The following is a 57671-nucleotide window of genomic DNA, read 5'->3' on the forward strand; positions in this document are numbered from 1 at the left end:
TGCCAACGTGTCCGAAATCCAGACCTTGTACACCAACGACCTGGATCAGGGCGCCTACATCTCGCAAACCCTGCGTATCGACGACACCGCTGACCAGATGGCAGCGAAAGTGGCGATCTACCGCATGATGCGTCCAGGCGAACCGCCAACCGAAGATTCGGTGGAAGCGCTGTTCAATGGCCTGTTCTACAACTCGGACCGCTACGACCTGTCGGCCGTGGGCCGCATGAAGTTCAACCGCCGTATCGGCCGTGATGAACTGACCGGCGCCATGACGCTGTCGAACGAAGACGTGCTGGCCGTGATCAAGATCCTGGTGGAACTGCGCAATGGCCGCGGCGAAGTCGACGATATCGATCACTTGGGTAACCGTCGCGTACGTTGCGTGGGCGAACTGGCTGAGAACCAATTCCGTGCCGGTCTGGTACGGGTTGAGCGCGCCGTCAAGGAACGTCTGGGCCAGGCCGAAGCCGACAACCTGATGCCGCATGACCTGATCAACTCGAAGCCGATTTCGGCTGCCATCCGCGAGTTCTTCGGTTCGTCCCAGCTGTCGCAGTTTATGGACCAAACCAATCCTCTGTCGGAAATTACCCACAAGCGCCGCGTATCGGCTCTGGGACCCGGCGGTCTGACACGCGAACGCGCTGGCTTTGAAGTGCGCGACGTGCATCCGACCCACTACGGCCGCGTCTGCCCGATCGAGACACCGGAAGGTCCGAACATTGGTCTGATCAACTCGCTGGCTCTGTACGCCCGCCTGAATGAATACGGCTTCCTGGAAACCCCCTACCGCAAGGTAGAAGGCTCCAAGATCACCGATCAGATCGATTACCTGTCCGCCATCGAAGAAGGCCGCTACATCATCGCCCAGGCGAATGCGACCATCAGCGATGAAGGCACTTTGTCCGATGAACTGGTCTCGGCCCGTGAAGCCGGCGAAACCATCCTGGTATCCCCAGAGCGCATCCAGTACATGGACGTTGCGCCGGGCCAGATCGTTTCCGTCGCTGCCTCGCTGATTCCCTTCCTCGAACACGATGATGCGAACCGTGCATTGATGGGCGCCAACATGCAACGCCAGGCTGTGCCTTGCTTGCGTCCTGAAAAAGCGCTGGTCGGTACCGGTATCGAACGCACTGTTGCGGTCGACTCGGGCACCACCGTACAAGCATTGCGTGGCGGTATCGTTGATTACATCGATGCAGGCCGTGTGGTGATTCGCGTGAACGATGAAGAAGCACTGGCTGGTGAAGTCGGCGTCGACATCTACAACCTGATCAAGTACACCCGTTCGAACCAGAACACCAACATCAACCAGCGTCCTATCGTGCAAGTGGGCGACCGTGTTGCGAAGCGCGACGTGATCGCCGATGGCGCATCGACCGACCTGGGTGAATTGGCTCTGGGCCAGAACATGACCGTGGCGTTTATGCCATGGAATGGTCTGAACTTCGAAGATTCGATCCTGATCTCGGAAAACGTCGTGAAAGACGACCGCTACACCTCGATTCACATCGAAGAGTTGTCGGTGGTTGCACGCGATACCAAACTGGGCGCGGAAGAAATCACCCGCGACATCTCGAACCTGGCTGAAAATCAGCTGGCACGTCTGGATGAGTCCGGTATCGTCTACATCGGCGCTGAAGTACAAGCCGGCGACACCCTGGTTGGTAAAGTAACGCCTAAAGGCGAAACCCAGCTGACCCCGGAAGAGAAGCTGCTGCGCGCGATTTTCGGCGAAAAAGCCTCGGACGTGAAAGACACCTCGCTGCGCGTGCCTTCGGGCATGATCGGTACCGTGATCGACGTACAAGTCTTCACCCGTGAAGGCATCGTGCGCGACAAACGTGCCCAGCAAATTATCGATGACGAACTGAAACGCTTCCGTCTGGATTTGAACGATCAGATGCGTATCGTTGAAGGCGATGCCTTCCAGCGTCTGGAAAAAATGCTGATCGGCAAAGTTGTCAACGGCGGCCCTAAAAAGCTGGCCAAAGGCGCCAAGATCACCAAGGACTACCTGGCCGATCTGGACAAATACCACTGGTTCGACATCCGCCCTGCGGACGACGATGCAGCGGTAGCGCTGGAAGCGATTAAGGAATCGATCAACGAGAAGCGTCACCAGTTCGATCTGGCCTTCGAAGAGAAGCGCAAGAAACTGACGCAAGGCGATGAGCTGCAACCAGGCGTGCAAAAAATGGTCAAGGTTTACCTGGCCGTGAAACGCCGCCTGCAGTCGGGCGACAAGATGGCAGGTCGCCACGGTAACAAGGGTGTGGTTTCCCGTATTGTTCCTGTGGAAGACATGCCATACATGGCCGACGGCACGCCAGCTGACGTGGTGCTGAACCCCTTGGGCGTTCCTTCGCGGATGAACGTTGGTCAGATTCTCGAGACGCACTTGGGCTGGGCTGCCAAGGGTCTGGGTATCCGCATCGGCGAAATGCTGAAGGCGCAAACCAAGGTCGAGCAAGTGCGCAAGTATTTGACCACGATCTACAACGACAACGGCCGTGCCGAAGAGCTGGATCAGTTCGACGACGAAGAGATCATGAAGCTGGCGGAAAACCTGAAAAAAGGTGTTCCATTCGCTACCCCAGTGTTTGACGGCGCGAACGAAGCCGAGATCCGCCGCATGCTGGACCTGGCGTATCCGGACGACATCGCCAAGAACCTGGGCATGACCGCTTCGAAAAACCAGGTGACCATGTATGACGGTCGCACCGGTGAAGCGTTCGAGCGCAAGGTCACTGTCGGCGTGATGCACATGCTGAAACTGCATCACTTGGTTGATGACAAGATGCATGCACGTTCGACCGGTCCTTACTCGCTGGTAACGCAACAGCCGCTGGGTGGTAAAGCCCAGTTCGGTGGTCAGCGCTTCGGTGAGATGGAAGTGTGGGCACTGGAAGCGTACGGCGCGTCGTATGTCTTGCAAGAGATGTTGACCGTCAAGTCCGATGACGTGAATGGCCGTACCAAAGTGTACGAGAACCTGGTCAAAGGCGACCACGTGATCGACGCCGGCATGCCTGAGTCGTTCAACGTGCTGGTCAAGGAAATCCGTTCGCTGGGTATCGATATCGACCTCGAACGCAACTAAAAGACAGGCTTATTGACCCAATAAGCGTCATTTGGTTTGGGAAACACAAAGCCCGGCTGGGAAACCATGCCGGGCAATGTAGTCTCAGGAATATAGAAATTTAATCACCTCTGGAGTGATACATGAAAGCACTGCTCGATCTATTCAAGCAAGTACAGACTAACGAGACCTTCGATGCAATCAAGATCGGTCTCGCTTCGCCTGAGAAAATCCGTTCGTGGTCCTACGGCGAAGTCAAGAAGCCGGAAACCATCAACTATCGTACCTTCAAGCCTGAGCGCGATGGTCTGTTCTGCGCCAAGATCTTTGGCCCGATCAAAGACTACGAATGCCTGTGCGGTAAATACAAGCGTTTGAAACACCGCGGCGTGATCTGCGAAAAGTGCGGCGTTGAAGTCACGCTGGCCAAAGTGCGCCGTGAGCGCATGGGCCACATCGAACTGGCCTCGCCAACCGCGCACATCTGGTTCCTGAAATCCCTGCCATCGCGCCTGGGTATGGTGCTGGACATGACCCTGCGGGACATCGAACGCGTGTTGTACTTTGAAGCATATGTCGTGACCGATCCAGGCATGACCCCGCTGAAAAAGTGCCAGATCATGTCGGAAGACGACTACGCCGCCAAGTACGAAGAGTACGGCGACGACTTCACCGCCTTCATGGGCGCCGAAGGTATCCGTGAACTGCTGCGCTCGATCGACATCCACCGCGATGCCGAAACCCTGCGCGTGGAACTGAAGGAATCGAAATCCGAAGCCAAGATCAAGAAATACGCCAAGCGCCTGAAAGTGCTCGAGGCATTCCAGCGTTCGGGCATCAAGCCTGACTGGATGATCATGGAAGTGCTGCCAGTGCTGCCGCCGGAACTGCGTCCGCTGGTACCGCTGGATGGTGGCCGTTTCGCGACCTCGGATCTGAACGATCTGTATCGCCGCGTCATCAACCGTAACAACCGTCTGAAACGCCTGATGGAGCTGCGCGCTCCAGAGATCATCACGCGCAACGAAAAGCGCATGCTGCAAGAAGCAGTCGATTCGCTGCTGGACAACGGCCGTCGCGGTAAAGCGATGACCGGCGCCAACAAGCGTCCGCTGAAGTCGCTCGCTGAGATGATCAAGGGTAAAGGCGGCCGTTTCCGTCAAAACTTGCTGGGCAAACGCGTCGATTACTCCGGTCGTTCGGTCATCGTGGTGGGCCCGCAATTGAAACTGCATCAGTGCGGCTTGCCGAAACTGATGGCGCTGGAACTGTTCAAACCATTCATTTTCAATAAACTGGAACTGATGGGCCTGGCAACCACGATCAAGGCCGCCAAGAAGCTGGTCGAGATTCAAGAGCCGGTCGTATGGGACATCCTGGAAGACGTGATCCGTGAACATCCGATCATGTTGAACCGCGCACCTACCTTGCATCGTCTGGGTATCCAGGCTTTCGAGCCAGTGCTGATTGAAGGCAAGGCCATCCAGTTGCACCCACTCGTCTGCGCGGCATTCAATGCCGACTTTGACGGTGACCAAATGGCGGTCCACGTTCCTCTGTCGATCGAAGCACAGATGGAAGCACGTACCCTGATGCTGGCATCGAACAATATTTTGTTCCCATCGAACGGCGAACCGTCGATCGTGCCATCGCAGGATATCGTGCTGGGTCTGTACTACGCGACCCGCGAAGCGATCAATGCGAAGAACGAAGGGATGCTGTTCCCTGACGTCTCCGAAGTGATACGCGCCTACGATAACAAGGAAGTCGAACTGACGACCCGCGTGACCGTGCGTATTACCGAATACCCGAAAAACGCTGAAACCGGCGAATTCGAAAAAACCATCACCCGCTACGAAACGACGATCGGCCGTGCGATCCTGTCGGAAATTCTGCCTAAAGGCTTGCCGTTCTCCGTATTGAACCGCGCGCTGAAAAAGAAAGAAATTTCCAAGCTGATCAACACCTCGTTCCGCAAGTGCGGCCTGCGCGCAACTGTTGTGTTCGCAGACAAACTGATGCAATCGGGCTTCCGCCTGGCGACGCGCGCAGGTATTTCGATCTGCGTCGACGACATGCTGGTACCGCCTCAAAAAGTGACCCTGATCGCGACGGCCGAATCGGAAGTCAAGCAGATCGAACAGCAATACGCTTCGGGTCTGGTGACCGCCGGCGAACGTTACAACAAGGTCGTCGACATCTGGGGCAAAACCTCGGACGAAGTCGGCAAGGCCATGATGGACCAGCTGAAAGTCGAAGACGTGATCCGCCGCGACGGCACCAAGTCGACGCAAGAATCGTTCAACGCCATTTACATGATGGCCGACTCCGGCGCGCGCGGTTCCGCAGCCCAGATTCGTCAGTTGGCCGGTATGCGTGGTCTGATGGCGAAACCGGATGGCTCGATTATCGAAACGCCGATTACCGCGAACTTCCGCGAAGGTCTGAACGTTTTGCAGTACTTCATTTCGACTCACGGCGCTCGTAAAGGTCTGGCCGATACGGCGCTGAAAACGGCTAACTCCGGTTACCTGACACGTCGTCTGGTTGACGTGACGCAAGATCTGGTGGTGATCGAGGACGATTGCGGCACCATGAACGGCGCCGTCATGAAAGCGCTGGTTGAAGGCGGTGAAGTCATCGAACCATTGCGTGACCGTATCCTCGGCCGCGTGACGGTGCATGATGTCGTCAACCCTGAAACCCAGGAAACGCTGTACGAAGCCGGCACCTTGATGGACGAAGACATGGTCGAAGAGATCGAACGTCTGTCGATCGACGAAGTCAAGGTACGCACGCCACTGACTTGCGACACGCGCTTCGGCCTGTGCGCCAAGTGCTATGGTCGCGACCTGGGCCGCGGCATGCTGGTCAACGCCGGCGAAGCCGTCGGTGTGGTGGCAGCGCAGTCGATTGGTGAGCCTGGTACCCAGCTGACCATGCGTACCTTCCACATTGGTGGTGCGGCATCGCGTGCAGCAGTGGCATCGTCGGTAGAAGCGAAGTCGAACGGTACCATCCGCTTCACGGCAACCATGCGTTACGTGACGAATGGCAAGGGCGCGCAAATCGTCATTTCCCGTTCCGGCGAAGTGCTGATTACCGACGACCATGGCCGTGAGCGTGAGCGTCATAAAGTACCGTACGGTGCAACCCTGATCGTCAAGGACGGTCTGGTCATCAAGGCCGGTACGGCCCTGGCAACGTGGGATCCTTTGACCCGTCCGATCATTACCGAATACGCCGGTCTGGTGCGTTTCGAGAACGTCGAAGAAGGCGTCACCGTGGCCCGTCAGGTCGACGAAGTGACCGGTCTGTCCACCCTGGTGGCGATCGATGCGAAACGTCGCGGTTCGCTGACCAAAACGCTGCGTCCGCAAGTCAAGCTGATCAACGACGCGAATGAAGAAGTCAAGATCGCCGGCACCGAACATTCGGTGGCGATCGGCTTCCAGGTCGGCGCGCTGATCATGGTGAAAGACGGCCAGGCGGTATCGGTCGGTGAAGTGCTGGCACGTATTCCTACCGAATCGCAAAAAACGCGCGATATTACCGGTGGTCTGCCACGCGTTGCCGAGCTGTTCGAAGCGCGCTCGCCGAAAGATGCCGGTATGCTGGCAGAAGTTACGGGTACGGTTGCGTTCGGTAAAGAAACCAAGGGCAAGCAGCGTCTGGAAATCACGGACATGGACGGCAACAAGCATGAGTTCTTGATCACCAAGGACAAACAAGTGCTGGTGCATGACGGCCAAGTCGTGAACAAGGGCGAGATGATCGTGGACGGCCCAGCCGATCCGCAAGACATCCTGCGTCTGCTGGGTATCGAAGCGCTGGCACGTTACATCGTTGACGAAGTGCAAGACGTGTACCGTCTGCAAGGCGTGAAGATCAATGACAAGCACATCGAAGTGATCGTGCGTCAGATGCTGCGCCGTGTTCAGATCGTCAATGCCGGCGACACCAACTACATCGTTGGCGAGCAGGTAGAGCGTTCGGAACTGCTGGACGAGAACGATCGTATGGCGCAAGAGAACAAGATTCCTGCGACCTACGAAAACGTCTTGCTGGGTATTACCAAGGCATCGTTGTCGACCGATTCGTTCATCTCGGCCGCATCGTTCCAGGAAACCACCCGCGTGCTGACCGAAGCGGCGATCATGGGCAAGCGCGATGGTCTGCGCGGCTTGAAAGAGAACGTCATCGTCGGCCGTCTGATCCCTGGCGGTACGGGCCTGGCCTTCCACCGCGCACGCAAGGAAAAAGAAGCGTGGGAAGTGGAAGAACGTCAAGCACTGCTGCTGGCCGAGAAAGCCTCGCTGGCTGGCGAAGCTGCCGAAGCGCTGCAAGATATTGAAATCCAGCAACACCAGGGCGACGAAGCGTAATCTGGCTTCTTGCTAACAAAAACGGCACCAGGGAGAAATTCCTGGTGCCGTTTTTTTATGTCTGATACAAACAAATCTCAAGCCGGGACGACGCCAAAATGTCCTGCACGCAAACGTTCCATCGCCTGGTTCAGCGATGCTATGCTCTCGAACACGAAGGGGCCACGCGTTACCACGGCTTCGTCGATATGCGCTGCGGCCAGCAGCACGCAATGGACTTCTTCCGTGGTACTCAAGCTGAGCTGGCCTGCCTCCCCGGCGCTGGCGCAGATGGCTTGGCCAGCCTGCAAGGCAATGCCCGCATCGATATCGAGCGTGCCGCTCACCACGTATATCCACGCATTCCAGCCGGCCGGCAGCGCTACATCGTAGGGCTCGGCGATGTCTTGCAGCTTGATGTCGAGCATTAAGACAGGTGTGGGCGTGATGGCGGGCGAGACCAGCGGGCCGACCTGGCCTGCCACCACGCGCACGCGGGCACCGGCCTTGCCGATGATGGGCATCTGCTTGCCCGGCACGCAAAACGAGTCGGGCGCCAGGTTTTTCAGGCTGGCTGGCAGGTTGACGAAAATCTGCAAGGCGTGGATATGCGATTCTTCGCCGACAGGCAGTTGCGTATGCAGGATGCCACTGCCGGCCAGTGTCCAGTGCAGGTCGCCCGCGCCGAACTGGCTGCGGTGTCCCAGGGAATCACGGCTGAGCATTTCCCCACGGCTATCTTCAAACATCAAGGTGACCGCTGAAAAACCCGCATGCGGGTGCACATCGAAGGTCGGCTGCCACATATGAAAATGGTCGACCATCACGAAGGGCGACATGGCCGCGCCATGGAAGGCGTCATGGCGAAATTGCGCGATGGTGCAGCCGGTGCCGACCGGCATGGGCCGCGCCGTGACGATATTGGAAAAACGTAAGCGCATGCTGTCGACCTCCTGATGAATGATGCGATCAGTGTAGTCAGGCTGCCATGGTGGGGGAAGACGGCCAAGCCCGGACAGATTGTTCGGAAATGTGGGAAGATCGAGTCATGCTCAATCTGACTGACGTCTTTTACTTCGTGCAAGTGGTCAACCATGGCGGCTTTACGGCGGCTGGGCGGGTATTGCATGTGGCCAAGTCCACGCTCAGCGCCAGGGTCCAGCAGCTGGAAAACGACTTGAATGTGCGCCTGTTGAACCGCAGTACCCGCAAGTTCGGCCTGACCGATGTGGGTAGCGAGTTTTATGGGCAGGCGCAAGTGTTGCTGCACGAAGCGGACCTCACTGAAAATATCGCGCGCCGCCGTTTGAGCGAGCCTGCCGGCCTCATCCGCATCAGCACTTCCGTGACGGTGGCGCAATTCGCCTTGCGCGATATTCTGCCCGGTTTCATGCGCCGTTTTCCTGGCATTACCGTGGTGCAGCATGCCAGCGACATCATGGCCGACTTGATCGACGCGGGTTATGACCTGGCAATACGTGGTTACTCGAGTCCACTGCCCGATTCCTCGCTGGTGCAGCGCAGGCTGAGCGCCGTTTCCTGGAGGCTGTATGCGGCCCCGGCTTATTTGGAACGCCGGGGTCTGCCGTTGCTGCCGCAAGAATTGTCCAGCCATGAGGTGCTGATCTTCGGGCGTGAAACGCAGCAGCACTGGCAGCTGCATCAAGGGGATGAGGCCGCGCTGGCCGTACCCGTGCAAGCGCGGTTTGCCAGCAACGATATGGTGGCGCTCAAGCATGCAGCATGTGCCGGGCTGGGTCTGGTGGCCTTGCCTGAATATGTGTGCCGCGAGGAAGAACAGAGCGGGCGACTGCGGCGCGTGTTGCCGGAATGGCGCGCCGCCGATTCCCATTTGTATGCCGTGTTTCCATTCCGCCAGGGCTTGCTGCCCTCGGTACGGGCCCTGCTCGATTGCCTGGCCGAGGAAATGCCGGCGGCGATCGCTTCTTGAGCTACGCCGGGTTCGCCTGCCGCATGCCGCGCTTGATCGCTTGCGGCGGCATGCCGTAAGCGCGGATAAAGGCGCGGCGCATGCGTTCCGGGTCATCGAAACCGTTTTCACGCGCCACCACGTCGATCGCATGATTGCCTTGTTCCAGCATGGTGCGCGCCGCTTCAACCCGTAAAGTTTCCACGGCTTTCGCCGGTGAATGGCCGGTTTCGAGGCGAAAACTACGGCTGAACTGGCGCCGGCTCAAGTGGGCCGCATCGGCCAGTTCATCCACGCTCAATGGTTTGCGCAGGTTCGCCTTCGCGTAGCTGAGCGCGCTCTGGATGCGGTCCGATTTGGGTTCCAGTTCCAGCAGCGCGGAAAACTGCGATTGCCCGCCGCTGCGCCGGTGGTACACCACCATCTGGCGCGCTACCGTGCGGGCAATCTCGGCGCCCGCATCCGCTTCCAGCAGCGCCAGGGCCAGGTCGATACAGGCAGTCATGCCGGCCGAACTCCAGAATTTGCCATCATTGATGAAAATGCGGTCTTCTTCCACCTTGGTCTTGGGAAACTCGCGCTGCAGCTGCCGCGCCTGGCACCAGTGCGTGGTGACCCGGCGGCCGTCGAATAAGCCGGCCTCGGCCAGCAGCATCGCACCGGTGCAAATGCTGGCCATGCGCCGCGAAGCTGCGCCCGCCTGGCGCAAGAAATCGAGGAAGGGGGCCGTCGCCACGATGCTTGAGGTGGCGCCACCGACCAGGACGGTATCGTAGTCATGCCGTGAAAACGGCAAGGTATCGACCTTGGCCAGCGAGGAACTGGCCACCAGTCCGCCGTGTTCGGACAGCATCTGGATGTCGTAGCGTGGCCCGCCCGGCAAATTATTGGCCAATTCAAAAACGGTGATGGCGGCCAGGTCGACGATCTGGAAGCCGGGAAACACGACGAAGGCGATGGTTTTTTGCATGATGGCCCAAAGTGAGGTTTCTATGTCATTCGGGTTAAAGGTTAAACCTCTACACTGGTCCTGTCAACGCATGCAATGCCTGGCGCGAGGCGCCAAGAAGCATGCCCAACCTAAAGAGGATTTATCATGACGACCTTGAACAAGACAGGTACTGCAGTGATCACGGGCGCATCGACCGGCATCGGCGCGATTTACGCCGAGCGCCTGGCGCGCCGCGGCTACGATTTACTGCTGGTGGCCCGCAGCGCCGACAAGCTCGATGCGCTGGCCACGAAGCTGGCCCGCGAAACGGGCCGTGCGGTGGCCACCGTGACCGCCGACCTGAGCAAGGCAGATGAGGTGCGCGCACTGGAACAGCGCTTGCGCAATGATGCCAGCATCACCTTGCTGGTCAACAATGCGGGCGTGGGCGCGACGGCGAGCCTGATCGATTCCTCGGCCGATGACCTCGACCATATGCTGCAATTGAATGTGCTGTCGCTGACGCGGCTGACGCACGCGGTGGCGCCGGGCATGGTGGCGCGCGGCAACGGCGCCATCATCAATATCTCGTCGATCGCCGCCGTGGCGCCGGAGTTGTTGAATGGCACGTATGGCGGCAGCAAGGCTTATGTATTGGCGCTGACGCAATCGCTGCACCACGAATTGAAAGACAAGGGCATCCGCGTGCAAGCCGTTTTGCCAGGCGCCATCGCCACGCCATTCTGGGACCGCGCCGGCGTGCCGATCTCCCATTTGCCGGCCGCCATCGTCATGACGCCGGACAACCTGGTCGATGCAGCATTGGCGGGATTTGACCAGGGCGAAGTGATTACCGTGCCGTCCTTGCCTGATATTGCTGATTGGAACCGCCTGGAAACAGCGCGCCTGGCGCTGGGGCCGAATCTTTCTCATACTAAACCAGCCGCCCGCTATCAGGTGGCGTAATCACTCTGCATTAAGCTTATTCAGTTGCCGGTCTTGCACCGGTAACTGAATTGGTTGATAGGGATTGCCGGCTTATTTATGCCATGCTTTATATCGATTTCGATATGAACTTTTGATACGGGTATCGATTTAATCCTGTTGGTGATTGGGGCAATGAATTCAGCCTATTCATCTGACTTCCCTGCTGATCTGTTCTGGCCATGCCGCGCTGCAAAAACGCCCTGTTGCGTCCACGCCCGCCTGCGCCGCCTGTTATGCCAATTATCAGTTTATTCATGCTAAGATTTGGCGCATGATAGCCCATGCCCTGTTCACCCCGGCCCAGCAGAAGCTGTTGGGATTGCTCTTTGTGCGCGTGAACGAAGGCTTCCACTTGAATGAGATCATGCGCCTGACCGGCCTGGGCAGCGCCTCGGCCCAGCGCGAACTGCGGCGCCTGCACGACTCCGGCCTGATCACGTCCGAGCGTATCGGCAATGTGCGGCGCTTCTGGCCGAACAAGGAAAGCCTGGTCTACCCGGAATTGAGCGGCCTGGTGCAAAAGACCTTTGGCCTGGTGGGCGTACTGAGCACCACTTTGGCGCCATTGCGTACGCAGCTGCAGCTGGCCTTTGTGTATGGCGCAACGGCCAAGGGGCAAGATTTGCCGGGCGACCCGGTTGAGCTGTTGCTGGTGGGGGAAGAAGCCAATTATGGCGATCTCTTGACGCGTTTGGCGCCCGCCGAACGAACCTTGCGCCGCAAAATCAATCCCAATTTATATACCTTGGCCGATTATCGGCGCCGTTTGCGTGAAGGCCAGCCATTTCTGCTGCAGGTATTACAGCAGCCTAAACTATTTGTGATTGGCGATGCGCTGCAATTGTCGGAATTGGAAATACAGAACGCTTATCTTTAAGTGCAGATGGAAATAAAAGTTTCTGCTATAAAGTAAATAGTAATTGCAGGAATTAAGAATAAGCGATGCGAATAAGCATAGAGGCGGACTGATCGTATGATGAATAAACTACAGGCGTTTGGATTGATCGTTTCCCAGGCGGTGCGCGGGGAATTGACTTTCCCTACCAGCGTCAATGCCGCCTTGCAATTGCAACTGGCCTTGTCCGAGCCGGACTGCCATATCGACCTGGCCATCAAGCTGGTGCTGGCCGAACCTTTGCTGGCTGCCCGTACGGTAGCGCTGGCGAACTCGGCCGTGTACAGCCGTGGCGCGGCGGCGCCCGTGACCAGCGTGCGCGCGGCCGTCATGCGCATGGGCTACCGCAACTTGTATGCCCTGGTGGCGGCCATGGTGGTACGCCAGTTTGGCAGCAAGATCATCGATCCCCAGCTGCGGCTGAAGGCCGAGCAGCTGTGGGAACATACGGCGCACGTGGCGGCGCTGGCCCATGTGCTGGCGCGGCGCGTGACCAATATCGACCCTGATACGGCCTTGTTCGCCGGCATCGTACATGAAGTGGGCGGCTTTTATCTGCTGTCGCGCGCCGACGAGTTTCCTGGCTTGCTCGATGACGATGCCGAACACTGGATGGAGTCGGCCGAAGAAATCATTTCGCGCGAAGTCATGAAAAAGCTGTTGATCCCGCAAGCGGTGTCCGAAGCGGTCGAAGGCTTGCGCGATGGCCTGCTGGCCATACCGCCCGATTCCCTGCTCGACACCTTGCTGCTGGCCAAGCAACTGGCGCCGGTTGCATCGCCGCTGCAACAGACTTTCGTGGAAATGCTCACGCCGTCGGACTCCGTCATCGATTTCATTATCGATAACGAGACCTTGCAAAGCATCCTGGCCGAATCGGCCGAGGAAGTGCGCTCGATGAGCGCGGCGCTGCTGGTGTAGTGATGAAAAAATCGGCAGCCCCCACTGGCGCTGCCGATTTGTCACATTGACATTATTGCTGCTGCGCTATCCAGCGATCGACCTTGGCTTCCAGTAATTTCAAAGGCAGGGTGCCGTCGCTGAGCACCACTTCATGGAATTTCGGCAAGCTGAACTTGTCGCCCAGTGCCTGCTGCGCGCGCTGGCGCAATTCCAGAATCTTCAGTGCGCCTATCTTGTAGCCCAGCGCCTGGCCCGGCCAGGCCATATAACGTTCCGTTTCACTCTTCGCCACGGCGTCGTAGCCCAGGGTCTCGCGCATGTACTGGATGGTTTGTTCGCGCGTCCAGCCCTTGGTATGCAAGCCCGTGTCGACCACCAGGCGCACGGCGCGCAGCATCTCGTCATTCAAGTGGCCGAAGTATTGCGCCGGATCGTCATACAAGCCCATTTCCTTGCCCAGGGTTTCCGCATACAGGGCCCAGCCTTCCGTGAAGGCATTGTTGCCGCCGAAGCGGCGGAAGTTGGGCAAGTCCATTTCTTGTACCAGCGCCAAATGGAAATGGTGGCCTGGCTTGCCTTCGTGCAGGAAGAGGGTGGTCATGCCGGTGCTGCCATATTCTTTCGGGTCGGTCACGACGGACCAGAATACGCCGGGGCGCGAACCATCGGCGGCAGGGGCCGTGTAGTGGTCGGCGGCCGTGTCGCGGCTCAGTTCAGGCTCGAGACGCAAGTCCAGCGGTGCTTTCGGCACCAGCGTGAACAGGGCTGGCAACTTGCTGTCGAGCACCACGTTCAGCTTGCGGTAGACATCGAGCACTTCCTGGTCCGTCTTGAACGGATGGTATTTGGCTTGCGCCGCCACCCAGGTAGGCAGGCCGGCGGCCGGGCCGGTGTAACCCATCTTCGGTCCCACGATGGCGAACTGTTCCTGGATGCGGGCCACTTCCTTCAAGCCGATGGCGTGGATCTGCTCCGGCGTCATGTCGGTGGTGGTGCCGCTGGCCACGCGCGCCTGGTACCAGGCGGCACCATCGGGCAGGGCGCTCCAGCCACTGCTGCTGCGGCCGGCCGGCAAATAATCTTTTTCCATGAAGGTGGCCAGGCGCTGCAGAGCAGGCATCAGCTTGGCCTGGATGATCACCGTGTAGGTTTGCGTCAATCGCTCTTTGTCGGCAGCCGAAAAACTGGCGGGCAGGTTCTTGATCGGCGTGTAGTACACGCTGGCCTGTGGCGTATCGCTGACCAGCTTCTTAAATTGCGGCAATGCCGATTCCGTCAGTGCGCGGGGCAATACGATGCCTTTTTGCATGCCGACGCGCATATTGGCGATGGCCTGGTCTATCCAGGCGGGCAATTGCCCCAAACGGCTCAGGTAGGCGTTGTATTCCTTGACGCTGGTCAGCGGTTGCGAGCCTTCGCCGCCCGCATAGTTGGCCAGGGTCACGGGCATGCTATCCATCTGGTTCAGCGGCAGCAGGTGTTCCGGGAAACGCTCGAAGCTCAGGGCCGAGGCCAGTTCATAGTCGAGGATGTCGTAATTGATCTGATCGTGCTGCGACAACTGCTGGCGCGCGATGGCCCGCAAGCGCTTCTGGAATTGGTGGTAGAGCACAAACTGTTTCGCGCGCGCTGCGGGCACGATGGAAGAGCCGAGCTGGTCGTCAAAACGGTTGTCGCCACTCTCCGTGGCATTGACGGGATCGAAACGGGCGAGGGCATCGTAGTACTGGTCGGCCAGCACTTGCAACTGTTGCTTGGCTTGCGGCGCGCTGACGGCGGGGGCCGGCGCGGCGGCCTTGATGGCGGGCTGGGCAGCTTGCGCCAAGGGCGCATAGGCAAACAACAGGGAGGCGGCCAGGGTGCCGAGTGTGCCGGCGGTAAAACGATGCTTCATTCGTTATGTCCTTTGCAAGGAGGTAAGGGAGGCGCTCTGGGTGGCTGGCCGAGGTGGGTTACCGGCCTGTAGCCAACCCACAAGCATACGCCATGACCCAGCTCGTTTGCATAAAAACGTAGAGCGAGCGTGGCTATTTGGCTGCAGCCGGCAAGGCTGCTTTCATCGCTTGCCAGTGCGCGCTGCGCAAGGGTACACAGGCGGGGCAGGGGTGGGCGGCGATCAGCTGAGTGATGCCTTGCGCGCGGACTGCCGTTTGCGGGTGCGACGACAGCCAGCCGGGCGCGGCTGTTTCTTCTTTGTTGTCCAGTTTCTGGAAAAAGCTCAGCATGCCATCGGGGCGTATCTGCGCGCGTTGCAAGGCGTATAAACCGAGCCGGTCGGCCTCTTCTTCCATGTCGCGGCTGAAATACAGGGTGCCAGCCTGGTGGGCCACCATGGCGGCCACGGCGCTGATGTCGCCGATGCTCACGCCGACCAGCGCGCCCCAGCCCAGGCTGCTGATCATTTGCCGCAAGGAATGGCGCTGCTCCACATGCTGCACTTCATGCGCCAGCACACCGGCCAGTTCGCCGGGGTCGGCCGCCTGGCGCAGCAAGCCCGTATGCACGACGATAATGCCGCCCGGCATGGCAAATGCATTGACGCTGTCATCCTGTTTCACCAGCCAGCGGTAGTGATAGCGTGTACCGGTGGTCAAACGCTGGCCTATCTCTTCTACAAGTTGCTGTGCGGCGCCTTGTTCCAGCAGGCCGCCCTGGCTGCGCACTTGCGCCAGCGCCATGTCGCCCAGCTGTTTTTCCGCCGACAAGGGGATGTGGCCCGCCAGCCAGGCGATGGTATTGTTGCCCTGCCACCACAGCAGCGCTGCCGCAACGACAGTGGCGCCCGTCAAGCCGGCCAGCCAGCGGCCCACTTGCCGCCGGTTGCGCTGGCGCTCGCGCCACAGCTTTTGCAATGCTGGCTGCAGCGCGGCGGGCGCGCTGGCCAACAACGTGGCGACGTCGTCCGGCGTGGCGGCTTGCAGCGCCATTTGGCGACCGTTGCCATCTAGCCAATTGAGGAATAGTTGAGGCTGATCCATGCCGCCGACGCTGATGTTGAGCTGCGCCACATCGACGCTGGCGATTGCGCTATCGGCTATCGACAATTGCTGGCCGAAAAAATGCGCCGTTAGCGGGCCCTGCGGAGCGGCGTTGGACGTATGCAGATAGGCCAGGAAGGAATTGCTCATGGTGATAGGGCGCGTGTAGGCCGCGCTGCTCAGTCTGGTTGTCTATTATCCCACGCACACGCCGGGTTTGCCGCGCCCCTTATATGTTTTTCGCATAAGCACAGTGTGAATTAATTGTAGATATTTCTTTCGAGCAGGAATATTCTAGTCAGTCATGCGCGCTGAGATCAGCTCAGCTTGCCTCATGCTTACTCTGGAGTTTCACTATGCGTATCGCCGCCAAGTCCACTATTACCGCCTTGCTCGCCAGTGTCATGTTTGCCGGCGCCGCCATTGCCGCCGCTCCAGCCCCGGCTGAACCGGGCGCCGCGCAGCACTTGCCATACAACACGGCTGCCGACGCCAAGGCCGATGTGGCCCACGCGCTGGCGCAAGCCAAGGCGGCCCACGTGCCCGTGCTGCTGATCTTTGGCGCCAACTGGTGCGAAGATTGCCGCGCGCTCGACAAGGCATTGAAACAAGGCAAGAACGCGGAACTGATGCAAAAGGAATTCCGTGTCGTCAAAGTTGACGTGGGTAATTTCGACCATAACCTGGACCTGGCCACGGCCTATGGCAACCCGATCAAGAAGGGCATTCCAGCCGCCGTACTGGTGTCGAGCGAGAACAACCAGGTGTTGTACGCCACCAAGGGCGGCGAACTGGCCAATGCGCGCCGCATGAGCGAAAGCGGCATTTTTGACTTCTTTACGCATGCGGCAAGCGTCAAGTCGCCAGCGCTGTAATCCTGTCAGGCAGGCAAGCCATGGGCAATCAATTCCAGCGGTAATTCCGTGGTGAATTTGATTTGCTCCATGGAAAAGGCGGACGACACGCCCGTCAGCTGCACGGCTTTGATCAGCTTTTTGTAGAAGGTGTCGTAGCCCTTGATATCGGTGGTGACGACTTTCAGCAGATAGTCGATATCGCCGCTCATGCGGTGAAATTCCTGCACTTCGGGCAAGACGATGACGGCGGCGGCAAAACGGCGCAGCCACTTTTCATCATGCTGGCCCGTGCGCACGCTGACAAACACCGTCACCGGCAAGCCCACTTTTTGCCGGTTGACGATGGCCACCCGGTTCTCGATATATCCCTCTTCTTCCAGCCGCTTGACCCGCTTCCAGCATGGCGTGCTGGACAAGCCTATCTTTTCGCTGAGGGCGGCGATCGACAAGGTGCCGTCGCTCTGCAGCGCGGCGAGGATGGCGCAGTCGAATTTGTCCAGCGAGACATCTGGTGAGTTCATTTCGATATATCCCGGTTTTATGGCATGAATATGCTACATATTACATCTTTTGCAGTGTTGTTTGGCATATCTTTACGGCGGCCAGGCGCTAAACTGATCACCATGCTTACCTCCGCGCCTGCTGCGCCCTAATCCGCTTTATAGACTGCCATCATGAAAGAAATCTACCTCGACAGCAACGCCACCACCAGCGTGCTGCCCGCCGCCGTCGCCGCCGCAAAACAGGCGATGGAGCAAGGCTACGGCAACCCCAGCAGCACACACGCCACGGGACTGCAGGCGAAAGCGCTGCTCGATGGCGTGCGCCGCCGCGCCACCAGCCTGCTGGGCACGGGCGAAGGCAGGCTGATGTTCAACAGTGGCGCCACCGAGGGCATACAGACGGCCGTGCTGTCGGCGCTGTGCGCGCTGCGCGAACGCCGCGAGGCAGGCAAGCACATCGGCAGCCTGCTGCTGTATGGCGCGACCGAACACAAGGCCGTGCCGGAAGCCCTCGCGCACTGGAACCGCTTGCTGGGCCTGAACCTGGAATTGCGCAAGCTGCCCGTCGATGCGCAGGGCCGCCACGACCTGCAGGTATTGGGCGAACTCATCGGCGATACGGCCATGCTGTGCACCATGGCGGCAAACAATGAAACGGGCGTCATCAGCGACCTGACGGCGATCGCGCAATTGCTGCAACAGCACGGTGCGGACGCCTACTGGATGGTCGATTGCGTGCAGGCATTGGGCAAGCTCAAGCTGAACCTGGCGGCCACGCGCATCGATTACGCGCCGTTTTCCGGCCACAAACTGTACGCGCCCAAGGGCATAGGCATGCTGTATGTGCGCAATGGTGCACCGTTTACGCCCTTGCTGATGGGCGGCGGCCAGGAAGCTGGCTTGCGTTCGGGCACTGAAAACATGACCGGCATCGCTGCTCTTGGCGCCGTGCTGGAAGCGCTGGACGACGGTAAAACCTTCCGCAGCCACGCTGAACTGTCCATCTTCCGCGAGCGCCTGGTGGCCAGCCTGCAACGGGCTTTCCCCGGCATCGTCTTCAATATGCCGCTGGCCTTGTCGTTGCCCACCACGCTCAACTTCAGCGTGCCCGGCCTGTCGTCAAAAGAATTGCTGGACCTGTTCGATGCAGCGCGCGTGCGCGTCAGTTCTGGCAGCGCCTGTTCGGCTGCCAAAGCCCTGCCCAGCTATGTGCTCGAAGCCATGCACGTGCCGCAATGGCGCGCCAGTTCGGCCATCCGCATGTCTTTCGGCCCCCTGATCGACGCGCACACGATCACCGAAGCCTGTGCACGTATCGAGCGCTGCGGCGAGGCGCTGCGCAGCAATTGTTTGTTGCCATCTGCTTCCTTGCCCGTACCTCATGACGGCGTGCTGCAATTGACGGCTGACGGCGCCAGCACCTGGCTGATCAGCGACGCTGCCAGCGCTACATGCGTGATCATCGACCCGCTGGCCGCGCTGGTGCCGCGCCTGGCTGCCTTGCTGCGCTGCCAGCGCTACAGCGTCTCCGCCATCGTGTTTACCGCCGCGCCGGCCGACCAGGGCGCCGCCCGCCAGGCTCTGTTGCAAGCGTTGGAACTGGCACAAGCTGCGGAGGTCGATGGACAAGCTGAACTGGCCTTGGGCCAGCAACGCTTGCGCCGTGTCGATTGCGACGGGCAGAGCGTGTATGTGCTGGGGCAAGAGTTTGCCTTTACCGGCAGCCTGGCGCCCCAGGCGATGGCTCCCTTGCTGGACGCGGGCCTGCTCACGCTGGACACCGTGCTGTGTTCCGCACGCGGCGATCAGCTGTGCAGCAGCCTGCGCGCCGAGCAGGGCCAGCCGGCATCCACCCCCTTGCAGCTCGACGCCAAGGGGCTCTCCGCTTTCTTGCAGCAACACCGCGATGCGATACTGGTGGATGTGCGCGAAGGCCATGAACAGGCCGCTTGTGTGGACGATGTCTTCGAGGGCCTGGCCATGCATAGCGTACCGCTGAGCCGTCTGGCGGAACAGGTCGGCGCCTGGTTGCAGCAGCCACAGCGGCCGTTGGTATTTTTCTGCCGCAGCGGCAATCGCAGCGCACGTGCCAGTGCTTGCTTGCGTAGCCTGGGTCATGGTGCTGCCTGGCAATTAAATGGTGGTCTGGCCATGGTCGCAGCGATGCACGAGACGCTGGTAATCGCCGCCTGAGGTAATTTGCTTTTACGCTAGTCTGACGCCCTGTCGCATGGCGGCGATGCCGTGCTACAGGGTATTAATTTCTTCAAAGAATCTTTCCCTATTCTTCCCACCTGATTTCCTCCGCGACAGCCCGATAATGCGCGGGCTTTGTACGCTAGCGCACGGTGTTGCGTGGCAGGCGCCCCTACGATGAAGTTCAGAAAATCTCCCTGATCCCGAGATTCACCGCAACGCCATGGCGTTACGCTGTCCATTTCTGCCTGTGCCCGCCATTACCCTGGTGTGCGGCACGGCGGCTCTGGTGCGCCCTTGCCTGCGGTTCATTGTGTTTTGCGTATGTTTTATGCGTTATGCGTATCCTATGCGCGCACCGAGTGAGGCCCAAGTTGAAAGAGTACACTGCCGCCGTCAAGGAAAAACTGTCCCGTTTCAAAGGCATTTTTCAAGACCCATCCCCTTCCTCCTTCATGTTCGACGCTGCACGCGATGATGACTTGCCGCTGCGCTCGGAATTGTTCAGCGCCATGCAAATGGCGGCCCATGGCAAGAACGTGGCCACCGGTCACGCAGTGGGCAGACGCCAAGGCCGCGACCGCTTGCTGGCCCGTCTGGCCGATAATGCCGCCCTGATCACGGCCACCGTCAACGAACTGACTGCTACCGTGAAAAGCGGGCGCCAGGTCACGCCCGCCTCGGAATGGCTGCTCGATAATTTTTACCTGATCGAAGAACAGATACGCACCACGCGGCGCCACTTGCCGAAAAACTACAGCAAGGAATTGCCGCGTTTGACGTCGGGCCTCGATGTGGGTTGTCCCCGCGTCTACAAGATCGCGCTGGAAATCATTTCGCATGGCGATGGCCACGTCGACCTGGAAAACCTGTGCCACTTCGTCGAAGCGTATCAAGATGTCGCCACCCTGACCCTGGGCGAATTGTGGGCCGTGCCCATCATGCTGCGCCTGGCGCTGATTGAAAACCTGCGCCGCGTGGCCGCGCGCGTGGCCGACGACCGCATGCAGCGCGACCTGGCCAATACCTGGGCCGACCAGATGACGGAGATCGCCGAGCGCAATCCCAGCGGCTTGATACTGCTGGTGGCCGACATGGCGCGCTCGAATCCGCCCATCACCAGCGCCTTCGTGGCCGAACTGGCGCGCCGCCTGCAAGGGCAGAGCGCTTCCCTGACGCTGGCCCTGTCGTGGCTGACGCACCGCCTGGCCGAATCGGGGCTGACGATAGAACAGCAGATCCAGGCCGAAATCGGCCAGCAGGCGGCTGACCAGGTGTCGATCTCGAACAGTATCGTCAGCCTGCGTTTCCTGGGCACCATGGATTGGCAGGAATTCGTCGAAACCATGAGCGTGGTCGAACAGACCTTGCGCCTGGACCCGGCCGGCACGTATGGCGCCATGGATTTCGCCACGCGTGACAGCTACCGCCATGCCATCGAACGCATCGCCAAGCGCAGTGAGCGCAGCGAAGTGGAAGTGGCGGAAATGGCCGTGCAGCTGGCGCACACGCATGGTGCGGGCAATGATGCACGCCGCGCCCATATCGGCTTTTACCTGGTCGACAAGGGCGTGCTGATACTGGAAAAGCAGGCGGGCGCCAAGCTGCCGTTTATCGAAGCGCTGCAACATACGGCGCGTGCGGCGCCGTTGACCGTGTATCTGGGGGCGATCGTCTTTTTGACCCTGGCGGCCAGCGCACTCTTGCTCGACCATGCAGCGCGCAGCGGCGTGCATGGCTGGCTGCTGGCGCTGGTGGGCTTGCTGTCCGTGCTGGGCAGCAGCCAGCTGGCAGTGGCGGTGGTGAACTGGGTGGCTACCTTGCTCACTTCCCCCCACCCTTTGCCGCGCATGGATTACACGGACGGCCTGCCGTCGGATGCGCGCGGCATCGTGGTCGTGCCTACCCTCTTGTATAGCGCTGAAAATGTGGTCCAGCTATGCGAAGCGCTGGAAGTACGCTACCTGGCCAATCGCGACCCGAACCTGCGTTTTTGCCTGCTGACGGATTTTGTCGACGCGCCCACGCAGACATTAGCTGGCGATGACGCCTTGCTGCAGCAGGCGCAGGAAATCATCCGCGGCCTGAATGACAAATATCGGGTGGAAGGCCAGCCCTACAAGCAAAATGGCGATCCGGCCGAGCGCGCAGACCTGGGGCAGGTGGGCCCATTCCTGTTGCTGCATCGGCCCCGCCTGTGGAACTCGCAGCAAAATGCCTGGATGGGGCAGGAGCGCAAACGGGGCAAACTGTCTGACCTGAATGCCTTCTTGCGCGGCGAGGGGCGCGACAAATTTTCCCTGGTCGAGGGTGAATTGCGCGGCTTGCGCACCATCAAATACGTGATCACGCTCGACACCGATACGCAGCTGCCACGCGATGCGGCGCGCCAGCTGATCGCCACCATGATGCATCCGCTGAACCGCCCCGTACTCGACGCCGCCGGCACGCGCGTGGTGGCGGGCTATGGCATCTTGCAGCCGCGCGTGGCCGTGGCGCTGCCCAGCGCAAACGCCTCGCGCTACGAGCTGCTGTGTGGTGGCGAGCCGGGCATCGATCCCTACACGCGCACGGTGTCCGACCTGTACCAGGATGTGTTTTATGAAGGCTCGTTTATCGGCAAGGGCATCTATGACCTCGATATGTTCGAGACTGTGCTGGGCCAGCGCCTGCCTGACAATAAAATCCTCAGCCACGATTTGCTGGAAGGCTGTTATCTGCGCGCGGGCCTGCTCAGCGATTCGCAACTGTACGAAGAATATCCGGCCCGCTATGACGCCGACGTGAGCCGCCGCCAGCGCTGGATACGCGGCGACTGGCAATTGATAGGCTGGCTGCTGGGCCGCGTGCCTGGCCGCGCCGGCAAGCGCGAACGCAATCCCCTGTCGATGCTGTCGCGCTGGAAGCTGTTCGATAATCTGCGCCGCAGCCTGGTGGCGCCGGCCACGACCTTGTCGCTGCTGCTGGTATGGGCCTTGATGCCGCAAGTGGCTTTCTGGAGCGTGGCCGTGCTGGCCATCATCTTCCTGCCACCGGTGGTGTCGGCCCTCTACGATTTGCTGCGCAAGCCGCGCGACACTTTATGGCGCCAGCATCTGGCCGCATTTGAACGGCGCTGCGGGGTCCAGTTTTCACATGCCATGCTGACCCTGGTCTTCCTGCCTTACGAAGCCTATGTCAGCCTGGACGCCATCGCGCGCACGCTGTGGCGGCTGGCCATTTCGCACAAGCATTTGCTCGACTGGCGTGCTTCCAATCTGCATACCTCCACTGGCCGGCAAAGCGATAGCTGGCTCGCCATGTGGTGCTCGCCCGTGCTGGCGCTGTTGGTCAGCGCTGCCTTGCTGTACTGGCGCCCGCAAGCCTTGCCGGCTGCCGCCGTCATCTTGCTGCTGTGGCTAGCGGCGCCCGCCATCGCCTGGTGGATCAGCCGCCCCATCGAGCGTGCGGTGGCGCGTTTGTCGGCCGAGCAGGGCATATTTCTGCATGGTCTGGCGCGCAAGACCTGGGCCTATTTCGAGACCTTTGTCGGCCCCGACGATCACTGGCTGCCGCCCGATAATATGCAGGAGCATCCGACCCAGGTGGTGGCGCACCGTACCTCGCCGACGAATATCGGCCTGGCCCTGCTGGCCAACCTGAGCGCTTACGATTTTGGCTATATCACCATGGGCCAGCTGATCGAGCGCAGCCGCGCCACCTTGCGCAGCATGGGCGAGCTGGAACGCTACCAGGGCCATTTCTATAACTGGTACGACACGCAGACGCTCAAGGCGCTGCAACCCATGTACATTTCGACGGTGGACAGCGGCAATCTGTCCGGCCATTTGATGACCTTGCATCCCGGGCTGGTCGAACTGTATGACGCGCCCATATTGGGTACGCAACTGGCCGACGGTATCGTCACGACCGCGCAAGTGCTGCAGCAATGCCTGATCGCCGAGGGCCACAGCCGCGCGGTGCCCATCATACGCGATGCGCTGGCGCTGCTGCAGAAACCCACGGTACCAATCACCTTGTCCGAGTGGCATACCTATCTGCAGAAGGCCAGCGAGGCGGCTGAAACGCTGCTGTCGCAAGCGCTGCCAGATGGCGATACCGATGGCGAGTCGGCGATGTGGTCGGGCGCGCTGGCGCGCCAGTGCCGCACCGGCCTGGCCGAACTGCTGCTACTGGCGCCGTGGGCCGCGCAACCGGGCCTGGATGCCACCTTTGACCGCGTGCCCACCCTGCGCGAACTGGCGAACCTGGAAGCGCCGGACGGCACGCCGCAGGAGCTGGCAGCCTTGCTGGCACAGGGGCGCGAACAGGCGAACCGCCAGCTGCGCGACATCGCCCAGGCGGCGGGCCAGGCGCGCGACTTTGCGCAGATTGAATACGCATTCCTGTATAACCCGTCGACCAAGCTGCTGTCCATCGGCTACAACGTCAGCGAGCGGCGTCTCGACCCCAGTTACTATGACTTGCTGGCCTCTGAAGTGCGCCTGGCCAGCTTCATCGCCATCGCCCAGGGCCAGCTGCCGCAAGAGCACTGGTTTGCGCTGGGCAGGCAACTATGCATGGTGGCTGGCCAGCCCGTGCTGCTGTCGTGGAGCGGCTCGATGTTCGAGTATCTGATGCCGCTGCTGGTGATGCCGAATTACCCGAACACCTTGCTCGACCAGACCTATCATTCCGTGATCGAAGCGCAGATCGATTATGGCCGCCAGCGCGATGTGCCGTGGGGCGTTTCTGAATCTGGCTACAACACAGTCGACGCCAGCCTCAATTACCAGTACCGCGCCTTTGGCGTGCCTGGCCTGGGCTTGAAGCGGGGCCTGGCCGATGATCTGGTGATCGCACCCTATGCCTGCATGATGGGCTTGATGGTGCAGCCTGAAGCGTCGTGCCAGAATTTGCAGCGCATGCAGGCGGCTGGCTATATGGGCCGTTATGGTTTCTTCGAAGCCGTCGATTTCACCACCGCGCGCCTGCCGCGCGGGCAAAACAGCGCCGTCATCCGCTCCTTCATGGTGCACCATCAGGGCATGGGTTTCCTGGCCCTCAGCTATCTGCTGCACGACCGCCCCATGCAGCGCCGTTTCGAGTCCGATCCGCTGCTGCAATCGGCCTTGCTGGTGCTGCAGGAACGCACGCCGCAGGCAGGCGCCTTTTATTCGAACACGGCCGAACTGGCGGTGCTGCGCAGCGGCGCGGCCGAGCAGGCCATGCCGATGCGTATCCTCACGCAAGCCAACAGCGCCGTGCCCGAAACGCAGCTGCTGTCGAATGGCCGCTATCACGTGATGGTCAGCAATGCGGGCGGCAGCTACAGCCGCTGGAAAGACTTGTCCGTGACGCGCTGGCGTGAAGACGGCACACGCGATCATTGGGGTAATTTCTGCTATCTGCGCGACCTCGATGACGATGCCGTCTGGTCGACGACTTACCAGCCGACGCTGGTCGATCCGAAAAAATACGAAGTGATTTTTTCGGAAGGGCGCGCCGAGTTCCGCCGTTCCGACCATGGCCTGGACCTGTACACGGAAATCGTCGTCTCGCCCGAAGACGACATTGAAATCCGCCGCACGCGCATCAGCAATAATTCGAACCGCCAGCGCCGCATTGAAATCACCAGTTATGCCGAAGTGGTGATGGCGCCAGCGGCCGCCGATGCGGCCCATCCTGCCTTCAGCAAGCTGTTCGTGCAGACGGAGATATTGACGCAGGAAAACGCCATTTTGTGTACGCGCCGTCCCCGCTCGAAAGAGGAGCAGATGCCGTGGCTGCTGCATGTGATGACGGTGCACGATGCCGACCGCTATACCGTATCGTTCGAGACGGACCGCGCGCGCTTCATCGGCCGTGGCAACACGGCGCAACTGCCGCTGGCGCTGCAGGAAAGTGGCCCGTTGAGCGGAGGCCAGGGTTCCGTGCTGGACCCCATCGTGGCGATCCGCTATGTCATTACGCTCGAACCCGATCAGGCCGTCACCGTCGATAGCGTGACCGGCATGGCCGAGCAGCGCGATGCGGCCCTGCACCTGATCGACAAATACCAGGACCGCCATCTGGCCGACCGCGTGTTCGAACTGGCGTGGACGCATAGCCAGGTGGTGCTGCGCCAGCTCAATGCCAGCGAAGGCGATGCGCAGCTGTATGCGCGCCTGGCCAACGCAGTGATTTATCCGAATGCCACCCTGCGTGCCGAAGCGAGCGTCTTGATCAAGAACCAGCGCGGCCAGTCCGGCCTGTGGGCGTATGCGATCTCGGGCGACCTGCCCATCGTGCTGTTGCAGATACGCGATCCGGCCAATATCGAACTGGCGCGCCAGATGGTGCAGGCGCACGCTTATTGGCGTTTGAAAGGCCTGGTGGTGGACCTGGTGATCTGGTACGAAGACCAGTCGGGTTACCGCCAGCTGCTGCACGACCAGATCATGGGCCTGATCGCGTCCGGCATCGATGCGCAGGCGGTCGACCGTCCGGGCGGTATTTTTGTGCGCCTGGCCGAACAGATCGCCAATGAAGACCGCATCTTGCTGCAATCGGTGGCGCGCGCCATCATCAGCGATACGCGCGGCACCCTGGCCGAACAGGTCAAGCGGCCCGCCAGCCCGGTGCTGCGCATGCCGCCTTTGATGCAGGACACCAGCCGCGAACAGCCGTCGCTGCCGCACCGTGCGCCGGAGCGCGAGCTGATACTGGAAAACGGTCTCGGCGGTTTTACGCCCGATGGCCGCGAATATGTGATCACCACCAGCGACACGCAGCAGACCCCGGCGCCGTGGTCCAATGTGCTGGCCAATGCGCAATTCGGCAGCGTGATTTCCGAGAGCGGCCAGGCCTATACCTGGAGCGAAAATGCGCATGAATTCCGCCTCACGCCATGGCATAACGACCCGGTCTCGGATCTGTCGGGCGAAGCGTTTTATGTGCGCGATGAGCAGAGCGGACATTTCTGGTCGCCCGCCGCCCTGCCGGCGCGCGGCAGCGGCGATTACGTGACGCGCCACGGCTTTGGCTACAGCGTATTCGAGCATAGCGAAGGGGGCGTCACCACTGAGCTGACCACCTATGTGGCGCTGGATGCCGCCGTCAAGTATTCGGTGATCAAGGTGCGCAACGACAGCGGCGTACCGCGCCGCCTGTCCGTTACCGGTTATGTGGAATGGGTGCTGGCCGACTTGCGCCCCAAGTCCAGCATGCATGTGGTGACCGAGGTCGACACCGTCAGTGGCGCCCTGTTTGCGCGCAATAACTACAACACCGAGTTTTCCGGCCGCGTCGGCTTTTTCAATACCGACGCCAGCATCCGTTCCATCACCTGCGACCGCAATGAATTCATCGGCCGCAATGGCAGCATGGCGCAACCGGCCGCCTTGCGCCGCGTGCGTTTGTCTGGCAAGGCGGGCACGGGCCTGGATCCGTGCGCGGCGATCCAGGTGCCATTTGAACTGCAGCCGGGGCAGGAGCGCGAGATCGTCTTTGTGCTGGGCGTGGGCGGGCGCCGCAATGCCGACGCCAGCACCATGGTGCAGCGCTATATCGGCAAGGATACGGCCCGCGCTACCCTGGAAAAAGTGCGCGCTTATTGGGATACCACCTTGGGCGCCGTGCGCATCGAAACGCCGGAGCCATCGCTGGACGTGATCGCCAATGGCTGGCTGATGTACCAGACTATCGCCTGCCGTTTGTGGGCGCGCAGCGGCTATTACCAGTCGGGTGGGGCCTATGGCTTCCGCGACCAGCTGCAAGATGCGATGGCGATGGTGCACACGGCCCCGCAACTGCTGCGCGGCCATCTGCTGCTGTGCGCGGCCCACCAGTTCGTGGAAGGCGATGTGCAGCACTGGTGGCATCCGCCTGCGGACCGGGGCGTGCGCACGCATTGCTCGGATGATTACCTGTGGCTGCCGCTGGCCGCCTGCCGCTATGTGATTGCCACCGGCGACCTGAATGTATTGTCTGAAGTAGCGCCCTTTATCGAGGGGCGCGCCGTCAAGCCTGAAGAAGATTCGTATTACGACTTGCCGGTGCGTTCGGGCGAATCGGCCGACCTGTACGAACACTGCGTGCGGGCCGTTCGCCATGGCTTGCGCATGGGCGTGCATGGCTTGCCGCTGATGGGATCGTGCGACTGGAATGACGGCATGGATAAAGTCGGTGAACACGGCAAGGGCGAAAGCGTGTGGCTGGCCTTCTTCCTGTATGAAGTGCTGCAGCGTTTTGCCGAAGTGGCGGTGCTGCGCGGCGACGCAACGTTTGCCCAGTTCTGCCGCGATGAAGCGGTGAAACTGGCGGCCAACGTCGAAGCCAATGCCTGGGACGGCGAGTGGTACCGTCGTGCGTATTTTGATGATGGCACGCCACTGGGATCGCACGAGAACGAGGAATGCCAGATCGATTCGATTTCGCAAAGCTGGGGCGTGCTGTCGGGCGCGGCCAACAAGGAACGCGTGGCAGGCGCGATGCGCCAGGTCGATGCACGATTGGTGCGCCGCGATTCGGGCGTGATCCAGCTGCTCGATCCGCCGTTCGATAAATCAGCCCTCAACCCGGGTTATATCCGCGGTTATGTGCCCGGCGTGCGCGAAAACGGTGGCCAGTACACGCATGCCGCGATCTGGACGGCGATGGCGTTTGCCCGCTTGGGCGAGGGTGAAAAGGCGTGGGAACTGCTGCGCATGATTAACCCGGTACGCCACGGCGTCGACGCGCAGGCGACGGTGCGCTACAAGGTCGAACCCTATGTGGTGACTGCCGATGTGTATGCCGTCTCGCCGCACGTGGGGCGCGGCGGCTGGAGCTGGTACACGGGGTCGTCGGGCTGGTTGTACCGGCTGATCGTCGAGTCCTTGCTGGGGGTAACGCGCGAGGGCAATCAGCTGCGCATCAAGCCCTGCATGCCGGACGATTGGGATAGCTACAAGCTGCATTACCGCTATGGCGCCAGCAACTATGCCATCACCATCGAGAAAGCGCAGGGCCGGCAAACCGGCCTGTCGCTCGATGGCGTGGCAGTCGAGGGCGAGAGCATCACCCTGCGTGACGAGGGGCGGGAATATAGCGTGCTGTTAAGGATCTAAAAGCCCAGCAGCCTGCCTGCACCCAGCAAGGTCGCCACGCCCAGCACGGCGAAGACAATCGCCGCGATGCCATGTACCAGCGGCAGCGAGACCTTGTTGGCGATCCGGTCGCCCAGGTAGACGGCCGGCACATTGGCCAGCATCATGCCCACGGTGGTGCCCAGCACGACGGAATAAACGTCGTGATAGCGCGCCGCCAGGGCGACGGTCGCCACCTGCGTCTTGTCTCCCATCTCGGCCATGAAAAAGGCGATCAGGGTCGTCAGGAAAACGCCATATTTGGCCAGCTTGGCGTCGTCTTCATCGATCTTGTCGGGGATCAGGGTCCAGGCAGCCATCACGAGGAAGGACACGCCCAGCACCCAGCGCAGCACGTCGGGTCCCAGCATGCTGGTGATCCAGGCGCCGACGGCGGCGGCAAAAGCGTGGTTGACGATGGTGGCGACCAGTATCGCCAGCACGATAGGTAGGGGCTTGCGGAATTTGGCAGCGAGAAGAAAAGCCAGGAGTTGGGTTTTGTCGCCGATTTCAGCGAGACCGACGATGCCGGTGGAGATGAGGAATGCTTCCATGAGATTGCAAGAGGTACGTGGGCCGGACGAATTAACCAATGATCCAGGGGCGACTCCGGCCCATGCGGCCGCCTCGGATCAATGGTCTCGTCAAGTTCTACAACCACCTGCACCATGGCCTGCGGGCCAATTATGTTGATACAGGTTCCCGCAGCAGGACTGCGGGACGACTACTCCCCAATGTTCGAGGCGAATCATACGCCGATGGCCGCTTTCGCGCCAGTGCGGCAAGCGCCTGTTGTCAGCTGCCGACAACACAGAAAATGATCGTTTTGAAAACAGCCTGGATTAAAATGGCATATGTTTTTTTAACCATCCTATGGACTGTCCATGCGTTTTCCGGTTTCTTTTTCCTTGCGCGTTCTGCTCCCTTGTCTGCTGCTATTGACCGCTTTGCCCGGCCTGTGCGCCGGGGCGCCACCGTTCGATGACAAGTTCCGCCAGCTGGAAGAAATACTGCCCACGCCGAATACCTACCGCACGGCGTCCGGCGCACCGGGCCACGCCTACTGGCAGCAGCGCGCCGATTATGTGATCCACGCAGCGCTCGATGAAAAGCGCCGCGCCATCACGGCCAGCGAAAAGATCACCTATCACAACCGGTCGCCCGACAGCCTGCCATACCTGTGGCTGCAGCTGGATCAGAATGGCATACGCAAGGATGCGGACCAGCGCCGCGTCCTGAGCGCGCCGTCGCGCCAGGCCTGGCTGAGTGGCAATGAAGATGAGGCGCTGAAGTTCGAGGACTTGCGCGCGATGGACGCAGGGCGCGAATTCGACGGCGGTTTTAACTTGAGCGCCGTGACGTCGGCGGATGGCAAGCCGCTGCATTACGTCATCAACCAGACCATGCTGCGCATCGATCTGCCGGTGGCGCTGGCGCCGGGCCAGAGCGTGAGTTTTACTATCGCCTGGTCATACAACATCAATGACCAGAAGGTGCTGGTCGAGCGTTCCGGCTATGAGCATTTTCCTGACGAAGACAATACGATCTTCCAGATCGCACAGTGGTTCCCCCGCATGGCCGCCTACTACGACGCGGTGGGCTGGCAAAACAAGCAGTATCTGGGTACCGGTGAATTCGCGCTGGAATTCGGCGACTACGAATTGTTCCTGACGGTGCCGGCCGACCATGTGGTGGCCGCCACGGGCGAGTTGCAGAATGCGTCCACGGTACTGAGCGCGGCCCAGCGCGAACGGCTGGCGCGGGCGAAGAACAGTGCTACGCCGCTGCTGGTGATTACGCCAGACGAAGCGCTGTCCGCTGAAAAGGGCCGCAGCACGGCCACCAAAACCTGGCACTTCAAGGCGCAAAATGTGCGCGACGTGGCGTGGGCGTCCAGCCGCAAATTCATATGGGATGCGCAGGGGCTCGACAGCGGCGGCAAGCGCGTGATGGCCATGTCCTTTTATCCGAAAGAGGGTAATCCGCTGTGGCAGCAATACAGCACGCGCGCCGTGGTGCACGCCATCGAACAGTACAACAAGTACAGCTTCGATTATCCCTACCCGAACGCGATTTCCGTCAACGGCGCCGTGGGCGGCATGGAGTATCCGATGATCTCGTTCAATGGTGGGCGCCCCGTCAAGGACAAGAAAACCGGCGTTGTCACCTATTCGAAAACGGCAAAGTATGACTTGATCAGTGTGATCATCCATGAGGTGGGCCATAATTATTTTCCCATGGTGGTCAATTCCGATGAACGCCAATGGGCCTGGATGGACGAGGGTATCAACTCGTTTTTGCAGTACCTGGCCGAGCAGGCCTGGGAAGAGGATTACCCGTCCTGGAATGGCGAACCGCGCAAGATCGTCGACTACATGCGCAGCCAGAATCAGGTACCGATCATGACCAATCCCGAGTCGGTATTGCTGCTGCCGCAGAATGCCTACGACAAGCCGGCTACCGCCCTCAATATCCTGCGCGAAACCATCCTGGGACGCGAGCTGTTCGACTTCGCCTTCAAGGAATATGCGCGCCGCTGGAAGTTCAAGCGGCCCACGCCAGCCGACTTTTTCCGCACCATGAAAGATGCTTCCGGCACGGACCTGGACTGGTTCTGGCGCGGCTGGTTTTATACGACCGATGCGGTCGATATCAGCATCGACGGCATCAGCGAATATGGCGTCAGCACGAAGAATCCCGAGATCGAAAAGGCGTGGAGAAAAGCGCAGAAGGCAGCCCAGCCCCTTTCGATTTCCAGCCAGCGCAACAAGCTGCTGTCCAAGAAAATCGATAGCGATCCGACCTTGAAGGATTTCTATAACGAGCACGATGACTACACCATCACCAACAAGGACCGCAATAGCTATGCGGAAGAGCGCGAAGCGCTGGAGCCGTGGGAACGCCAGTTGCTGGAACAGCGGGCCCGGGGCAAGCATATCTACCTGGTCGATTTTTCCAACCTGGGTGGCCTGGTGATGCCGCTGATACTGGAAATCGAGCTGGCCAGCGGCAAGAAGCTCATCGAGCGCGTGCCGGCCGAAGTGTGGCGCTATAGTCCGAAGAAAATCAGCAAAGTGATCATCACCGACGAGCCTATGGTGGGCCTGGTGCAAGACCCGTATTGGGAGACGGCCGATATCGACGTCAGCAACAATGCCTGGCCGCGCAAGATCACGCCATCACGCCTGGAATTGTTCAAGCAGGACCGCGACAAGAATAACCTGATGAAGGATTTCAATACGCCGCTGAAGGGGGCGGAGGCCAAATAGGCGGTGAGATGCTTATGCTGCCAGCTCCAGTTGCAAGGCTACCCGCATGCCCGCTGCCGCCGCCATATTGACGAGGGTATCGATTGAGAAAAGGTTGATTTTGCCACGCAAGAGATCGGAGATACGTGGCTGGGTCACACCGAAAACCTGGGCGGCTTCGACTTGGGTCAAGCCGCTGCGGGTGAGATGGTTTTTCAGCGCCATCATCAGTTCGGCACGCACATGCAGATTGGCGCTGGCATCTGGCGTGTCGGCGATAGCGTCCCAGATGCTGGAGAATTTTTCCTGGCTCATACGTTGAGTTCCTTTATTTTGAGCTCTTTTAATAAGTCCTTGTAGCGTGTTTGAGCCAGATGGATATCCATCTGGCTGGTCCGCTGGGATTTCTTCTGGAAACAATGCAGGACATAGATTACATCCATAAATTTAGCCACATAGATGACGCGGAAGGCACCAGAGCTATCGCGAATACGAATTTCATTGGCGCCAGGGCCTATCGTTTTCATGGGTTTCCAGTCATCCGCATCTTGCCCATGCTGGATTTGATGTAGCTGGTAGCCTGCTTCATTTTTCGCTGGCTGTGGAAAGTCGCGCAGATCCGCAAGCGAGCTGCCTCTGAACACCACTGGTTTGGCGTCGTCCATGGTTGGAGTATACAATATTTTATATATTTATGCAATCACGCGCACCAGCCCTCTAAAAATTCCGAGACGTGGATTTTTCCGCCAGCGCCGCGCCGGAAGTGCTATTCTGCGCGACGCCCGGCGTACACTTGCCGGTGCTTTCGCAATCATTCAAAAGACGACCATGCAAACTTTGACCTTCCTGCGCGCGCTGGGCTGTGCGCTACTGTGCCAGGCCTCCCTGGCTGCGCACGCCGATCCTCTCAGCTATGCGCGCTACGACCAGGTGCGCACGCGCGACCTGCAACTGGACCTGAAAGCCGACTTCAAGCAAAAGACCCTGTCCGGCTATGCCGAACTGTCGCTGAAGTGGATCGATCCGGCGGCCAACACCCTGGTGCTCGATACGCGTGACCTGGCCATCGCCAAGGTGCAGGTACAGGACAAGCGCGGCGCATGGCAGATGGCGCCGTATCAATTGGATAAGCTTGACCCGGAAAAGGGCCAGGCGCTGCGCATCACCACTACCGGCCAGCCTGAAAAAGTGCGTGTGTATTACCACACGGCGCCGGGCGCCATCGCACTGCAGTGGCTCACGCCGCAGCAAACCATGTCGGGCAAGCTGCCCTTCATGTTCAGCCAGTCGCAAAGCATCAACGCCCGTTCGTGGGTGCCGTCGCAGGATACGCCAGCCGTGCGCTTTACCTACAGCGCGCGCATCGATGCGCCAGCGGGCATGCGCGTCGTGATGAGCGCCGAGAATGACGAAAAGGCGACCGGCAAGGGTGGCTGGAAATTCAGGATGCCGCAGCCGATACCATCGTATCTGCTGGCGATTGCCATCGGTGAACTGGACGTGCGCAAGCTGGGCCCGCGTTCGGCCGTGTATGCCGAACCACCGCGTATCAAGGCGGCCGAATACGAGCTGGCCGATACGGAAAAAATGATCAAGGCGGCCGAGTCGCTGTATGGTCCATACCGCTGGGGGCGCTACGACATGATCGTGCTGCCGCCATCGTTCCCTTACGGCGGCATGGAAAACCCGCGCCTGACCTTCCTCACGCCGACCATGATCGCGGGCGACCGCAGCCTGGTCGATCTGATCGCGCATGAACTGGCCCACTCGTGGTCGGGCAACCTGGTCACCAACGCGTCGTGGAAGCATATGTGGCTCAACGAAGGTTTCACCACCTACGTCACCACGCGCATCGTCGAACAGCTGTACGGCAGCGAAGTGGCGCAGATGGGCGTGCAGGTAGACCAGGAAGAACTGGCCGCCGAAATCCGCGAACTGCCGGCTGCGAAAACGGCACTGGTGACGCGTGATGCGGACGCCAATCCATCAGAAACCTATACCGACGACGGCATCATTTATCCAAAAGGCGCCTGGTTCCTGGCCACCATGGAGCGCCGCGCCGGCCGCGCCGTGTTCGATCCTTTCCTGCGCGGCTGGTTCGACCAGCATGCCTTCCAGAGCGTCACGACCGACCAGTTTGTCGATTACCTGCGCAAGAATCTGCTGGCGCAGCATCCGGACGTGATGCCGGAAGCGGAACTGAACGACTGGCTGTATGGTACCGGCATTCCTGCCAGCGCGCAGCATGTGGTATCGCCCCGTTTGACCCTGCTCGACCAGCACCGTAACGCCTGGCTGAAAGGCGAACTGGCGACCAAGGAACTGGGCATGGACAAGTGGGTGGCGCTCGAATCGATGCACTTCCTGAACGACATCAATGGCAAGGCCAGCGCCGCGCAGATGCGTGAGCTGGACCAGGTGTATGGCGTCGGCAAGAGCGGTAATAATGAAGTGGCTTACCGCTTCTACCTGGCGTCCGTGAACGCCGGCTACGATGTGCACCAGCCGTTGCAGGCATTTTTGCTGAGCGTGGGCCGCCAGAAGTTTGTCGTACCCCTGTATGGCGCGCTGATGAAGACGCCGCAAGGTCACGAGTGGGCCAAACAGGTGTACGCCAAGGCGCGTGAACGTTATCACCCGGTGACGCAGGAAAGCGTCGATAAATTGATGGCCGCGCAAGCACATTGATCCCATTCTGGAGTTTTCAAGCATGAAAAATACGAACAAACTGCACTGCATGACCGTCGCCATCGTGCTGGCGTTTTCCAGCGCGGCCTTGCCGGCCATGGCTGCCGGTACTGATGCTGCGCCTGTCGTGGCTGGCGCAACGGCAGCCGTGCCGGCCTTCGACCTGGACCAGGATGTCAACAGCGCCCTGAAAACCTTCGATGTGCCGGGCATTGCGATTGCCATCGTCAAGGATGGCAAGGTCATCGCGGCCAAGGGTTTTGGCGTGCGCAAGCTGGGTGATCCGGCGCCGGTCGACGCCAAGACGCTGTTCGAAGTGGCGTCCAACTCGAAAGGCTTTACGGCGGCCACGCTATCCATGCTGGTCGACGAAGGCAAGCTGGCCTGGGACGATCCGGTGACCAGGCATTTGCCCGGTTTTCAGATGTACGATTCCTACGTGACGGGCGCCATGACCATCCGCGACCTGCTGACGCACCGCAGTGGCCTGGGCCTGGGCGCTGGTGACTTGCTGTGGTGGCCGACCACCACCTTCAGCACCGATGAAATCATCGAAAAGCTGCGCTACATCCGTCCGGCCACGAGTTTCCGCAGCAGCTATGCCTACGACAATCTGCTGTACATCGTCGCCGGCAAGATCATCGCTGAAAAGACGGGCAAGACCTGGGGCGAGGCCGTGCATGAACGCATCCTCACGCCGCTGGGCATGACGTCCACCACCACCAGCCTGGCCGAAAACGCAGGCAATCCGGACGTCGCGAACGCGCACAGCAAGATCAATGGCAAAATCGCCGCCGTCAAATCGATGCCGGTGCCGAACGCCGTGGGCGCCGTCGGCATCAACACGAATGCGGAAGATATCGCCAAGTGGATGATGGTGCTGCTCGATGGCGGCAAGATCGCCGGCGTGAAGGACAAGGACGGCAAGCAAGCGCGTCTGTTCAGCGAAAAGCAGGGCCGTGAAATGTGGTCCGAGCAAACGCCGGTGAAAATCGGCGAGCCGAAACCGGCGCTGGCCGCGACCAAGCCGAACTTCAGCGCCTATGGCCTGGGCTTCCAGCTGCGCGATTACAAGGGCATGAAAGTGGCCATGCACGGTGGCGCACTGCAAGGCTTTTATTCGCGCGTGGTGATGGTGCCGGAAGCGAAACTGGGTGTGGCGATTTTGACCAATGCCGAGAATGGCGGCTCGATGACGGCGCTGCAATGGCGCATCCTCGACCATTACCTCAATGCCGCACCGTCGGACTGGATCAAGCTGGTAGCCAAGGTGGAACAGGACCAGCACGAAGCCGAAGTCAAAAAGGTGGGCAATGCGTCGAGCGCGCGCGCCGCAAAATCGCAGCCTTCGCTGCCGCTGGTCTCGTATGACGGTGAATACGAAGATGCCTGGTATGGCAAGGTCGTGATCAGGCATGAAGGCAAGAAGCAGATCCTCAGCTTCACGCGCACGCCAGACCTGACGGGCGAGCTGGAACACTTCCAGCACGATACCTTCATCGTGCGCTGGAAAGAGCGCAACTTCAACGCCGACGCCTATGTAACGTTCTCGCTGAACCCGGACGGCAGCATCGACCGCGTGAAGATGGCGCCCGTCTCGGCCGAAACGGATTTCAGCTACGACTTCCAGGATTTGAACCTGGTGCCGGTGAAAGCCAGGGCAGACAAGAAATAAACGCAGCCGCGTAATAGCAAAAGGCCACCGCAAGGTGGCCTTTCTGATTGGTGGCCCCGCTCTTGATTACTGCTTGATGAACTTCAGGGTCATGCGGTCGCTCTCGCCGATGGCCGTGTATCTGGCGCGGTCGGTATCGTTGTTGGCATAGGTGGGCGGCAGCGCCCAGACGCCGCCCTGATGGTCGGCATTGTCCTTGGGATTGGCGTTGATTTCCGACTTGGCGGCCAGTTTGAAACCCGCGCTTTCAACCAGGCGTATCACATAGGCTTCATGCATATAGCCGGTGCTGGCCTGTGCATCCTGCGCCTTGCTGGCGGGCAGGCGGTGCTCGACGATGCCGAATACGCCACCCGGTTTCAGGCTGTCATGGACTTCCTTGAACAGCGTTTTCATGCCATCTTCGCCGATCGGTATCCAGTTATGGATATTGCGGAAGGTCAGCACCATGTCGGCCGTGCCCTTGGGCGCGATGCGGTAGGTGGCCGGTGGTGCAAAGGCGCCGATTTCCACCTTGCCGAAAGCGGCCGGATTGGTATCGAGCTTTTGCTGGAAGCGGGCCGCGCTCTTGCGCGCGCCTTCGCTGGCGGACTGCGGGTCGCTGCCGGCGGCGATCAGCTTGCCGTGGTCGTGCAGATACGGGCCCAGAATCTCCGTGTACCAGCCGCCGCCGGGCGCCAGTTCCACCACCGTCATGGTGGGCTTGATGCCGAAGAAGGTCAGTGTTTCGTACGGGTGGCGGGCGCTGTCGCGCACTGCGTTGGCGGGTGTGCGTGCGCTGCCGGCAATCGCCGCCTTCAGGGCTGCGTCACCGCTGTCGGCAGCCACTGCGGCGCCGCCGCTGCAGGCCAGCATGGCGGCCAATACTGCGGCCAGGGATACGCGCTTGCTCATCGTGTGCTCCATCATATGCTCCATATGTGTGGGAATCGGTTGGCGGCTATCGCCATCAATCCCGATCATCAGGCAAGCACGCGCGCCGGTCAAGCGGATTGTGCCGACCACGCCGCGACGTAGTCGGGCGCCTCGCTGGTGCACAGCACATCGGCGATGGCTGGGCCGCGGCCGTGCGTGAAGGGCAGTTCTCCCGTCCATACCGTGTGCAGCAGGTCCGCCTCGTCGTCTTGCGGGCCACCGCTGCGCTGCTTGACGGCGCATTCATCAAGCGCGATGCGCAGCACCGTGGTGGCGGCATATTCCTTGTCGCTGCCACCGCGCACCTGCGCCTGGCGGCCTGGGACCAGCTTGTCCATCAGCGCTTCCATGGCCGCATGCTGCAGGGCGATGTCATCGACTTTCTCGAACTGGCCATAGACCATCGCCGAGCGGTAATTCATGGTGTGATTGAAGGCCGAGCGGGCCAGTACCAGGCCGTCCAGATGGGTGACCGTCACGCAGGCGTCGCCATCGTCCAGCAAGCGCTTGAGCATGCGGCTGCCGTTCGATCCATGGATGTACAAATGTTCGGCTATGCGCCAGCAGGCGGTGGGGATGCAATGGCTGCCCAGCGCATCGGAAAAGGCGATATGGCACAGGTAGGCGTCATCGATGATGGCGTGTACGGTAGCCTGCTCGTAGCTGGCCAGCTCGGCCACCCGGCGCACGCGGGTACGCACGCTGGGCGGTGCTGCAGGAATAGGGTGGTCGGTCATGGCGGCAGTCCTGTAGATGAATGGCAGAGTGCGCACTATAATCGCTGGCTGGTTCTGAAAAAAGATCCAGAACCCAGTAATAATTTAGAGCCACGATGCAAAGGAAGGTACGATGGACTACAGCCTGCTGTTCGCTAGTTTCGAGCGCGAGCACCGCGAGCGGGGCTGGCCGCGCCAGCGCCTGCTGCATGAATGCCTGCGCACGGCGATCCGCACGGGCCAGCTGGCGCCCGGCATGCGCCTGGCAGCCACGCGCGTGCTGGCGCAAGAATTGGGTCTGGCGCGCAATACGGTGCTGTATGCCTATGAACAATTGGCCAGCGAAGGCTTGGTGCTGGCCGGCCGAGATGGCACGCGGGTGGCGGGCAGCGCCGGCATGCGTGTAGCGGCGCCGGCGGCCGAAGGCCTTGGTGCTTTGTCGCGCCGCGCCACGCATTTGCGTGGTCTGGCCGGGCAGGATGGCAATGCCTCGGTGGTGTTTCCGGCCGATGTGATGGGCGCGTTTGCACCGGGCGTGCCAGCGCTCGATGAATTCCCGCTGGTTCAATGGCGGCGCATGCTGGACCGGGCCTGGCGCGCCGTGTCGCCGCGCCAGCTCAATTATGGCGATCCGGCCGGCGAGCCGCAGTTGCGTGTGGCGATCGCCGAGCATGTGCGCGCGGCGCGCGGCGTGGCCTGCGATGCAAGCCAGGTGTTCATCACCGATGGCACGCAGAGCAGCCTGGAAGTGTGCTTGCGCGCGTTTGCCGACCAGGGCGACACCTTGTGGATCGAGCATCCCGGTTATGGCGGCGCGCTGGCGGCAGGGCGCGCCGCTGGCCTGGAGGTGATGGGCATCCCTGTCGATGCCGACGGCATGGCGCCCGGCGAGCGTGACTGGGCCGATACGCCGCCGCGCTTGATCTACACCACGCCCTCGCATCAATATCCCACCGGTAGCGTACTGAGTCCGGCGCGCCGTTTGGCCCTGCTAGAACGCGCCCGTGCGGCTGGCGCGCTGATCCTGGAAGACGATTACGACAGCGAATTTCGCCATGGCGGGCCACCGCTGGCAGCCATGCAGGGCCTGGTGAACGATGCGCCGGTGGTGTATCTAGGCACCTTCAGCAAGACCATGTTCCCTGCGCTGCGCATCGCCTTCATCGTGGTGCCGGCGGTCTTGGCCACGGCGTTCGCACAGATGCAGGCGCAGTGCGCCGTGCGCGGCCGCGCCGCCGAGCAGCTGGCGCTGGCCGAATTCATCCGCAGCGGCCTGTTTGCGCGCCATGTGCGGCGCATGCGTCGCTTGTACCGACAGCGCCGCGATGCGCTGTCAGACGCCTTGCTGCGCCATGCGTGCGCTGGCGCCAGCGTGCATGGTGGTGCGGCCGGCATGCATCTGGCGCTGCGCTTTGACGATCCCGCATGGGATGATCTTGCACTGAGCCGGCGCGCCGCGCAGGCGGGTATCGTGGCATTGGCGCTGGGTGCGCACGCCACCGGCGAGCGGCCCGGCTGGAGCGGTTTTCTGCTCGGTTATTCGCAGGTGCCGGCCGAGAATATGGATGGCCTGGCGCGCCAGCTGGGGGCCTTGATTTACTGCTGATCCAGCATCCACTGTTTCAAGCCATTGACCCAGTTTTTGGCCGGCAGGTTGTACTGTTTCTTGATGGCTGCGGCGCGTTCGTACAAGTCGCTGAAATCGAGAGAAGGCGACTTTTTGAAGGCCAGTACCACGATGTTTTCATCTTGCAGTTCAGGTACCCAGACGACGGCGTCGAACACCAGTTCCATCGCCTGCAGATTCTTGTCGTAGCTGGAGAAATCGCCAAACACATTGGTGGTCATGATGCCGTCGTCGCTCAGACAATCGAAGCAGGCTTGATAAAACTCGGGCGTGTCGAGCACGGGGCCGCGCGCTTCTTCGTCGTACAGGTCCACCTGCAGCACGTCGACTGTGCCATGGTTGCTGGTGTCGAGCACGAAGTCGAGCGCATTCATTTCGCGTACGTCGAGGCGCGCGTCATTCGGCGGCAGCGCGAACTGGGCGCCGCAGATGGCGATGATGTTGGGATTGAGTTCGGCCACCGCCACGCTGGTCTCGGGAAAGCGGCGGTAGCTGAACTTGGTCAGTGCGGCGCTGCCCAGGCCCAGTTGCACGATGCGTTTGGGCTGTGGCTTGAACAGCATCCACATCATCATCATTTGCACGTATTCGAGCTCGATGGCGTCGGGTTTGTCGATGCGCATGGCACCCTGCACCCACTTGGTCCCCAGGTGCAGGTAGCGGATGCCGCGGTGTTCGGTGATGGTGGCGGGAGGGTGGTCCGGATGGCTGAAGGCGGTATTGCTGTTGTTGGTGAAGTCGGTATGCATGGCGCCAGTGTAGCAGCCCCTATAAAAAAGACGCCGCAGCGTCTTTTTTGCAGAAGGCCTCAGTTGCGGCGCCGGCGCACCGCGTAGCCGATCAGGCCCAGGCCCGCCAGCAGCATGCCGTAGGTCGCCGGTTCCGGCACGGCCACGATGTTGAAATTGCCGCCATAGCTGCTAATGCCGCGCGAGATGCCGGTAATGGTCAACACCAGCGGTGCAGTCGTGGCCAGATCGCCGACCGACGCGGCGCCGGAAAAAGTCGAGCCGCCGCCGCTGGTGGCATACAACTGCAGCGCCACCCCGTTCAGGGTCGCCGACAGGAATTCGATGAATTGGTTGCGGTTCACGCTGATATTGACGAAGCCGCCGTTGACGAGGAAGTCGCCGGTCGCCGGACCAAAGGTAAAGGTGTCGATAAAACTGTCGGCCACATGGTCCGCGCCGAAGTGTGCAGTCCACTGGGGTGCGCTGCCAGCGAGCGTGACGTCGACAGTCTTGTTGTCGGCGGCATATACGCCGCCAGCCGACACGGCAAGCACGGCTGCCAGTATCAGTGATTGTAGTTTCATGTTTGCCCCGCAAAGATAGTTTCGATGAGTAGCGAGCTCAGCTTTAAGCACGCCTGAGGAATACCTTATAGGCAAGACTTTTTATTGTCAATAATGTATTTATAAATCGAAACAGATGAGTAAATAGCTTATTGCTAACTACGGGGCAGGGTGTTGCGGATTATTTTTGACATGAATCAAAGTGATGTATTTTTAATACAGATAAATATTTTAAAAGCAATCAAATCGCTAACTGTTTCCTTCAGCGACAGGCAGGATCATGGTCACGGCCAGGCCGCCGCCATCGCGGTTGGACAGGGCGATGCGGCCGCCATGGGCTTCGGCGATTTCGCGCGCCAGCGCCAGGCCCAGGCCGGTGCCGCTGCGCTTGGTCGAGTAAAAGGGCACCAGCGCGTTTTCCAGCACGGCGGCATTCATGCCCGGGCCACGGTCGCGCACTTCGATGCGCAACTGCCCCAGAGCCTGGCTGACGTGCAGGCTGATGTGCTGGGGCCGGGAACCCGATTCACGCGCATTCTTGAGCAGGTTGAGCAGCGCTTGCTGCATCTGCGCCGCATCGAAGATGGCTGGCTGCGCAGGAGGCTGGCCGTCGAGCGTGAACGCGATTTGCGAGGCCAGTGTATCGAGAAACGCTGGCCAGTCGTAGCTGGCCAGGTGTGGCGTGGGCAGCTTGGCAAAGCTGGCGTAGCCGAGGATGAAGGTTTCAAGGTGCCGTGTGCGTTCCTCTATCGTGGCGAGAATTTGCGGCAGGCGCTCGGTCTGGCCACGCCTTACCAGTTCGGCGCCGGAATGGGCCAGCGAGGCCAAAGGCGCCAGCGAATTGTTCAACTCATGGCTGATCACGCGGATGACTTTTTTCCAGGTTTGTACTTCCTGGCGGCGCAGTTCATGCGTCAGCTGGCGCAACAGCAGCAGTTCGTGCTGGCGGCCATTCAGGCTGAAGCGCCGCCGCGCCAGGTGATAGACCTCTTCCTCTTCCCCTTCGCCGCTGGCGAACAGACCGTCCTGGCCGCGCGTCAGCGCGTCCGCCAGCGCCGGCGAGGATTGCTGCACGATGTCTGCCAGCCGTTGGCCTTCCAGCCGGCATCCCTGGTGCAGCAACTGGCGCGCCGCCAGGTTGGCGTACACGATGGCACTGCCTTCGGCCACCAGCAGCATGGCCACCGGCGTGTTTTGCACCATGGTGTCGAGCAGCAGTTCGCGCTGTACCAGGTCGAGGCGCTGCTTGCGCAGCACGTCGCCCAGCGTGTTGTGCGCGTCGACCAGGTCGGACAGTTCATCGTTTTGCGGCCAGCGCAGGCTGAAGGCAAAGTCACCGTCCTGATAGCTGGCGACCGTGCCGCTCAAGGCGCGAAACAGTGACAGCATGGCCTGCAGCTGGATGCGGATGGTGATGACGGCGATCGGCACCACGCACAGCAGCGATAGTCCCATCACCAGCCATGGCTGGTCGGGAAAAAAATGCACCAGCAGCAGGGCGATGCCGATGCCGAGCACCATCAGGGTGCCGATCAGCGCTGTCCAGCGGGTCAGCAAGGACATGCGCAGAGGCAGCCGTGGCGTGGGCGTCGGCATCAGGCGCGATCGATGCCCAGGCGCTCCATGCGCCGGTACAGCGCCTGGCGCGACAGGCCCAGTTCCTGCGCCGCCTGCGTCACCACGCCTTGCGCGCGCGTCAACGCTGCGATGACGCTGGCGCGGTCAGGTTCGGCCACCGCCGCATCACCGTCGGCCCTGGCGCGCAGCAAAGGCAAGCCCAGTTCTTCGGCGTGGATCACGGGGCCAGGCGTGAGCAGGCTGGCGCGCTGCATGACGTTTTTCAGTTCGCGCACATTGCCTGGCCAGCCGTAGGCCATCAAGGTCGCTTGCGCCTGCGCGTCCAGGCTCTTGCCGGCGCCCAGGAAATGCCGCGCCAGCACCAGGATGTCGGACTGGCGCTCGGCCAGCGGCGGCAGGCGCAGTTCGATCACATTCAGGCGGTAGAACAAGTCTTCGCGGAAGGTGCCGGCGCGTATCATGGCCGGCAAATCGGCATTGCTGGCGCTGATCACGCGCACTTGCACCTGGCGTTCGCGGTTCGAGCCCAGGCGCTCGAAGCGGCCCGTTTCCAGCACCCGCAACAGCTTCATTTGTCCGGCCAGCGGCAAATTGCCTATCTCGTCGAGAAACAGGGTGCCGCCGTCGGCCGCGTCGAACTTGCCGTCGCGTGCGCGGGTGGAACCCGTGTAGGCGCCCGCTTCGGCGCCGAACAGTTCGGCCTCGATCAGGTCGACCGGCACGGCGCCGCAATTGAGCACCACGAAGGGGCCGTCGCGCACTGCCGAATTGGCTTGCACGATGGCGGCGATGCGCTCCTTGCCGCTGCCATGCGGGCCGCTGATCAGTACGGAAACATCGGCGCGCGCTACCTGGCAAGCCAGGTGCACCACGCGCTCGGTGACCGGGTCTTGCCATACCATCCCGCGCAGGTCGAAAGACGTTTCCAGCGCGTGCCGCTGGCGCTGTTCCTGCACCAGGCGGCTGCGCAGCGCCTGATTGGCCTGGCCCAGTTCCAGCAGGTTTTGCACCGAGGCGATCAGGCGCCGGTCATCCCACGGCTTGGCCAGGTAATCGGCCGCGCCGGACTTGATCAGGTCGACGGCCGCGTCGAGCTGGGTCCACGCCGTCAACAGGATCACGGGCAAGTCCGGATGGCGCGCGCGTATCGCATGGAACAGCGTCACGCCTTCTTCGCCCGAGGTAGTGTCGGCCGTGAAGTTCATGTCCTGTATCACCAGGTCGATGGCCTGGCCCTGCAGCAGCGCCAGGCCCTCTTCGGGCGAGGCGGCGTGCAGGGAGTTGATCTCATGCAGTGAGAACAGCACGTCGAGCGCGATGGCCACGGCGGCATTGTCGTCAATAATCAGTACGGTAGGCATGGGCGCAGCATAGCACTGTCACGGCTGATGTAAACGCTCATGTGCTGCGCGTGGCCGTGGCAGGCGAAATGCTGGCCGCGCGCCAGGCCGGACCATACACAGCGGCCAGTCCCAGCAGCCAGAACACCAGTGCGCCACCGAGCAGATAGGGCAGCGGCAGGCGCGCCATCTCCAGCTGGCTGACCAGCAGCTGGTTCAGCGCCAGTGCCAGCAGCACGCCGGCAGCCACGCCCAGGCTGGTGATCATGAAGTTCTCGGTCAGGAAGTAGCGCAGGATATCGACGCGCCGCGCACCGAGGGCGCGCCGCACGCCGATCTGCTTGCGCCGCTGCGTGACCCACAGGCTGGCGATGCCGACGATGCCGCTGGCCGTGATCAGCAACAGCAGGGCCGATACCGTGATCAGCATCCATGACAGTGCGCGGTCGGCGCGGTAGCGTTTTTCGCGGTCTTCATTCAGACTGCGCAGGCGCACGATCAATTTATCGGGCGTGGCGGCGCGCACGGCCTGTTCTGCTTCTTTCATCACGCGCTCGCGCTGGCCCGGTTCAGTACGTACGGTCAGCAGCGTATCGCCGTCGCCACTCAGGCGTACCGGGTAAATCAGCGAAGATTCGCCGCGGTCCCCCAATTCCGCTCCTTGCGTCTGCAGCCTTTCCACCACGCCTACCACTTGTAACTGCTGTGCGTCTTCGCCAGCACCCATGAACAGTGGCATGCCCAGCGCACTGCCCCCGCCGGGGTGCAGCTTGTCGGCCAGCGCACGCGTGACGATCACTTGCGGCGGAAATTGATCGGTCACATTTTGATCGACATCGACGATTTCGGCTGGCGTGAAATCGCGTCCTTCAACCAGCTGCAGTCCCCAGGTCTTGATCAGGGAATCGGGTGAAGCGTAGATGGCGACGTTGGCAGAGCTCTTCGACTGCTTGCGGTCGGTAGAAAGGCCGCTGGTGCTACCCGAGCGAGATAATGGTACCTGGCTGACCTGCGCCACGGAGACGACGCCCGGCACGGCGCGTACGGCGGCGGCCAGGCGTTTTTGCAACGCGACTTCCTCGTTGTGCTCAGGCGTGCGCAAGGTGTGCGCCAGCAAGTGAAAGACGTCGTTTTCGGCTGCCACGCCACTGGGACGGGCCGCCACTTCCTGGCGCACGTTGACGATGTGCAGGGCATTGGCCAGGATGGCCAGGCTCAGTGCTACCTGTACGGCAACCAGGACGGCGCCGGTTTTACTGCGCATCAGCGCAGACAGTATCGGTCGGATTTCCATGATGTTCCTATTCGTATGCGGTGAGCTGATTTACTGCGACTTGAGCTGGATGGCTGGCGTCACCTGGCAGGCGCGCCAGGTCGGCAGCAAGCCGGCCAGGATGGCTGCGGCCACCGAAATGACAAAGGTCATCGCCAGCATTACCCAGTCCATATGCGCGGCGACGGTCAGCTGTTTCGACTGCATGCCGATCAAGGCCAGCGCGCCAAACGCCAGCAGCAGGCCCAGCACGCCGCCGACCAGGCCGATGACGGTGGTCTCGATCAGGAACTGGCGGAAAATCTCGGCGCGCGAGGCGCCCAGCGCGCGGCGTATGCCCACCTCGGAGGCGCGCACCGAAAACTTTGCCAGCAGCAGGCCGATGGTATTGACCAGGCACAGGGCGAGGAAGCCGAAGGCCAGCCAGGCCGACAGCTTGTTGTCGTTGCCGACGACATGCAGGTGTTCCAGCCATTCGCTGATGCTGAACAGCTGGTTGGGCGCATTGCGCTTCAGACGGCCCAGCTTGCGTTGTTCCTGCGCATAGCTGTCGAGGTAGTTTTGCAGGTCGCCACGCTGGCCATCGCTGGCCATCTCGAACCAGAATTGCAACCAGGTGCATTCCGAGTCTAGCGTGCCTTGGTAACCTGCTTCCCGGTTGCCGTCGCAGCTCATGTTGCCATCTACACCCACCTGGTGGCGGATCGCGCTGGTGAAGGGAATGAAGTAACTGTCTTCGCTGCCGAAGGCGCTGCTGCCGACGATGCGGTGGATGCGCGGCACAGGCTCCCAGGTGTCGAGCACGCCCGTGATCTGGAACTGCGAACCCATCAGCGACATGCGCTGGCCGACGGGATTGCTGTCACCGTAGAGTTTTTGCGCCAGCTTGCGCGACAATACAATCACGTCGGCGCCGGCCGTGTCGTCTGCTTCGCTCCATGGCTGCCCATACAGGAAGGGCGTTTCAAACATGGGGAAGAAGTCGCGATAGGCTGCCAGGCCTTGCGAGCTGAAAGGGGAAAGATCCTTGTTTTGTGGCTCGATGGTGCCGCCCATGCCATACATGGCGCTGCGCCGTTCACCCATTTTACTGTTCTGGAAATTGACGGCATCGCGGTAGCTCAGTTGGTTGTCACGGGTTTTATCACCGGGCGTATAGCCGGAAAGTGAACCGTTGTCGACCAGCGGCACGAACATGCGGCCGTTCTTGTCCGGTAGGGGATTGCCCGACATGACGTGCAGGATGGTGAGGGTGGAAACGCTGGCGGCCACGCCGATGGCCAGGGTCAGCACCATCAGCGCCGTCAGGGCCGGATTGCGGCGCAGGCTGCGCAAGCCCAGCATGAAGTAATAACGCAACATGGGCTATCCTCAGGCAGTGGCGGCATTGCTGCCGGCCTTGTTTTGACCGGCCACCAGCGACGGTCCCTTGTGCACCAGGTCGGACACCTGGCCATCGATGATGTGCACATTGCGCGGGCTGCGCAGCGCCAGTTCAGGATCATGGGTCACCATCAGGATGGTGGTGCCCTGGGCATTGATTTCTTCCAGCAGTTCCATCACGCCGCGCGCCATTTGCGTATCGAGGTTACCGGTCGGTTCATCGGCCAGCAGCAGCTTGGGCGAGCCGGCCAGTGCGCGCGCGATCGCCACGCGCTGCTGCTGACCACCCGACAGTTCGGCCGGATAATGCTTCATGCGCGACGCCAGGCCCACCTTGGCCAAGGCGTCTTCGATGCGTTCGCGCCGCTCGGCGCTGTTGAAGCCCCGGTAGCGCAGCGGTACATCGACATTGTCGAACAACGACAGGTCGGGAATCAGGTTGAAACCCTGGAAGATGAAGCCCAGTTTTTCATTGCGCAGGCGCGAACGGGCATTGTCGTTCATGCCTTTCACGTTGACGCCGTCGAGGATGAATTCGCCATCGGTGAATTCTTCCAGCAGGCCGGCGATATTCAGGAAACTGGTCTTGCCGGAACCGGATGGCCCCGTAACGGTGACGAATTCGCCTTGCTTGACGTGGATTTCGAAACCGCGCAGCGCGTGCGTTTCGATCATGTGGGTGCGGTAGACTTTGCTCAGATTTTGCATGCGCAGCATGGTGGGCCTCTTGGTATGCGTAGGAATGAATGGAGTGGCTTGATTAATTGATGGAGACGCGTGCCGCGTTCTCGAACGTTTCCGTGCCGGCGATGACGACCTTGTCGCCCTGTTTCAGGCCGCCCAGGATTTCAACCGCCGAGACGCTGGTGGCGCCCATCTTGATCGGCGTGCGGATGGCCACGCCGTCGCGCACCACATAGGCGAAACGGCCGCCTTCGGATTCGACGAACGGACCGCGCGCCAGCATCAGCACATTCGGTTTTTCATCGATCAGCAGGCGCGCCGTGGCGCGCTGGTTCTGGCGCAGGCCAGGGGGCTGTTCGCCGTTGAAACGCACGCGCGCCAGCACCTGGTTTTTCACCACTTCGGGCGACAGCGCCGACAGCTTGCCGGTGGCCTTGACGGCGCCCACTTCGATTTCGGCGCTCATGCCCAGGCCGATGTCGGCGACATAGGTTTCCGGCACTTCCAGCTCCACTTCCAGCTGCGACAGGTCGACCAGGGTCATCAGGGCCGTGTTGGCTTGCACCACGCTGCGGTTGGCCACCGACAAAGTGCCGATAAAGCCGTTCACGGGCGCGCGCACGGTCAGCTCGTCGACCCTGCGCTGGGCGTTGTCGCGGCTCAGGCGCTGGCGGTCCAGTTCATTGGCCTTGGTTTTCAGGGCCAGGGCCACGTCCTCGCTTTCCAGGCCGGCCGCCGCCGACGCCTGCTTGCTGCGGATCTCGGCCGAGTTCAGTGCATCCTTGGCTTTCTGGTAATCGATCTTGGCGATGATGCCTACCTGGGCCACGCTTTCATAGCGTTCCAGGGTGCGCTGGGCGGACAGGCGGTCGATTTCGGCCGTGTCGGCGTCGCGCCGCGCCACCAGTTTTTGTTTGCGGGCCAGGATTTCCTGGCGCGCCACTTCCGCTTCCAGCTGCTGCACGCTCGACTGCTCGCGTTTGAGCGCGTCCGACAGGTCGGGCGACTCCAGCACGGCCAGGATATCGCCTTTTTTCACCGTGTCGCCGGCCTTCGCTTTCAGGGTGACGGTGGCCACCGTGGTCGAATACAAGGTGGGGCTGATCGAGGCGACCACGCGGCCATTGACGGCGGCGTCGCGTATCAAGGTGCCGCGCGTGACATCGGCGATGCGCAGACGGCTGGCGCTGACGGAATGTTCGCTGTTGCGCCAGCTGCCGATGGTGGCGACGGCGGCGGCGATCAGGAGGGCTGCGCCAGCGACGAGCAGGGCGCGTTTCTTGTGGCGTTGGCCGGCGGGAGCGGCAACAACGGCGTCTTGGGCAGAGGTATCGCGGATCATGGTGGACATTTCGTGAAAGATGTCATGGCTTATGCACGATCCGTGCCAGATTTATATCATTGATTTTAAAGGAAAAATATTCGCTGTCCGCTTGTCCGTGGGTGTCCGCCTGTGTCCGCGCGTGCATAGGCGGACGATGCTGGACTTGATAATCTGGCAAGCGCCCTGATGTGCGTGCTGCAGTGATGTCGCGCCGCGCCATGCTGCCCTTACTTTGTGGAGCATGATGTTGACTCTGATTCAAAACGGCCCGGTTCAACAGCGTCCTTTCACTGCCCGCATGGCGACCTGGCTGCGCCAGTTCGCCAGCTTGCCTGAACCGGATGAGCTCGATTATCCGTTTGCCCACAGCGATGTCGCCAGGCTGCAGCAGTTCAACGGTGAACCGGCCGTGATCGATGAACAGACCTGGGACGAGATGCTGCTGCCATCCTACACGGCGCAGCTGACGCAGGAGACCAGCATCTTTGGCCAGCAGCGCTTGCACCAGCGCCTGGCCAGTGGCGTCGCGGATATGGCGTCGCGCGAGCGGGTCACTGCCTTGCTGGCGGCGCCGGCGCAGCAGCAACAGCTGGAGCACGCCATGCGTCCACTGCGCGCAGCGGACATGGAAGTGAGCACGCCGCTGTTTGGCACGCCCTTGCCGGCGCCAGCCTGGTGGTCGCGCTGGCTGGCGCTGCCGGTGCTGCTGCTATTTGTGACCTTGCTGGCTGCCTGCCTGTTTGCGCCGCTGGCATGGATGGCGGTGCTGCTGGTGTGGGCGGCGCTGATCGCGTTGCAAGTACATTTTTATGAACGCTGCAAGCTGTGGCAGCGTAGCGTGCATAGCTTGCAGATGCTGCTGCTGGTGCATGGCCGCCTGGGCGGACTCGATACGCCCTTCACGCAAGCTTTTCGGGAAGGACAGCGGCAGTCAGGCGTGATCAGCCGCCATTTGACGCCGCCGCGCTGGCTCAAACTCATGCCGCTGCTGAGCGAATACGAGGACTGGCTGATGCTGGGTAATGTGCGGCGCTATTTCCACAGCATCAAAGTGGTGCGGCGTGAGTATGACTTCCTGCGCCAGAGTTTTCTGTTGCTGGCCGACCTGGAAGCGGATCTGGCGCTGGCCCGCCATCTGCGCGGACGCCATCAATTCTGCTGGGCGCAAGCGGCGCCCATGCGCCAATTGTCCTTTGACGCCATGGTGCATCCGCTATTGGACGGCGCCATGCCGCTGTCCTTGCAGCTCGATGGCCGCGGGGCATTCATCTCGGGCCAGAACGCCATCGGCAAGAGTACCTTGCTGCGTGGCGTGGGACTCAATCTGATCTGCGCACGCGCCTTTGGCTTTTGTTATGCCGAGTCGGCCACGGTACCTTTGATACCGTTGTATTCGAGCATGCAGAATGAAGATTCCCTGGAAGGGGGAGAGAGTCTGTATCTGTCAGAATTGCGGCGGGCCCAGGAATTATTGACGCTGGCCGATAGCGGTGCGCCGGCACTATTTTTGATCGACGAGATTTTCCGTGGCACCAATCACCTGGAATCGGTGTCGGCTGCAGCGGCCGTGCTGCATGGCCTGGCCGAGCGCCATCTGGTGATCGTCTCCTCGCATAACCTGGTGCTGGCGCCGTTGCTGGAAGACTGCCTGGCGCCGTGGTGCGTGAGCCGCGACGAGCAAGGTGTACTGCAGCTGGCGCCTGGCGTGCTGCTGCTCACCAATGGCATCTCGCTGCTGGCGCAGCGCGGCTTTGGCGCCAGTATCGAAGGCAAGGCAGGCAGGGTGTTCGATTGGCTCAGCACCCATATGGCGCAGCCCGCCGATTGCGCGGGCGTACTGGAAGAGGGCTGATTATTTTTCCTGCTTCTCCGGCGTGCCCCGGTCGATCACTTCATGGCAGTCGCCGCGCAGGGTGGAATTGTCGTAGTTGGTCCAGCCGTAGCTGTCGACATAGCGCTTGTGCTGCTTGAAGCGCGGGTTGACGAAGCTCCACTCGGGCTGTTCGCCGGGGAAGTGGATATCGCCCATGTCGAGCACGGTGTGGAACATGTTTTCCGTCGACAGCCGTGATTTCTGATGCAGGTGCAGCTGCGTTACCTTGTCCGGATAGCGCAGCTGGAATTGCGGCGAGTACCAGACGAAGGACGGCACGTGGAATTCATATTGCGTGTTATGGCCGTGGAAGGCCAGGCGGCAAGTGCCGTCGTACAGGGTCTGGCCATGGTCGGCCACGTAGACCAGGGAACTGCGCAGGGCCGTGCGCTCGCCACCGTCCTTGAGGATGCCGATCACGTTGGACAAAAACCAGTCCGTGTACAGGATCGAGCTGTCATAGCTGTTGTTCAGCTGCGGCTTGATGGCCGTATCCGTGTAGACGGGCTTGTCCACGCCGAACAGCGAGGGCTGCCATTTGTCGAATGATTTCGGGTAGCGCTCGCTATAGTTCCAGTGGCTGCCCAGGGTATGCAGCACGATGAGTTTTTTTGGCGCCGGGTCGGCCAGCGCGTTCTTCAGCGGATCGAACAGGATCTGGTCGAAGTTCGAGGTATTCGTAAAACCGCCCAGGTTCAGAAATTGCACCACGTCGGCTTCCTTGGCAAACACGGAGACCGGCGTGTCGAACTTGCCGAACGAGATCTGGTTCGACAGCCAGTAGGTTTTAAAGCCCGCTTCCTTGTAGGCGGTAATAAAGGATTTTTCCGAGAAACCGTCCTTCAGGCTTTGCGTGGCCGGCTTGCGCGACACGATGACGGGCACCGACAAACGGGTGGCCGAGACGGACGTGATGACGTCGGCCAGCGGCACCAGATTGCTTTCCTGTTTCAGCAGCGGATTGGTGTCGCGCGTGTAGCCGTTCAAACTCCAGCGGTCATAGCGCGACGATTCACCGATCACCATCACCACCACTTCCGGTTGCGTGTCCGGGCTTTGCTGCCGGGCGCCGAAGCGGAAGTTGCTGCTTTTTTTGCCCAGCTCGGCCAGGTAGCGGCGTTCCTTGTAGAAATCGTAGCCGCGCCCGATCAGGCCGAAGGGCCAGGAGTTGTTGACCATGTTGAGCTCATACGGCAGCTGCGCCCAGTGGGGCAGGCTGGGCCATGCCAGACCCGTTTCATCGGCGCCGGCGATGCTGGCGTCTTCGGCATTATCTTCATCCTCTGCTTCCTCACTGCCTGCACTGGCAGACGCGGTGGCGTGCGGCGCATGGTGGCGCAGCTTGGCGGCAAAGCCGAATTCGTGGCCGTACAGCCAGAAGGCGCCCAGTAGCAGCAATAGCCCCAGCGCAGAGGGGCGCGTCTTGCCGGTCCAGTCGAGCTCGCGCGTGCGGGTGGCGGCCCACCAGCCCAGCGCGCACCACACGATTACAGCGAGCATGATGGCGCCCATCAGCCATACTTTCTGGCCCAGGAATTCCATTGCCTCCATCGGGCTCGTTTCCATGATGATGCCCAGGTGGTGCGTGGAAATGCCCTGGCCATAGAAGATGAACAGGTAGATTTCCGTCGGCACGGCCAAAAAGGCGGGCACCAGCAGCCAGTGGAAATACGCGGGACGCTTGAAGATGCCCCATACGGCCAGCCAGGCCAGCAATTCAAAACTGAGCATTTGCCATGGATGGTCTAGCGGGTGCCCCAGCAGTACCGGGATAAAGGGCACGGCCGTCAGCAAGATATAGCTCAGCAGCAGAAAAAGAGTGGCAAGGCGGTTGGCGGGGCGAAACAATGTGCGCATAGGGTCAGGGCTGGGTGCGATGGGGGCTGAGTGCGGCGAAAAATGTCCGCTATTATCAGCCCTTTTGTCATCTTGCGGTCATATAAGAAGCAGGGCGGATCAGGCTGGCAAGCGTATTGCCGGAGTGGCATTGCTTATGAGAAAGAATGCGGAAAAGTGCATCTCTGGCGCCGGTGACTGTGCAGCAGCAGCCATGAATGATTGGTGAAAATGCCACAAACGGCGCGCTTTTTTGCCTTTTTTTATAGCAAAAAGCCGTAAACTGATTGACCCCCTGTGGCACAAGGTCTAAACTAGCCAGTTCTCGATTTTATTCTGCTCATCGTTTACGTGTCGTCTGGTGATTTCATGGCCGCTCCTTACCGAGTGGCTGCGGGTGCCGGGTGAGGGCAGTACGAAAGCGGGACGAGGTTTTAGTCGCCGGACATCTTGTCCGGGTTATTAATCGTAGTTTTTTGTTGGATTTATAACGATGCCAACCATCAATCAATTGATTCGCAATCCACGCGTCGCTTTGACCGTGAAGAGCAAATCGCCGGCGCTGGAAAACAGCCCGCAAAAACGTGGCGTTTGCACACGTGTGTACACCACGACTCCAAAGAAGCCTAACTCGGCTTTGCGTAAAGTCGCTAAAGTGCGTCTGACCAACGGTTTCGAAGTTATTTCGTACATCGGCGGTGAAGGCCATAACCTGCAAGAGCATAGTGTTGTTCTGCTGCGCGGCGGTCGTGTAAAAGATTTGCCAGGTGTGCGTTACCACATGGTTCGCGGTGCTCTGGATACCCAAGGCGTTAAAGACCGTAAGCAAGCGCGTTCGAAGTACGGTACGAAACGTGCTAAGGCCGGCAAGAAGTAATAGTTGTTAGTAGCAAACCCAAGTTTCGCTCAGTGGCAGCTAACTAAGTGAATGTAGTCGACCGCATCTGGTCGAGTAAGTGGAGGACTATGATGGTCGTCCGCGAGTGTGCGAAGAACGCGCGCTCAACTGAAGATTGAAAGGAATTGATATGCCACGTCGTCGTGAAGTACCCAAACGCGAAATTTTGCCAGATCCAAAATTCGGCAACACTGATGTCGCTAAATTTGTAAACGTATTGATGCTGTCCGGTAAAAAATCGGTTGCAGAAAACATCATCTACGGTGCTTTCGAGCACATCGCTGCTAAAAGCGGCAAAGATCCACTCGAAGTTTTCGTTACTGCAATCAACAACGCCAAGCCGTTGGTTGAGGTGAAATCCCGTCGCGTTGGTGGTGCAAACTACCAGGTGCCGGTTGAAGTTCGCCCAGTCCGTCGTATGGCTTTGTCCATGCGTTGGTTGCGTGAAGCTGCTAACAAGCGCAGCGAAAAATCGATGCCACAACGCCTCGGCGGTGAGCTGATGGAAGCGGCTGAAAGCCGTGGCGGCGCGATGAAAAAACGCGACGAAGTCCATCGTATGGCTGAAGCGAACAAAGCGTTCTCGCATTTCCGCTTCTAATAAAAAGCCAGCTACCGCAAGGCGGCTGTCAAGTATCTGTTGTTCGAGGCCGGGCTCATTTTTGTAAAAAAATGCTGCTCGGTTTTGTCCATTCATTTAGGATTAATTATGGCCCGCAAGACCCCCATTGAGCGCTACCGCAATATCGGTATCTCCGCTCACATCGATGCAGGTAAGACGACCACCACCGAACGCGTACTGTTCTACACCGGTATCAATCACAAGATTGGTGAAGTGCATGATGGCGCCGCCACCATGGACTGGATGGAGCAAGAGCAAGAGCGCGGTATCACGATTACCTCCGCAGCGACGACATGCTTCTGGAAGGGCATGGCAGGTAACTTCCCTGAGCATCACATCAACATCATCGACACCCCGGGCCACGTAGACTTCACCATTGAAGTTGAACGCTCGATGCGCGTGTTGGATGGCGCCTGCATGGTTTACTGTGCAGTCGGCGGCGTGCAGCCACAATCGGAAACGGTATGGCGTCAGGCTAACAAGTACAAAGTGCCACGTCTGGCCTTCGTGAACAAGATGGACCGTACCGGCGCCAACTTCTTCAAGGTCTACGAGCAAATGCGTGCCCGCCTGAAGGCTAACCCGATTCCTCTGCAGATTCCTATCGGCGCCGAAGAGAACTTCCTGGGCGTGGTCGATCTGGTCAAGATGAAGGCCGTGTATTGGGATGATGCTTCCCAGGGCATGAAGTTCGACTACCGTGATATCCCTGCTGAGCTGGCTGATCAAGCCGCCGAGTGGCGCGAGAAGATGGTTGAAGCAGCTGCCGAAGCGTCGGAAGAGCTGATGAACAAGTACCTGGAAGAAGGTGACCTGTCGGAAGCTGAAATCAAGGCTGCTCTGCGCGCGCGTACCCTGGCATCGGAAATCGTGCCGATGATGTGCGGCACCGCGTTCAAAAACAAGGGCGTACAAGCCATGTTGGACGGCGTGATCGAGTACCTGCCATCGCCTATCGACATCAAGCCAGTACAAGGCATGGATGAAGATGACCAGCCGATCTTCCGTAAAGCTGACGACAACGAAAAGTTCGCCGCGCTGGCGTTCAAGATCATGACCGACCCATTCGTCGGCCAGCTGATCTTCTTCCGCGTTTATTCGGGCACGATCAAGTCGGGCGATACGGTTTTCAACCCGATCAAGAACAAAAAAGAACGCCTGGGCCGTATTTTGCAGATGCATGCAAACCAGCGCGAAGAAATCAAGGAAGTGCACGCTGGCGATATCGCTGCTGCAGTTGGCCTGAAAGATGCGACCACGGGCGAAACCCTGTGCGATCCTTCGGCTATCATCACCCTGGAAAAAATGGTTTTCCCTGAGCCAGTGATCTCGCAGGCTGTTGAGCCTAAGACCAAGGCTGACCAGGAAAAAATGGGCCTGGCGCTGAACCGCCTGGCACAGGAAGATCCTTCGTTCCGCGTGAAGACCGATGAAGAATCGGGCCAGACCATCATCGGTGGTATGGGCGAGCTGCATCTGGAAATTATCGTTGACCGCATGAAACGTGAATTCAACGTTGAAGCGACCGTCGGCAAGCCACAAGTGGCTTACCGCGAAACGATCCGTAAAGTTTGCGAAGAGTCGGAAGGCAAATTCGTCAAGCAATCGGGTGGTCGTGGTCAATACGGTCACGTGGTTCTGAAGATCGAACCGCAAGAACCAGGCAAGGGTTTCGAATTCGTTGACGCGATCAAGGGCGGTACCGTTCCTCGCGAATACATCCCTGCAGTTGAAAAAGGTGTGCGCGACACGCTGACTTCGGGCGTGATGGCTGGCTACCCAGTTGTTGACGTTAAAGTCACGCTGTTCTTCGGTTCCTACCATGATGTCGACTCGAACGAAAATGCATTCCGCATGGCCGCTTCGATGGCATTCAAAGATGGTTGCCGCAAAGCTGCTCCAGTCATCCTGGAGCCGATGATGTCGGTGGAAGTGGAAACGCCAGAAGATTACGCCGGTACCGTGATGGGCGATCTGTCGTCGCGTCGCGGCATGGTGCAAGGTATGGATGAGATTGCTGGCGGTGGCGGCAAGATCATCAAGGCCGAAGTACCTCTGTCGGAAATGTTCGGCTACTCGACCTCGCTGCGTTCCGCAACGCAAGGCCGTGCGACTTACTCGATGGAATTCAAGCACTACTCGGAAGCTCCGAAACACGTGACTGAAGCAATCGTAAGCTCGAAAGCTAAGTAATAGAAGTTCCGGGCCGGATTTCACGAGAATTCCGGTCCCTACATTTAAATCATTGTTCTAAGGAAGAATAAAATGGCAAAAGGTAAATTCGAACGGACCAAGCCGCACGTCAACGTCGGCACCATCGGCCACGTCGACCACGGTAAAACCACCCTGACCGCTGCAATCGCAACGGTACTGTCGAAGAAATTCGGCGGCGAAGCTAAAGCATACGACCAGATCGATGCAGCTCCAGAAGAAAAAGCACGCGGCATTACCATCAACACCGCACACGTTGAGTACGAAACGGCTACCCGTCACTACGCTCACGTTGACTGCCCAGGCCACGCCGATTACATCAAAAACATGATCACCGGCGCAGCACAGATGGACGGCGCGATCCTGGTTTGCTCGGCAGCTGACGGCCCAATGCCACAGACCCGCGAGCACATCCTGCTGGCCCGCCAAGTTGGCGTTCCATACATCATCGTGTTCCTGAACAAGTGCGACCTGGTCGACGACGCAGAGCTGCTGGAACTGGTTGAAATGGAAGTGCGCGAGCTGTTGTCGAAGTATGAATTCCCAGGCGACGACGTGCCTATCATCAAAGGTTCGGCCCGTATGGCGCTGGAAGGCAAAGAAGGCGAAATGGGCGTTGACGCAGTATTGCGTCTGGCCGATGCGCTGGACAGCTACATCCCAACCCCGGAGCGCGCTGTTGACGGTGCCTTCCTGATGCCAGTAGAAGACGTGTTCTCGATCTCGGGTCGCGGTACGGTTGTTACCGGTCGTATCGAACGCGGTATCGTCAAAGTCGGCGAAGAGATCGAAATCGTTGGTATCACCGATACCGTCAAAACGACTTGCACCGGCGTGGAAATGTTCCGCAAACTGCTGGACCAAGGTCAAGCAGGCGACAACGTTGGTCTGCTGCTGCGCGGCACCAAGCGTGAAGACGTGCAACGTGGTCAAGTGCTGGCAAAACCAGGCTCGATCAAGCCACACGCACACTTCACCGGCGAGATCTATGTTCTGTCGAAAGACGAAGGCGGCCGTCATACGCCATTCTTCAACAACTATCGTCCACAGTTCTACTTCCGCACGACGGACGTAACCGGTTCGATCGAGTTGCCAGCAGACAAAGAAATGGTCATGCCAGGCGATAACGTGTCGATCACCGTCAAGCTGATCAACCCGATCGCGATGGAAGAAGGCCTGCGCTTCGCTATCCGCGAAGGTGGCCGTACCGTTGGCGCTGGTGTTGTTGCAAAAATCCTGGCTTAATTCTTAAGCCTGCATAAAAGAGGAAGCGTCGTCGCCCGGCGCCCCTCTTTTTTTTCGACTGCCGGGGTTGGCCAGCATTTTGGTGCTATCATGTCGACCCTGACGGTTGTTGCGTCAGAAATTCCAGTATGACCTCATTGCCGTGCAGACCGCGCGGTTCGTTCTTTTAAGGAAATATCATGTCGGCACCAAACCAAAAAATCCGTATCCGCCTGAAGGCTTTCGATTACAAACTGATCGATCAGTCCGCTCTGGAAATCGTTGAAACCGCGAAGCGCACCGGCGCTGTCGTCAAAGGCCCAGTACCACTGCCTACCCGTATTCAACGTTTTGACGTGCTGCGTTCCCCGCACGTCAACAAAACTTCGCGCGATCAGTTCGAGATCCGTACGCACCAACGTCTGATGGACATCGTTGACCCAACGGACAAAACCGTTGACGCTCTGATGAAGCTGGACCTGCCAGCTGGTGTTGATGTAGAAATCAAGCTGCAATAATTGTTACACGCTGGCGCGCGAGGATT

At 60.2% G+C, this 57671-nt stretch carries 38 protein-coding genes and 1 riboswitch (1 of these 39 only partly in view); of the genes, 19 read left to right on the top strand and 19 right to left on the bottom strand.

Features of this window, described 5'->3' with window-relative positions; translation table 11 throughout:
* Together rpoB and rpoC are read left to right on the top strand one after the other, a co-directional pair.
* Nucleotides 1-3109, top strand: partial view of a DNA-directed RNA polymerase subunit beta gene (gene rpoB, locus HDE72_RS01355; protein WP_183736956.1) — the 3' portion only. 998 nt of this gene lie to the left of the window's left edge; the window shows 3109 of its 4107 coding nt (coding positions 999-4107); its start codon lies beyond the left edge, outside the window; the stop codon is at nt 3107-3109.
* Nucleotides 3110-3231: 122 nt separating this feature from the next.
* On the top strand, nt 3232-7473 hold the full coding sequence (gene rpoC, locus HDE72_RS01360; RefSeq protein ID WP_183736957.1) for a DNA-directed RNA polymerase subunit beta': 4242 nt from the start codon (nt 3232-3234) through the stop codon (nt 7471-7473).
* A gap of 77 nt (nt 7474-7550) precedes the next feature.
* Here the strand turns inward: rpoC and HDE72_RS01365 are convergent, their stop codons facing one another.
* Entirely contained in the window at nt 7551-8393 is an 843-nt protein-coding gene (locus tag HDE72_RS01365; RefSeq protein ID WP_183736958.1) for a pirin family protein, read from the bottom strand.
* Between the two features lie 107 nt (nt 8394-8500).
* Between HDE72_RS01365 and HDE72_RS01370 the strand changes: the two genes are divergently transcribed.
* Nucleotides 8501-9403 (top strand): LysR substrate-binding domain-containing protein, encoded by a 903-nt coding sequence (locus HDE72_RS01370; protein ID WP_183736959.1) that lies wholly within the window; start codon nt 8501-8503, stop codon nt 9401-9403.
* Between the two features lies 1 nt (nt 9404).
* Here HDE72_RS01370 and HDE72_RS01375 read toward each other — a convergent pair whose 3' ends face one another.
* Nucleotides 9405-10352, bottom strand: a complete 948-nt coding sequence (locus tag HDE72_RS01375; RefSeq protein WP_183736960.1) for a GlxA family transcriptional regulator — start codon at nt 10350-10352, stop codon at nt 9405-9407.
* Nucleotides 10353-10478: 126 nt separating this feature from the next.
* On the opposite strand from HDE72_RS01375, the gene HDE72_RS01380 reads away from it, so the two are divergent.
* The 3 genes from HDE72_RS01380 to HDE72_RS01390 all read left to right on the top strand — a co-directional run bounded on the left by HDE72_RS01380 (nt 10479) and on the right by HDE72_RS01390 (nt 13116).
* Nucleotides 10479-11279, top strand: coding sequence for an SDR family NAD(P)-dependent oxidoreductase (locus HDE72_RS01380; RefSeq protein WP_183736961.1), 801 nt, complete (start codon nt 10479-10481; stop codon nt 11277-11279).
* A 292-nt stretch (nt 11280-11571) separates the two neighbouring features.
* Nucleotides 11572-12177 (top strand): ArsR family transcriptional regulator, encoded by a 606-nt coding sequence (locus tag HDE72_RS01385; protein ID WP_183736962.1) that lies wholly within the window; start codon nt 11572-11574, stop codon nt 12175-12177.
* A gap of 99 nt (nt 12178-12276) precedes the next feature.
* Nucleotides 12277-13116 (top strand): HDOD domain-containing protein, encoded by an 840-nt coding sequence (locus tag HDE72_RS01390; RefSeq protein ID WP_183737183.1) that lies wholly within the window; start codon nt 12277-12279, stop codon nt 13114-13116.
* A gap of 52 nt (nt 13117-13168) precedes the next feature.
* On the opposite strand, the gene HDE72_RS01395 is transcribed toward HDE72_RS01390, so the two are convergent.
* Nucleotides 13169-14992: a DUF885 domain-containing protein gene (locus tag HDE72_RS01395; RefSeq protein WP_183736963.1), complete on the bottom strand. Its 1824-nt coding sequence runs from the start codon at nt 14990-14992 to the stop codon at nt 13169-13171.
* Nucleotides 14993-15125: 133 nt separating this feature from the next.
* The gene (locus HDE72_RS01400; RefSeq protein ID WP_183736964.1) at nt 15126-16226 is read right to left on the bottom strand and encodes a M48 family metallopeptidase; all 1101 of its coding nucleotides are present in this window, start codon (nt 16224-16226) and stop codon (nt 15126-15128) included.
* A 206-nt stretch (nt 16227-16432) separates the two neighbouring features.
* On the opposite strand from HDE72_RS01400, the gene HDE72_RS01405 reads away from it, so the two are divergent.
* Nucleotides 16433-16951: a thioredoxin family protein gene (locus HDE72_RS01405; RefSeq protein ID WP_260176344.1), complete on the top strand. Its 519-nt coding sequence runs from the start codon at nt 16433-16435 to the stop codon at nt 16949-16951.
* A gap of 5 nt (nt 16952-16956) precedes the next feature.
* On the opposite strand, the gene HDE72_RS01410 is transcribed toward HDE72_RS01405, so the two are convergent.
* Nucleotides 16957-17454 (bottom strand): Lrp/AsnC family transcriptional regulator, encoded by a 498-nt coding sequence (locus HDE72_RS01410; RefSeq protein ID WP_183736965.1) that lies wholly within the window; start codon nt 17452-17454, stop codon nt 16957-16959.
* A 153-nt stretch (nt 17455-17607) separates the two neighbouring features.
* Here HDE72_RS01410 and HDE72_RS01415 point away from each other — a divergent pair, with 153 nt between their 5' ends.
* Together HDE72_RS01415 and HDE72_RS01420 are read left to right on the top strand one after the other, a co-directional pair.
* Nucleotides 17608-19629 (top strand): aminotransferase class V-fold PLP-dependent enzyme, encoded by a 2022-nt coding sequence (locus HDE72_RS01415; protein WP_183736966.1) that lies wholly within the window; start codon nt 17608-17610, stop codon nt 19627-19629.
* Between the two features lie 458 nt (nt 19630-20087).
* Nucleotides 20088-28700: a glycoside hydrolase family 94 protein gene (locus HDE72_RS01420; RefSeq protein ID WP_183737185.1), complete on the top strand. Its 8613-nt coding sequence runs from the start codon at nt 20088-20090 to the stop codon at nt 28698-28700.
* On the opposite strand, the gene HDE72_RS01425 is transcribed toward HDE72_RS01420, so the two are convergent.
* Nucleotides 28697-29272, bottom strand: coding sequence for a TMEM165/GDT1 family protein (locus HDE72_RS01425; protein WP_183736967.1), 576 nt, complete (start codon nt 29270-29272; stop codon nt 28697-28699). The two genes, HDE72_RS01420 and HDE72_RS01425, sit on opposite strands and share 4 nt — an antisense overlap.
* A gap of 8 nt (nt 29273-29280) precedes the next feature.
* Nucleotides 29281-29463: riboswitch (yybP-ykoY riboswitch) on the bottom strand.
* Nucleotides 29464-29602: 139 nt separating this feature from the next.
* Here HDE72_RS01425 and HDE72_RS01430 point away from each other — a divergent pair.
* Entirely contained in the window at nt 29603-31987 is a 2385-nt protein-coding gene (locus tag HDE72_RS01430; RefSeq protein WP_183736968.1) for a M1 family metallopeptidase, read from the top strand.
* Between the two features lie 12 nt (nt 31988-31999).
* On the opposite strand, the gene HDE72_RS01435 is transcribed toward HDE72_RS01430, so the two are convergent.
* The gene (locus HDE72_RS01435) at nt 32000-32281 is read right to left on the bottom strand and encodes a helix-turn-helix domain-containing protein (protein WP_183736969.1); all 282 of its coding nucleotides are present in this window, start codon (nt 32279-32281) and stop codon (nt 32000-32002) included.
* Nucleotides 32278-32631, bottom strand: coding sequence for a type II toxin-antitoxin system RelE/ParE family toxin (locus HDE72_RS01440; protein ID WP_183736970.1), 354 nt, complete (start codon nt 32629-32631; stop codon nt 32278-32280). The genes HDE72_RS01435 and HDE72_RS01440 overlap by 4 nt, the downstream gene beginning before the upstream one ends.
* A gap of 163 nt (nt 32632-32794) precedes the next feature.
* Between HDE72_RS01440 and HDE72_RS01445 the strand changes: the two genes are divergently transcribed.
* A complete protein-coding gene (locus tag HDE72_RS01445) occupies nt 32795-34654 on the top strand; it encodes a M1 family metallopeptidase (protein WP_183736971.1) in 1860 nt (619 codons plus the stop codon).
* 22 nt (nt 34655-34676) lie between these two features.
* Nucleotides 34677-36329, top strand: a complete 1653-nt coding sequence (locus HDE72_RS01450) for a serine hydrolase (protein WP_183736972.1) — start codon at nt 34677-34679, stop codon at nt 36327-36329.
* Between the two features lie 66 nt (nt 36330-36395).
* Here HDE72_RS01450 and HDE72_RS01455 read toward each other — a convergent pair whose 3' ends face one another.
* The gene (locus HDE72_RS01455; RefSeq protein ID WP_260176345.1) at nt 36396-37223 is read right to left on the bottom strand and encodes a class I SAM-dependent methyltransferase; all 828 of its coding nucleotides are present in this window, start codon (nt 37221-37223) and stop codon (nt 36396-36398) included.
* Nucleotides 37224-37312: 89 nt separating this feature from the next.
* A complete protein-coding gene (locus HDE72_RS01460) occupies nt 37313-37981 on the bottom strand; it encodes a pyridoxamine 5'-phosphate oxidase family protein (protein ID WP_183736973.1) in 669 nt (222 codons plus the stop codon).
* A 112-nt stretch (nt 37982-38093) separates the two neighbouring features.
* Between HDE72_RS01460 and pdxR the strand changes: the two genes are divergently transcribed.
* Nucleotides 38094-39566 (top strand): MocR-like pyridoxine biosynthesis transcription factor PdxR, encoded by a 1473-nt coding sequence (pdxR, locus tag HDE72_RS01465; RefSeq protein WP_183736974.1) that lies wholly within the window; start codon nt 38094-38096, stop codon nt 39564-39566.
* Here the strand turns inward: pdxR and HDE72_RS01470 are convergent.
* The 8 genes from HDE72_RS01470 to HDE72_RS01505 form a co-directional block, all read right to left on the bottom strand.
* Nucleotides 39557-40336 carry a spermine/spermidine synthase domain-containing protein gene (locus HDE72_RS01470; protein ID WP_183736975.1) on the bottom strand — a complete coding sequence of 260 codons (780 nt, stop codon included), beginning with the start codon at nt 40334-40336 and terminating at the stop codon, nt 39557-39559. The genes pdxR and HDE72_RS01470 overlap by 10 nt on opposite strands.
* 59 nt (nt 40337-40395) lie before the next feature.
* A complete protein-coding gene (locus HDE72_RS01475) occupies nt 40396-40902 on the bottom strand; it encodes an FxDxF family PEP-CTERM protein (protein WP_183736976.1) in 507 nt (168 codons plus the stop codon).
* 228 nt (nt 40903-41130) lie between these two features.
* On the bottom strand, nt 41131-42444 hold the full coding sequence (locus HDE72_RS01480) for a sensor histidine kinase (RefSeq protein WP_183736977.1): 1314 nt from the start codon (nt 42442-42444) through the stop codon (nt 41131-41133).
* 32 nt (nt 42445-42476) lie between these two features.
* Nucleotides 42477-43820 carry a sigma-54-dependent transcriptional regulator gene (locus HDE72_RS01485; protein ID WP_183736978.1) on the bottom strand — a complete coding sequence of 448 codons (1344 nt, stop codon included), beginning with the start codon at nt 43818-43820 and terminating at the stop codon, nt 42477-42479.
* Between the two features lie 37 nt (nt 43821-43857).
* Nucleotides 43858-45093 carry an ABC transporter permease gene (locus HDE72_RS01490; RefSeq protein WP_183736979.1) on the bottom strand — a complete coding sequence of 412 codons (1236 nt, stop codon included), beginning with the start codon at nt 45091-45093 and terminating at the stop codon, nt 43858-43860.
* Between the two features lie 30 nt (nt 45094-45123).
* Nucleotides 45124-46434: an ABC transporter permease gene (locus tag HDE72_RS01495; protein WP_183736980.1), complete on the bottom strand. Its 1311-nt coding sequence runs from the start codon at nt 46432-46434 to the stop codon at nt 45124-45126.
* Nucleotides 46435-46443: 9 nt separating this feature from the next.
* Entirely contained in the window at nt 46444-47172 is a 729-nt protein-coding gene (locus tag HDE72_RS01500) for an ABC transporter ATP-binding protein (protein WP_183736981.1), read from the bottom strand.
* Between the two features lie 43 nt (nt 47173-47215).
* Nucleotides 47216-48481: an efflux RND transporter periplasmic adaptor subunit gene (locus tag HDE72_RS01505; RefSeq protein ID WP_183737187.1), complete on the bottom strand. Its 1266-nt coding sequence runs from the start codon at nt 48479-48481 to the stop codon at nt 47216-47218.
* Nucleotides 48482-48707: 226 nt separating this feature from the next.
* Here HDE72_RS01505 and HDE72_RS01510 point away from each other — a divergent pair, with 226 nt between their 5' ends.
* Entirely contained in the window at nt 48708-50315 is a 1608-nt protein-coding gene (locus HDE72_RS01510; protein ID WP_260176347.1) for a MutS-related protein, read from the top strand.
* On the opposite strand, the gene HDE72_RS01515 is transcribed toward HDE72_RS01510, so the two are convergent.
* A complete protein-coding gene (locus HDE72_RS01515) occupies nt 50316-52193 on the bottom strand; it encodes a phosphoethanolamine transferase (protein ID WP_183736982.1) in 1878 nt (625 codons plus the stop codon).
* Nucleotides 52194-52665: 472 nt separating this feature from the next.
* Between HDE72_RS01515 and rpsL the strand changes: the two genes are divergently transcribed.
* The 5 genes from rpsL (at nt 52666) to rpsJ (ending at nt 57645) form a co-directional block, all read left to right on the top strand.
* A complete protein-coding gene (gene rpsL / locus HDE72_RS01520; RefSeq protein ID WP_025603541.1) occupies nt 52666-53049 on the top strand; it encodes a 30S ribosomal protein S12 in 384 nt (127 codons plus the stop codon).
* A gap of 151 nt (nt 53050-53200) precedes the next feature.
* A complete protein-coding gene (gene rpsG, locus HDE72_RS01525) occupies nt 53201-53671 on the top strand; it encodes a 30S ribosomal protein S7 (RefSeq protein WP_065310159.1) in 471 nt (156 codons plus the stop codon).
* Nucleotides 53672-53779: 108 nt separating this feature from the next.
* On the top strand, nt 53780-55885 hold the full coding sequence (gene fusA / locus HDE72_RS01530) for an elongation factor G (protein ID WP_183736983.1): 2106 nt from the start codon (nt 53780-53782) through the stop codon (nt 55883-55885).
* 72 nt (nt 55886-55957) lie between these two features.
* On the top strand, nt 55958-57148 hold the full coding sequence (gene tuf, locus HDE72_RS01535; RefSeq protein WP_183736952.1) for an elongation factor Tu: 1191 nt from the start codon (nt 55958-55960) through the stop codon (nt 57146-57148).
* 179 nt (nt 57149-57327) lie between these two features.
* Complete coding sequence (rpsJ, locus tag HDE72_RS01540; protein WP_010394389.1) at nt 57328-57645, top strand: 30S ribosomal protein S10; 318 nt, start codon at nt 57328-57330, stop codon at nt 57643-57645.
* Nucleotides 57646-57671: the final 26 nt, after the last annotated feature.

It is taken from the genome of Janthinobacterium saanense, from assembly GCF_014200675.1.
Lineage (GTDB): Bacteria > Pseudomonadota > Gammaproteobacteria > Burkholderiales > Burkholderiaceae_D > Janthinobacterium.

What these genes read in the sequence shown, in the direction of transcription:
- rpoC (WP_183736957.1), top strand. Translation starts at nt 3,232, where the DNA reads ATGAAAGCACTGCTCGATCTATTCAAGCAAGTACAGACTAACGAGACC.
- HDE72_RS01365 (WP_183736958.1), bottom strand. Translation starts at nt 8,393, where the DNA reads ATGCGCTTACGTTTTTCCAATATCGTCACGGCGCGGCCCATGCCGGTC.
- HDE72_RS01370 (WP_183736959.1), top strand. Translation starts at nt 8,501, where the DNA reads ATGCTCAATCTGACTGACGTCTTTTACTTCGTGCAAGTGGTCAACCAT.
- HDE72_RS01375 (WP_183736960.1), bottom strand. Translation starts at nt 10,352, where the DNA reads ATGCAAAAAACCATCGCCTTCGTCGTGTTTCCCGGCTTCCAGATCGTC.
- HDE72_RS01380 (WP_183736961.1), top strand. Translation starts at nt 10,479, where the DNA reads ATGACGACCTTGAACAAGACAGGTACTGCAGTGATCACGGGCGCATCG.
- HDE72_RS01385 (WP_183736962.1), top strand. Translation starts at nt 11,572, where the DNA reads ATGATAGCCCATGCCCTGTTCACCCCGGCCCAGCAGAAGCTGTTGGGA.
- HDE72_RS01390 (WP_183737183.1), top strand. Translation starts at nt 12,277, where the DNA reads ATGAATAAACTACAGGCGTTTGGATTGATCGTTTCCCAGGCGGTGCGC.
- HDE72_RS01395 (WP_183736963.1), bottom strand. Translation starts at nt 14,992, where the DNA reads ATGAAGCATCGTTTTACCGCCGGCACACTCGGCACCCTGGCCGCCTCC.
- HDE72_RS01400 (WP_183736964.1), bottom strand. Translation starts at nt 16,226, where the DNA reads ATGAGCAATTCCTTCCTGGCCTATCTGCATACGTCCAACGCCGCTCCG.
- HDE72_RS01405 (WP_260176344.1), top strand. Translation starts at nt 16,433, where the DNA reads ATGCGTATCGCCGCCAAGTCCACTATTACCGCCTTGCTCGCCAGTGTC.
- HDE72_RS01410 (WP_183736965.1), bottom strand. Translation starts at nt 17,454, where the DNA reads ATGAACTCACCAGATGTCTCGCTGGACAAATTCGACTGCGCCATCCTC.
- HDE72_RS01415 (WP_183736966.1), top strand. Translation starts at nt 17,608, where the DNA reads ATGAAAGAAATCTACCTCGACAGCAACGCCACCACCAGCGTGCTGCCC.
- HDE72_RS01420 (WP_183737185.1), top strand. Translation starts at nt 20,088, where the DNA reads ATGTTCGACGCTGCACGCGATGATGACTTGCCGCTGCGCTCGGAATTG.
- HDE72_RS01425 (WP_183736967.1), bottom strand. Translation starts at nt 29,272, where the DNA reads ATGGAAGCATTCCTCATCTCCACCGGCATCGTCGGTCTCGCTGAAATC.
- HDE72_RS01430 (WP_183736968.1), top strand. Translation starts at nt 29,603, where the DNA reads ATGCGTTTTCCGGTTTCTTTTTCCTTGCGCGTTCTGCTCCCTTGTCTG.
- HDE72_RS01435 (WP_183736969.1), bottom strand. Translation starts at nt 32,281, where the DNA reads ATGAGCCAGGAAAAATTCTCCAGCATCTGGGACGCTATCGCCGACACG.
- HDE72_RS01440 (WP_183736970.1), bottom strand. Translation starts at nt 32,631, where the DNA reads ATGGACGACGCCAAACCAGTGGTGTTCAGAGGCAGCTCGCTTGCGGAT.
- HDE72_RS01445 (WP_183736971.1), top strand. Translation starts at nt 32,795, where the DNA reads ATGCAAACTTTGACCTTCCTGCGCGCGCTGGGCTGTGCGCTACTGTGC.
- HDE72_RS01450 (WP_183736972.1), top strand. Translation starts at nt 34,677, where the DNA reads ATGAAAAATACGAACAAACTGCACTGCATGACCGTCGCCATCGTGCTG.
- HDE72_RS01455 (WP_260176345.1), bottom strand. Translation starts at nt 37,223, where the DNA reads ATGAGCAAGCGCGTATCCCTGGCCGCAGTATTGGCCGCCATGCTGGCC.
- HDE72_RS01460 (WP_183736973.1), bottom strand. Translation starts at nt 37,981, where the DNA reads ATGACCGACCACCCTATTCCTGCAGCACCGCCCAGCGTGCGTACCCGC.
- pdxR (WP_183736974.1), top strand. Translation starts at nt 38,094, where the DNA reads ATGGACTACAGCCTGCTGTTCGCTAGTTTCGAGCGCGAGCACCGCGAG.
- HDE72_RS01470 (WP_183736975.1), bottom strand. Translation starts at nt 40,336, where the DNA reads ATGCATACCGACTTCACCAACAACAGCAATACCGCCTTCAGCCATCCG.
- HDE72_RS01475 (WP_183736976.1), bottom strand. Translation starts at nt 40,902, where the DNA reads ATGAAACTACAATCACTGATACTGGCAGCCGTGCTTGCCGTGTCGGCT.
- HDE72_RS01480 (WP_183736977.1), bottom strand. Translation starts at nt 42,444, where the DNA reads ATGTCCTTGCTGACCCGCTGGACAGCGCTGATCGGCACCCTGATGGTG.
- HDE72_RS01485 (WP_183736978.1), bottom strand. Translation starts at nt 43,820, where the DNA reads ATGCCTACCGTACTGATTATTGACGACAATGCCGCCGTGGCCATCGCG.
- HDE72_RS01490 (WP_183736979.1), bottom strand. Translation starts at nt 45,093, where the DNA reads ATGGAAATCCGACCGATACTGTCTGCGCTGATGCGCAGTAAAACCGGC.
- HDE72_RS01495 (WP_183736980.1), bottom strand. Translation starts at nt 46,434, where the DNA reads ATGTTGCGTTATTACTTCATGCTGGGCTTGCGCAGCCTGCGCCGCAAT.
- HDE72_RS01500 (WP_183736981.1), bottom strand. Translation starts at nt 47,172, where the DNA reads ATGCTGCGCATGCAAAATCTGAGCAAAGTCTACCGCACCCACATGATC.
- HDE72_RS01505 (WP_183737187.1), bottom strand. Translation starts at nt 48,481, where the DNA reads ATGATCCGCGATACCTCTGCCCAAGACGCCGTTGTTGCCGCTCCCGCC.
- HDE72_RS01510 (WP_260176347.1), top strand. Translation starts at nt 48,708, where the DNA reads ATGTTGACTCTGATTCAAAACGGCCCGGTTCAACAGCGTCCTTTCACT.
- HDE72_RS01515 (WP_183736982.1), bottom strand. Translation starts at nt 52,193, where the DNA reads ATGCGCACATTGTTTCGCCCCGCCAACCGCCTTGCCACTCTTTTTCTG.
- rpsL (WP_025603541.1), top strand. Translation starts at nt 52,666, where the DNA reads ATGCCAACCATCAATCAATTGATTCGCAATCCACGCGTCGCTTTGACC.
- rpsG (WP_065310159.1), top strand. Translation starts at nt 53,201, where the DNA reads ATGCCACGTCGTCGTGAAGTACCCAAACGCGAAATTTTGCCAGATCCA.
- fusA (WP_183736983.1), top strand. Translation starts at nt 53,780, where the DNA reads ATGGCCCGCAAGACCCCCATTGAGCGCTACCGCAATATCGGTATCTCC.
- tuf (WP_183736952.1), top strand. Translation starts at nt 55,958, where the DNA reads ATGGCAAAAGGTAAATTCGAACGGACCAAGCCGCACGTCAACGTCGGC.
- rpsJ (WP_010394389.1), top strand. Translation starts at nt 57,328, where the DNA reads ATGTCGGCACCAAACCAAAAAATCCGTATCCGCCTGAAGGCTTTCGAT.